The organism is Thermomonospora catenispora (genome assembly GCF_006363815.1).
In the GTDB taxonomy this organism is placed as follows: Bacteria; Actinomycetota; Actinomycetes; order Streptosporangiales; family Streptosporangiaceae; genus Thermomonospora; species Thermomonospora catenispora.
In genome coordinates, this window is record NZ_RRYT01000027.1 from 1 (window position 1) to 57,671 (window position 57,671).

Consider the following 57,671-nt stretch of genomic DNA (forward strand, 5'->3'; position numbering starts at 1 on the left):
CGGCGCCGGCCGCGGCGTCGGAGGCGGCCGCGCTGCTGGCCGAGCATCCCGCGGCCGCCGAGGCGCTGGCGGCCCTGGTGGGCTGACCGGCCCGGCCCTTCGCGGCGGCGCAGGGCGGGCCTCGGGGCGCCCGGCGAACGTCCGGGGCGGATGCGCCGGACGGCCCTCGGGCGACGTCCCGTCCCGGGGCGGGGTCATCGAGGACGGGCGACGTGGACCACGGCGACGGTGCAGGGGGCGAGCTGCAGCATGGACACGGTGGTCGTGCCGAGCGCCTGCAGACGCAGCCCCCGCACCCCGCGGTCGCCCACCACGAGCAGGTCCGCGCGGCGCGCCGCCTCCAGCAGCGACCGGCGCGGCTCGTCCATCACCACGGACGTGCGCACGCTCACCCGCGGGTAGCGCCCGGTCCACGGGTCGACGGCCCGGCGCAGCCGGGCCTCGCAGGCCCGTTCCAGCCCGGCCTTGTCGGCGAACGCCGCGATGTCCCCATAGGGAGCGCCGCTGGGCGCCCAGCAGCCGTACACGACGTGCACCTGCCACTCCCGCAGCGCAGCCTCCTGGAAGGCGAACCCCAGCACCGCGTCCGACCCGTCCGACCCGTCCACCCCCGCCACGACACGTCCCTCCCCCGCCCCCTCGTTCCGGACCACCACCACCGGGCCGCGGGAGCGCGCCGGCAGCTGCAGCACCAGCGAGCCGACCGGCAGCTCCCGTTCCTCGCGGGAGCCGATCACGATCATCGCGTCGTCGGATTCGCGCAGCAGCGCCGTCGCCGCCGGGCCGTCCAGCAGCAGCTCGCGCACCGGGACCCCGGGGGCGTGCTCCTCGGCGATCCGGGCGCCGCGGCTCAGCACGTGCCGCCCCATGCGCCTGACGATCGCCCGGCCCTCCTCGTCGACGAAGCCGGCCGGGTAGGGCCACCGCCAGGCGTGGCACACCGTCAACGGCACCCGCCGCGCCTTCGCCTCCCGCGCGGCCCACCGGACGGCCGACTCGCTCTCCGGCGTGCCGTCGTACCCCACCACCACGCGCGAACAGCCCTCCATGGCCTCCCCCCTTCGCCAGAGGCCGTCGCCGGCCGGAGCACCTTCTCCGGAACCGTTGGCCCTACCCCCGCACGCTCCGCCGGAACGGACCGCGGACCTGCGACCGGGCCGGAGGGGGCGGGCGACGCGCCGCGCGGCCGGGGCCGGCCCGGACGCGCGGCGCGTCAGGCCCGCGGGCCGACCACGGCGACGGGGCAGTGGGCGTGATGGACGACCCCGTGGCTGACCGAGCCCAGGAACGCGCCCTTCAGAATGCCGTGGCCGAGGGCGCCGACCACCAGGAGATCGGCCCGACGGGAGGCGTCGACCAGGGCCGACACCGGATGGTCGCGGACGACCTCGGGGATCACGCGGACGCTGGGGTGGCGCTCCCGCCAGCGGGCGAGGATCTCCTCCAGCCGGGCGCGGCGGTCGGCCTCGATCTCGCTCAGGTCGATGCGGTCGTCCGCGGCGATGAGGGGCTCGGCGGGCCGGAAGGCGTACACCACCCGCAGCCGGGCCCGGCGCAGGCACGCCTCGTGGAACGCGAAGGCGAGCGTCTCCTCGCTGTCGGTGAACAGGTCGACGCCGGCCAGCACCTCGCCCCGGTCGGCGGTCTCGCCGCGCACGATGACGACCGGACCGGGCGTGAACCCCGCCACGCGCAGTCCGGTGGAGCCCAGCAGCAGACTGGTGAAACCGCCCAGACCGCGATGCCCGAGCACCAGCATGGCCGAGCCGTCGGCCTGCTCGCGCAGAACCTGCGGGACCGGGCCGCGTTCCAGCAGGGTCGTCACCGTCAGGTCGGGGTGACGCTTCCGGGCGAGCTTCTCGGCCTCCGCCACCAGGGCCTCGCCGGCGCCGACGATGTACTCGTGCACGCCGGCGGCGTCGGCCATCAGCAGATATCCGGGCATGTCGATCGCGTGCACGATGCGCAGGGGAAGCCTTCTGCGCGCGGCCTCGTCCGCGGCCCACTCGACCGCCCGGTCCGCCGCGGGCGATCCGTCGGTCCCCACGATGACGGCGGGAAGGGACGTGTTCATCGTTCTCCTCCGTTCAGCGGGGCCGCCGGTCCGGCGCCCGCCCGATGAACGCCGGACCGGAGCTCGGCCGCCTGACACCAGCGTGCGCGCACGCCGTTCCCCCCCGGCTGCGGTACAAAGCCCTCACCGTCAGGGACCTTCGTCCCCGGTCGGCGGCCGTGGAAGGCGATGCGGCGTGCTCTCTCGCCGCTCCGGGGCCGACGCCGGGTCGGGCGCCCGCGACCGGGACGGCACGTCCACGTCGTGCATGAACCTCCACCGGTGGGTAGGCCCCTGCGCGAGAGGAGACGGAGGAGGCGGGGCCCGCACCGGACGGTGAGCCGTCGACCGCACGACGTCGTCCGGCGACCCTGCGGGTGCGCATGTCGGATCATCGAGTTCCCGCACGCTGGGCGGCTCCGCCGCCGCCGGAGCGGACCGTCGCGCGTCCCCGGCTGCTGAGGCTCCTGCGCAGGGGCGTCCGCGGGCCGCTCACCGTGGTGGTCGGTCCGCCGGGTTCGGGGAAGACCGCGGCCGTCACCGCATGGGCGGCCGCCCGGCCGCGTTCGGCGGGCCCCGTCCTGTGGGTGTCCGGCGATCGGCTGCCGACGCCGGTGGAGAGGCCGTGGGAGAGGCCGTGCGGCGCGTCGGACCGGTCGTCGGCTCCGGCGGCCGACGCCGTGGCCGGTCCGACGCCGCGGACCGATGCGGACGCGCTCGCGGCGGACATCGCCGCGCTCCCGGCCCGGCTCGGCGTCCCCGTGGCCGTGGTGATCGACGACCTGCGGGCCGAGCCCGGCTCCGCGGCCGCCGCCTTCGCGGCCGGTCTGCTGGGGCGCGCCGATCCCGGGCTGTGCCTGGTCGTCACCGCCCGCGGCGACCCGCCGCTACCGCTGCGCCGATACGCGCTGGAGGGCCGGCTCACCGAGATCCGCACCGAAGATCTGGCGTTCGACGACCGCGAGATCGCCGCGGTGCTGGCCCAGCACGGCGTGCGGCTCGGTCCGGCGTCGCTGCGCGCGCTCGCCGAACGGACCGGAGGATGGGCGGCCGGGGTGCGCCTGGCCGCGCTGGCCATGGAGGCCCGCCCCGACCCCGAGGAGTTCGCGGCGCAGTTCGCCGGGGACGACCCGGCGGTCGTCGCCTACCTGCTGGAGGAGGTGCTCGACCCCCTCCCGGCCGGCGTCCGCGGTCTGCTGCTGCGCACCAGCGTCGTCGATCGCGTCGACGCCGGGCTCGCCGCGACGCTGGCCGGTGAGGAGGCGGGCCGCGCCTTCGCCGAAACGGTCCGCCGGAACGCCTTCTTCACACCGCTGGGGCACGGCCGGTACCGCTGGCATCCGATGATCCGCGAGGCGTTCGCCCTCCTCCTCCGCCACGAGTCGCCCGCCGAGGTTCCCGAGCTGCATCGACGGGCGGCCGCCTGGTTCGACCGCGCAGGCCGCCTGACCGAGGCCGTCCGGCAGGCGCTCAGGGCGCAGGAGTGGGGGTACGCGGCCCGGCTCGTCGTCGACCGGCTCGCGATCGGACGGGTGCTCGGCCTGTGCCCGGCGGACCCGCTCACCGACCTGTTCGGCTCCCTGCCGGGCCGCCTGGTGTTCACCGCCTCCGAACCGGAACCGGCCGTCGTCGTCGCCGCCGTGGAGGCCGCCGGAGGCGACGACCGCGCCTGTGCGGCGGCGCTCCGGCACGCCGACGGACTCATGCGGAACACCCGGGACGCATCGACGCGGGCGGCGCGGCTGTGCGCCGCCCTGGTGCGCCTGGCCGGGCCCCGGTCCCGGGACGTCCCCGGATCCGGTGATCTCACGGACGAGCCGCTCGGTCTCTTGGGCGGGCTGCCGGAACAGGTGCTGCGAGATCGCCCGGAGGCACGCGCCCTGCTGCTGTCGGCCCGCGCCGACACGGCGCTGCACGGGGGGCGGCTGCCGGAGGCCGCCCGGCTCTTCGAGGCGGCCCTCTCCGCGGCCGTGCAGGCGGGCGGGGACTTCCAGCACCGGTCGTGCCTGGGGCATCTGGCGCTCGTCGAGGCGCTGCTCGGCCGCTTCGGGCGCGCCGCCGAACTCGTCGGCCGGGCCGCTCGGCTCCCCGAGGTGTCGGCCTGCCCGCCGGGCAGGCGGGTCGCGGCCGCGCACCTGGCGGGCGCCTGGGTGCATCTGGAGCGCTATGAGCTCGACCGGGCGCGCGTCGAGCTGGACAAGGCCGGACGGGCGTCACGGGCCCGCCCCGATCCCCTGCTGTCCGCGCTGCGGCGGATGATCGAGGCCCGTCTGGAGAACGCACGGGACCGGCCGGAACGGGCCTTGCGGACGCTCGGCGACATCGGCGGCTCCGCACCGCGCACGCCCTGGCTGGAACGCAGGCTGTGGCTCGTGGCGGCGGAGGCCCAGACGGCGCTGGGCGCACCGGATGCGGCGGCCCTGGCGGCCGAGCTGGCCGGGGGCGCCGCGCACGCGGACGCCGCCGTAGCGCTGGCGCGCGCCGAACTGTCCCGCGGCCGGACCGTCGACGCGGCCGACATGATGCGCCGCGTCCTGGCCGAACCGGCGGGCGTCCCGATCGACGTCCAGGTCGAGGCCCGGCTGCTGGACGCCCGCCTGTCCTACGCCGGCCGGGACCCTGCGCAGGGCCGCCGGGCGCTGGACCGGGCCCTGCGGCTGGCCGAGCGCGGCCGGATCCGGCTTCCGTTCGCGCGGTCCCGGAGGTGGCTGCGTCCGATCCTGCGGCGCGATCCGGAACTGGCCCGGCCGCACGCCGGGCTGCTGGACCCGCTGCGCATGGTCGACGCCGCCGAGGCCCCGGCGCACGGCGGGCGGGCGGAGACGACCGTCGTCGAGCGGCCGAGCCCGCGCGAGGCCGACGTCCTGGCCTGCCTGGCGCGGATGATGAGCACCGAGGAGATCGCCGCCGAGCTGTGCCTGTCGCCCAACACGGTCAAGACGCACCTCAAGCACGTCTACCGGAAGCTGGGGGTGACCCGCAGGGCCGACGCCGTGCGGCGGGCCCGGCGCCTGTCGATCCTCTGAGGCCGGGCTCCCGTCCCGCCCGCCCGGTCCCGCGCAAGCCCTCACGCGGGTCCCTCACCCCGGCGACGGCACGTCGCACGGGCGGGCATCGGATCACCCGCGGCAGGTGACCCCCGACGGCCGGGCGCGCCGGACGATGGAATCCGGAGCGCCCCGCGACGCCGCGTCCGGTGCGAGCGCCGCCCGGCGGAAGAACACGACGGGAGGAGTCGACCATGGACGGCTATCCGCTGCTCAACCTCTTCTTGACGATGATGTACCTCTTCCTGTGGGTCATCTGGTTCACGCTGCTGTTCCGCGTCATCGCCGACATCTTCCGCGACGACGGGCTGAACGGCTGGGCCAAGGCGGCCTGGACGGTCTTCGTCATCGTCCTGCCGTTCCTCGGCGTCTTCGTCTACCTGGTCGCGCGCGGTCGCGGCATGGGCGGGCGGGAGGCCGCCCGGACACGTGAGCTCGAGGCCCGCCACCTCGCGACCGCGGGGTCCGCCGGTCACGCCGAGGAGCTCGCCCGGCTCGCCGAGCTCAAGGAGCACGGCGCCCTCACCGCCGAGGAGTACCAGCGCGCCAAGGACAAGGTCCTGGCCGCCTGAGCGCGCCGGCCGCACCGCGCACGGCCGCAAGGGCGTCCACCGGCCGGTGGACGCCGCCGGGGCCGGGGCGCGCCGGCGGCCGGTCCGCCTCCGGTCGCCTGCGATCGCCTCCCGGCGGCCTTCGGAGGATGAGGCCGAGGCCCGCCCGGGAGAGCCGCCGACTCGCCGCCGGGAGCCCGGCCGCACGGTGACGGGACCCGGATCCGGCGGGCGGTCGTTCACCGGGGTGCGGGCGGGCCGGCGGCGGCCGGCGGCTCGAGGCGCACGACGCCCGCGGCGCCGTCCAGGGTCACCCGCCGGCCGGTGCGGATCTCGTGGGTGGCGCGGGCCACGCCGATCACCGCGGGAATGCCGTACTCCCTGGCCACGGTGGGGCCGTGGGAGTTGGGGCCGCCCGTCTCGGTGACCAGTCCCCCGGCCGTCATGAACAGCGGCGTCCAGCCGGGATCGGTGGAGGGCGCCACCAGGATCTCGCCCGGTTCCAGGCGGGCGCCCGAGGGGTCGGAGATCACCCGTGCCGGACCGGTGACGACGCCGGTCGCCCCGGGCATCCCGACGAGCGCCCCCTCCCGGGAGAGAGCCGGGACGAGCGTCTCCATGTCGGTCCCGTCGGACAGCAGGACGTTGGGGACGTGGCGCCGCCGCACCTCCCGCTCGTACTCCGCGCGTCTTCCGGCGACCCGGTCCCTCATGTCGGCGCCGGCCACGGCCGCCCACGCCTCGCGGACGTCCAGGAACATCACGTCCTCGGGGCGGTCGAGCAGGCCGCGCCCGGCCAGTTCCGCGCCGACCAGCAGGAGCTGGCGCCGCACCTCGTGCAGCAGGCGGGTCCAGACGAACTTGGGCAGCTCCCGCAGCCCGCACACGGCCCGGGCCCGGCGCAGCAGGAACCCGGCGAGGCGGGCCCGGACCGGGCGCCGCGAGCGGGCCCGCCGGACCAGCTCCTCGAGCTTCGTCTCGGCGGCGCGCGCCGCCGAGACGAAGCGCCGGTCGGGGGCCTGTTCGGGGTCGGTGACGCGGAGGTAGTTGGCGATCGCGGTGAAGACCGGGGCCGGGTCCTCGATCCAGCGGGGCCGGCCGACGTCGACCTCGGCGGCCGCGCGATGCCCGTAGGCGGCCAGGAACCCCTCCAGTCCGATGTCGGGCAGCTCGCCGCGCCGGTATCCGGCGGCCAGCTCGGCGGGCGGGGTGTTCACCAGGAGGTCGCGGTGCTCCCGGGCGTTCGCCGCCAGCCGCCACAGCTCCAGGTCCATCTCGGTGGTGACGTTGTGGGGCATGCCGCCGAGCACCGTCCGCACCTCCCCTTCGGAGGCGACTCCCTTCAGCAGGAGCACGGGGATGTCGGCGGCCAGGACGCCCGCGTAGACGGGCCAGACGAGCTCGTTCACCATCGTGCGGGTCAGCAGCGACGCATGGGCTCCCTCCACGAACCGCAGCCGGTCGGACGCGGCGGCCGGCTCCGCGGGCGGCCGTATCGCCCGGCGCATCCGCTCGGCGGTCTCGAACGCCCGTGCCCGGACGGCGTCCGGGCGGGCGAGCGTCCGCGCCGTCGCGGCGATCAAGGACGGCAGCAGCCGGGTCGAGAACGCCGCCAGGGAGCGCGGGCCGACCGGAAGCCCGGGCCGCGGCCGGAACCGCGGATCCCGCAGGACGAGCTCGAGGGCCGCGGCGACCCGCGGCCCCTCGATCCGCATCACCGTGAGGAGGAACCGGCGGGCCGTCCTGCTGCGCGCATAGCGGGTCGCGTCGCCGAACATGCGCCCGCCCACGTCGACGATCCCCGCCGGGCCGTCGATCGGGTGGGCCCGATCCCCGACCCCGAACGCGTTCCACCACCTGGCCGTCGCCATCTTCATCACGGCCATGCCCATGGGGGTGAACGGCCGGTGCATGCCCTGGGCGGGACTGAAGTTGAGATACACCCGGGGGTGCGGCCGGCCGGTGTCCGGCGGGAGCGGGAACAGGCCGGTGACCGGCCGGGACTGCAGCAGCCACAGCACGCCGTCGGCGTCGATCGCCCACTCGATGTCCTGGGGCGTCCCGAAGTGCCGCTGGACGCGCAGACCCGCCGCGCGCAGCTCCTCCAGACGTGCCGCGTCCAGACAGCCGCCGCCGGACGCGGCCGGCTCCCGCGCCCGCAGCACGTAGTGGTCGGGCACCACGGTCCCCTCGACGACGGCGACGCCCGGTCCGGGGGCGGCGTCGACGGTCATGGTGTCGCGGCCGCCGGTCACCGGGTCGGCGGTGAACAGCACCCCCGCGACCCGCGGTTCGATCATCCGCTGCACGACCACCGCCATCCGGACGGACCCATGGTCGATGCCGTTCGCCTCGCGGTAGGCGGTCGCGCGTTCGGTCCACAGCGAGTCCCAGCAGCGCCGGACGGCGTCGACCACCTCCTCCGCGCCGCGCACGTTCAGGTAGGTCTCCTGCTGGCCGGCGAAGCTGGCCTCGGGCAGGTCCTCGGCGGTGGCGCTGGACCGCACCGCCACCGCGCCGCCTCCCAGCCGCCGGTAGGCGTCGACGATCTCCGCGCGCGCGGCGGGCGGCATCGCGCCGGTGTCCCGCGCGGCGGCGTGGACCTCGGTGGTGACGCAGAATCCCGCGGGCACCCGCTCGCCGGCCCCGATCAGCTCGCCGAGCCCGGCGGCCTTGCCGCCCGCCAGCCCGATCAGGGCCGCGTCGACCCGTGCCAGATCGATCACGTTCATTCGGCGCTCCCCCGCCCCGGCTCCCGGACTCCTGCGATACCCGGGCGCGGCGCCGGCATCCCTCTCCGGCCGCCCTCTCCGCACACGACCCGCGCACGAGCAGATCGCGTCACGATCCCGTGGGCCGCCGGGGCGCCGCCAGAGGCCCAAGTCCCTTTCCCAGGGGAAGGACTTGATCCTTCTTTGGGGCGAACGTCCCTTTCATGAGCCTTCTGGGCGGTATGGGATGGGGGTGAGAGAAGCCCTCATCGGAGGAGGTCACGATGAGCACGCTCGAACGTCTGGAGCCGGAGCGGCTGTTCCCCGCCCTGCTCGACTGGCTGGAGGCGCCCTTCGCACCGCGTCCCGGCCTCACGCAGAGCATCCGGGTCGAGGACTACACCGAGGACGGCGCCTATGTGGTGCGCGCCGAGCTGCCCGGCGTGGACCCCGACAAGGACGTCGAGATCACCGTCTCCGGAGGCGTGCTGACCATCCGCGGCGAGCGCCGCGAGGAGAAGAAGGAGGCCCGCCGGTCGGAGTTCCGCTACGGCTCGTTCTCCCGGTCGCTGGTGCTGCCCGCCGACGTCGACGTCGACGACATCACGGCTTCGTACGACAAGGGCGTCCTCACCGTGAAGGTCCCGCTGCCCGCCACGGACAAGCCGAAGACCAAGCGGATCGCCGTCAAGAAGTAGCCCTCGCGAGGAGCGCGGACGGGCCGGGACCGGCCGATGAGCGCAGGCGGCAGAACGGAGGCCGGCGGCCTCCCCGCCGAGCGCGGAAGGCGCGAGACGACGAGCCGCTGGACGCTGTCCTACGACGGCTACGATCCCGCGGCCGAAGGGCGCCGGGAGGCGCTGTGCACCCTGGGCAACGGATACTTCGCCACCCGGGGGTCGGCCCCGGAGGCGTCCGCCGACGGCGTCCACTACCCCGGAACGTACGTCATCGGGTGCTACGACCGGCTGACCTCACGGGTCGCCGGACAGGCGGTGGAGAACGAGGACCTGGTCAACACGCCGGACTGGACGGCGCTGACGTTCCGGATCGCCGACGGGGCGTGGTTCTCCGTGGACGCCGCGGCCGCCGCCGGACGGCTGCTGGAACACCGGCAGACGCTGGACATCGAACGCGGCGTGCTGACCAGATCCGTGCGCTTCCGTGACGAGGCGGGGCGGCGGACCCGGGTCACGCAGCGGCGGCTGGTCTCCATGGACGAGCCGCACCTGGCGGCGCTGGAGACGACCGTCGTCCCCGAGAACTGGAACGCCCGCCTGCACGTCCGATGCCCCCTGGACGGGAGGGTCGTCAACCGCGGCGTGGCCCGATACCGGGATCTGGAGGGACGCCATCTGACGGTGGACGGCCTGACCCGGCACGGCGACGACGTCGTGTGCCTGCGGACCACGACCCGGACGTCCCGCATCGGCATCGCCACCGCCGTGCGCGTGCGCGCCCGTCCGGCGGCCCGGCCCGTCACGCGCCTCGCGGGCGACCACGGGACGCAGGAGATCTCCCTGGACTGCGTCCGGGGCGTCCCGGTCACGGTCGAGAAGGTCTCGGCGATCGCCACCTCCCGGGACCCCGCGATCGAGGAGTGCCGGATCGCCGCCGTCCGGTGGGCGCGGCGCGCGGGCTCCTTCGACGATCTGCTGGAACGGCACGCCCTGGCCTGGAGCCGGATATGGCGGCGCTGCCGGATCGAGGTGGACGTCGAGGACGTCCAGCGGATCCTCAACCTGCACATGTTCCACCTGCTGCAGACCGTGTCCGAGCACACCGTCGGCCTGGACGCGGGGGTGCCGGCCCGAGGGCTGCACGGCGAGGCCTATCGGGGGCATGTGTTCTGGGACGAGCTGTTCATCCTGCCGCTGTTGAACGTGCGCTTCCCCGAGATCTCCCGTTCCCTGCTGATGTACCGGTGGCGCAGGCTGCCGGAGGCCAGGTGGGCGGCGCGCGAGGCCGGGTGCCGCGGCGCGCTGTACCCCTGGCAGAGCGGCGGCGACGGGCGGGAGGAGACCCAGCGGCTGCATCTCAACCCCCTCTCCGGCCGCTGGCTGCCCGACCACTCGCACCTGCAGCGCCATGTGGGGCTGGCCGTCGCCTACAACGTGTGGCGCTTCCACGAGGCCACCGGCGACGAGGAGTTCCTCGCCGAGTACGGCGCCGAGATGCTGCTGGAGATCGCCCGTTGCTTCGCCGACCTGGCCGTCCGCGACCAGGCCTCCGGCCGCTATGAGATCCGCGGCGTCGTGGGACCCGACGAATACCACGACGGCCATCCCGACCGCGCCGAACCGGGGGTGGACAACAACGCCTACACCAACGTCATGACCGCCTGGGTGCTGTGCCGCGCCCTGGACGTCCTCGCCGTGCTGCCCGAGCAGCGCGGCGAGGAGCTGCGGGAGCGCCTGGGGCTGACGCGGGCGGAGATCGAACGGTTCGACGAGGTCAGCCGCAGGCTCACGGTGCCCTTCCACGACGGCGTGATCAGCCAGTTCGAAGGCTACGAACGCCTGGCCGAGCTCGACTGGGACCGCTACCGGGCCGAGTACGGCGACATCCGCCGCATGGACCGGATCCTGGAGGCCGAGAACGACACCGTCAACCGGTACAAGGTCTCCAAGCAGGCCGACGTCCTCATGCTCTGCCACCTGCTGTCGCCGCAGGAGCTCGACGCCGTCCTCACCCGGCTCGGGTACCGCTGCGACGCCGGACTGATCGACCGGACGATCCGCTACTACCTTCCCCGCACCTGTGACGGGTCCTCGCTCAGCGCCCTGGTCCGCGCCTGGATCCTGGCCCGTGTCGACGGCGACGAGGCCTGGCGGGTCTTCCTGGAGGTCCTCCGCGGCGACGTCGCCGACGGCCGGCACGGCACCACCGCCGAGGGCGTCCATCTGGGGGCGATGGCCGGCAGCGTCGACCTGGTCCAGCGCTGCCACGCCGGGGTCGCCGCCCGCGGCGACGCCCTGTACCTGGATCCCCGGCTCCCGCCCGCCGTCACCACGTTGCGCCTGAGCCTGCGCTACCGGGGCCGCTGGGGCATCGACCTGACCTGCCGCCACGACCGGCTGCACGTGCGGCTGCGTCCCGACGCCGCCTCCCCCGTCCGGATCCGCCATCGGGGCCGGTTCGTCACCGTCGCCCCCGGCGGCTGCTGGGACGGCGCCCCGGACGCCCCGGGCTGAGCGGGCGTTCGCCCGCGGCCCCGGTCGGCGGGAGGCCGATCATCGGGCCGGGCGGGTCAGGCGTCGCGGCGGAGCGGCACCCGCCACACCAGCGTGGTGCCGCCTCCGGGACGGTCACGGGTGCTGAAGTCGCCGCCGAGGCGTTCGGCGCGCTCGGCCATGTTGCGCAGGCCGCTGCGCCGTCCCCCCTTGGGGATGCCCACGCCGTCGTCGTCGACGCGCAGCACGAGATCGTCGCCGACGCTCACGGTGACGGCCGCCTCGCCGGCCTCGGCGTGCCGCGCCACATTGGACAGCGCCTCGCGGGTCACGGCGATGAGGTGCTCGGCCACCTCGTCCTCGACGACGGTGTCGAGCAGGCCGTCCAGCCGCACCGAGGGCGCGAAGCCCAGCTGTTCGGCGGCGTCGTCCACCACCGCGTGCAGGCGGCTGCGCAGCCCCTCCTCGTCGGGGCCGGTCTGCAGGGCGAAGATGGTGGAGCGGATCTGCCGGATGGTGTCGTCCAGGTCGTCGATCGCGCGATGGATCCGCTGGGCCACGTCCGGGTGGTCGACCAGCTTGGCCGCGCTCATCAGCGTCATGGCGGTGGCGAACAGCCGCTGGATCACGGTGTCGTGCAGGTCCTTGGCGATCCGGTCGCGGTCCTCCAGCAGCGCGATCCGTTCGGCGTCGCGGCGGCGCTCGGCCAGCTCCAGCGCCACGGTCACCGGACCGGCGAAGGCCTCCAGCAGCCGTCGGGTCTCCTCCCCGAACGCCGCTCCGCCGGGCGGGCCGGCCACCGCGACGACGCCCTGCACCCGGTCGCCCTCGACGAGCGGGGTCACCAGCACCGGGCCCACCGCGACGCCGGGCAGCACCTCGGCGGCGTCGGGGTGCCCCTCGGCCAGGGCCCGCGACTCGCCGGTGCCGCAGACGGCGGCGACCACCCCCTGGTCCGAGGGCAGGCGCAGCCCGCGCAGCCGGTCGGCGTCCGGGCCGGCGGCGGCCTGCACCACCAGCCGGGAGGCCGCCCGGTCCAGCAGCGACACCGCCGCCAGGTGCGCGTCGCAGATCCGGCGGGCCCGTTCGGCCACCAGTCCCATGACCTCGCCCCGGTCGCGCCCCGACAGCAGGGCGGTGGTGACCTCGCCGGAGGCCTTCAGCCACCGCTCGCGGCGGCGGCCCTCCTCGTACAGGCGGGCGTTCTCGACCGCCACGCCGGCGGCGGTGGCCAGCGCGGTGACGACGGTCTCGTCCTCCTCGTCGAAGTCGCCGCCGCCGATCTTCTCGGTCAGGTAGAGGTTGCCGAACACCTCGCCGCGGACCCGGATCGGCACCCCCAGGAACTGCTTCATCGGGGGATGGCCGGGGGGAAAGCCGTAGAAGGAGGGATGCTCGGTCAGGTCGTGCAGCCGCAGCGGCCGAGGGTCCTTGATCAGCAGGCCGAGGATGCCGTGACCGTGCGGCCAGTGGCCGACCGCCTCGATCTCCTCCTGCGACATCCCGACGGCGAAGAAGCGGGCGAGGCGCTCCCCCTCCTCGTCGATCACGCCCAGCGCGCCGTACCGGGCGTCCACCAGGGTGGCGGCGGCCTCGGTGAGCCGGTGCAGCACCGTGTCCAGATCCAGGTCGCTGCCGATGGAGACCACGGCCTCCAGCAGGGCGTGCATCCGGTCCCGCGTCGCCATCACCGTCTGCAGCCTGGCCTGCACCTCGGCCAGCAGCTCGTCCAACCTCAGCTGGGGCAGGGCCGGCCCGGTCCTGGTCCGCTCCTCGCCCGGCTCGCGGTCTGTGGACACGTGGCCAGTCTAAGGCGGACCTCCCGAGGACCTTGGTCCCACCCGTGGGGGACGTTCGGCGCGTCGACCGCCCGAGAAGGGGGACTAACGTCGATGTCACTCGTCCCGGCACACGAGGAAGGCCGCCATGACCACGCCGACCACGCCGCACTCCGCTCCGAGCCGCCCGATCCGGGTGTTCCTGGTGGACGACCACGAGGTCGTGCGCCGGGGGGTGGCCGCCCTGCTGTCGGCCGAAGACGACATGGAGGTCGTCGGTGAGGCCGGCTCCGCCGACCAGGCGCTGGCCCGCATCCCCGCCGCCCGGCCGGACGTGGCGGTGCTGGACGTGCGGCTGCCCGACGGCGACGGGGTGAGCGTCTGCCGGGAGGTCCGCTCTCAGCTGCCGGAGATGGCCTGCCTGATGCTGACCTCCTTCGAGGACGAGGACGCCCTGTTCGACGCCGTGATGGCCGGCGCGTCGGGATATGTGCTCAAGCAGATCCACGGTTCGGACCTGGTGGGGGCGATCCGCACCGTCGCCTCGGGCCAGTCCCTGCTGGACCCGGTCAGCACCGCCCGCATGCTGGAGCGGGTGCGCGACCGCGCGGCCCGCAAGGACCCGCTCGCCGCGCTGACCGACCAGGAGCGCCAGATCCTGGAGCTGATCGGCGAGGGCCTGACCAACCGGCAGATCGGGGAGCGGATGTTCCTGGCCGAGAAGACCGTCAAGAACTACGTCTCCAACCTGCTCGCCAAGCTCGACATGCGCCGACGCACCCAGGTCGCCGCGCTGGCCGCCCGGCTCAAGGCCTCCCAGTCCGGAGGCCGGCGGAGCGCCGGCGGCTGATCGGGGCCCGGCCGCGGCTCCGGCGAAGTCCGGGACTTTGGACCCTGGGGACGGCCTGGGCGCTTCGGCGAGACTGGGCACATGCCGTTCGACACCAGGGGCCTGGAGGTCCTCGAACACGACGAGTGCCTGTCGCTGCTCGCCCGGGCGCCGCTGGGTCGGATCGTGTTCACCGATCGCGCCCTGCCGGCCGTGCTGCCGGTGAACTTCGCCCTGGACGGCGAAGACGTGATCATCCGCACCGGCGCGGGGTCCAAGCTGGCGGCCGCCGCCCGCAACGCCATCGTCGCCTTCGAGGCCGACGAGTACGACCCGGCGACGCGCACCGGCTGGTCGGTGGTGCTGGTCGGCCCCGCCCGCGTGGTGACCGACCCCGCCGAGCGGGCCCGACTGGAGCGGCTGGCCCCCGAACCGTGGGCCCCCGGCAAGCGCGAGCACTTCATCCGCATCCGGGCGGGCCTGGTGTCCGGGCGGCGCATCGGGTCCGCCGACGGGTCGTCCTGAGCGATCAGGACGCGCACCGAGGGCCGATCATCGCGCCGTGATCGGTCTCTCGTCCCTTCCCACCGACGAGCCCCCGGGACGGAGGGTCCCGGGGGCTCGTCATCCTCTGTTCACCGATCCTCGTCGATCACCTCGTCGGGCGGGCGGCGGACGGTGGTGCGCTCGCTCTCGGCCATGCCCAGCCGCAGCAGCATCTGCGGATGCTCACCGCCGCACAGCCGGCTCCGGATGACCTCGCGCAGCTCCGGGATCTCCAGCGGCTGAGTGTGGAACGCCGCCGACACGCCGCCCTCGGCCTGGGCCCGCAGCAGCATCCGCTGCAGCGCCCGCCCCGCCCGCAGCCAGTCCTCGGGACCGTCGGACCGGGTGGTGAGCACCGCGACCGTGCCGACGGTCAGCCGTCCGGAGCCGGCCTCGGAGTCGGACGGCGTCCCCCAACCCTGGCCCCGGGCGAAGTCCCGCGCCGCGAAATGCGGCTCGGTGGGCTCGTCCTCGCGGGGGTAGGAGCCGGCGTGGACGCCGTCGGGGCGGCTGCTGCCGGGGGCGGGCGCCCAACGCATGACCTCGGCGTCGTAGGCCGGGTCCAGCTGCTGCAGATGCTCGGCCGCCCGGGTCAGCGCCGCCAGCGCCCCCACGGCGTGCTCACCGGTGACCACGTGCAGCGCGCCGCCCTCTCGCCGCACCTCCTCGCGCAGCAGCAACAGCAGGCCCGCCGGCAGCCGCATGGGCAGGAACGGTCCGCGGTGCGTGCACCGCAGCCGCACCTGGCCCAGCAACCGGCCCGTCTCCTCCGACGCCTCGGCCGCCCCGCCCGCCGGCTCGTCCAAGGTGACCTCGGCCAGCAGCTGCGGCCGGTCGGGGTCCGGCAGCAACCGCACCCGCGGCGCGTATCCGCGCCATCGCAACGCCAGCACCAGCGTGAAGATCGCCGCTCCGCAGCTGATCAGCATCTGCCGACCGGTGGGGTCGGCCACCTCCAGACGCCGTTCCGCATCGCCTCGGACGCTGATCCGCCGATCCCCGATGCCGAACCGCCACGGCTGGGTGTTGTGCACCGACGGCGCCCACCGGGCCACCTGGACCGCGTATTCGGCGTCCTTGGCGAACCGGTCCGCGGCCTGGTGGCGCTCGCGCACCCATGTTCCGGACATCTCGCCCCCAAACATGTCGATATTCCCCACCCCACCATCTGCCCGTCCTCGTCGGTCAGAACCGAAGGTCCCTCGATGGGGGGACCTCCGTCCCCGGTCTCCGCCGCCGCGGCGCCCGTCCGGCGGGGCGTCCGCGGGTCACCGGCCCCGTCACGGGGCCGTCTGGCCGCGGTCCGGTCCGGTGCGTCCGGCCGGTGAACACCGGGACGGAATGCCCGCGCGGCGGGGACCAAGGTCCCTATGACGGGTCGGGCGGCGGCGGTGATCGTGGGTCGGCGTGATTACCCGGCGGGCGGCCGGGCAGTTCCCGGTCGTCCCGGGCTCGGTCGCCGACGGTGTGCGGGAAGTGAGGGATGGTGGCACGACAGCGGCGGCGGACGGCCGGTGCTCCCCCTGCGCCCGGAACGGCCGCGGACCGCAGGCCCATGGTGATGCTGGCGACGGCCACCGTGGGGTTCGCGGTGAACTTCTGGGCGTGGGCGCTGCTGAGCCCGCTCGGTCCCCGGTTCAGGGAGGCGCTGGAGCTGACCTCGTTCCAGCAGGCGCTGCTGGTGGCGGTGCCGGTGGTGGTGGGGTCGCTGGGGCGGATCCCGGTGGGGGCGCTGACCGATCGGTTCGGCGGGCGGGTGATGTTCCCGCTGGTCTCGGCGCTCACCGCGCTCCCGGTGCTCTATGTGGGGCTGCTGGGGCGCTCGTCGCTGGCGACGCTGCTGATCGGCGGGTTCTTCCTGGGCGTCGGCGGGACGGTGTTCGCCGTGGGGGTGCCGTTCGTCAACGCGTGGTTCCCGCCGCATCGGCGCGGACTGGCGATCGGGGTGTTCGGCGCCGGGATGGGCGGCACCGCGATCAGCGCGCTGACGACGGTGCCGATGGTCGACGCATGGGGGCCGGCGGCCCCGTTCCTGGTGACGGCGGCCGTGCTGGCGGTCTATGCGGCGGTGGCCGCGGCGGTGCTGCGGGAGGCGCCCGGCCGCCGCGCGTCCCCCGCCGAGCCGATGGCCCGCGGACTGGCGGCGGCGGGGCGGCTGGGCGTCACCTGGCAGGCGTCCTGGCTGTACGCGGTGGCGTTCGGCGGGTACGTGGCGTTCTCGGTCTACCTGCCGGCCTATCTGCGGATCGAGTACGGGCTGGGGCAGGCCGACGCCGCGCGCCGGATGGCCGGATTCGTGGTGGTGGCGGTGCTGGCGCGGCCGGTCGGCGGCTGGCTGTCGGACCGGCTGGGGGCCGATCGGGTGCTGGCGGCGGCGCTGGTCGCGGTGACCGCGGGGGCGGCGGTGCAGGCGTTCGCCCCGCCGCTGGCGCCGCTGGGCACGATCGCGTTCCTGTCCATGGCCGCCGCGCTGGGCGCCGGGAGCGGCGCGGTGTTCGCCCTGGTGGCGCTGCTGGCGCCGCCGGAGCGGGTGGGGTCGGTGACCGGCGTGGTGGGCGCGGCCGGCGGGCTCGGCGGGTTCGTCCCGCCGCTGGTGATGGGCATGATCCACGACTCCACCGGGTCGTATGCGCCGGGCCTGGCGCTGCTGGCGGCGGTCGCGGCGGCGTCCGCGCTGTTCACCGCCACGGTCGTGCGGAGGGCTCGGCGCGCCCGGCGGGCCGGGACCGTGCCGACGACCGAGATCGAGGGGTTGCGAGGGAGATGAGCGCTGCGAACGGAGACGGCCGCCGGGCGCGGCTGGACGGCCCGGTGATGGACGCGCTGGTGAAGACCCGCCGGTACTTCACCAGGGCGGAGATCTCCCCGGACCGGCGGGCCGTGTACCGCGAGGGCGGGCGGGAGGCCGACGAGTTCTACCGGGACCGGTGGGCGCACGACAAGGTGGTGCGCTCCACCCACGGGGTGAACTGCACCGGTTCCTGTTCGTGGAAGGTGTACGTCAAGGACGGGATCATCACCTGGGAGGCGCAGCAGACCGACTATCCGTCGGCGGGACCGGACCGGCCGGAGTACGAGCCTCGGGGCTGTCCCCGGGGCGCGGCGTTCTCCTGGTACACCTACTCCCCCACCCGGGTCCGCTACCCGTATGTGCGCGGCGTGCTGCTGGAGATGTACCGCGCGGCCAAGGCGCGGACCGGCGACCCGGTGGCGGCCTGGGCGCAGGTGGTGTCCGATCCCGAGTGCGCCCGGCGCTACAAGTCCGCGCGCGGACGCGGCGGGCTGGTGCGGGCGAGCTGGGACGAGGCGGTGGAGATGATCGCCGCCGCGCACGTGCACACCATCAAGACCCACGGGCCGGACCGGATCGCGGGGTTCTCCCCCATCCCGGCGATGTCGCCGGTCTCGCACGCGTCGGGGGCGCGGTTCATCTCGCTGATCGGCGGGACGATGCTGTCGTTCTACGACTGGTACGCCGACCTGCCGGTGGCGTCCCCGCAGGTGTTCGGGGATCAGACGGACGTGCCGGAGGCGGGCGACTGGTGGGACGCCGGCTATCTGATCATGTGGGGGTCCAATCTGCCGGTGACCCGCACCCCGGACTCGCACTGGATGGCCGAGGCCCGCTACCGGGGCCAGAAGGTGGTGGCGGTCTCCCCCGACTACGCCGACAACGTCACGTTCGCCGACGAGTGGCTGGCGCCCCGGCCGGGCACCGACGGCGCCCTGGCCCTGGCGATGGGGCATGTGATCCTCAAAGAGTTCTTCGTCGACCGGCGGGTCGGCTACTTCGTCGAGTACGCCAAGCGGTACACCGACCTGCCGTTCCTGGTGCGGCTGGAGGCCGGGGCGGACGGGGCGCACCGGCCGGGCAAATTCCTGACCGCGGCCGACCTGCCGGGGGCCGAGGCGCGGAGCGAGAACGCGGCGTTCAAGACGGTGGTGCTGGACGGCGTCACCGGTCGCCCGCTGGTGCCGAACGGGTCGCTGGGGTTCCGGTACGGGGCGCAGGGCGCGGGCCGGTGGAACCTGGACCTGGGGGACGCCGACCCGCTGCTGTCGCTCGAAGGCGACGCCGCGACGCCGGTGGCGGTGGAGCTGCCGCGGTTCGACGCCCCGGACGGGACGCCGGGAGCGCTGCGCCGGGGCGTGCCGGCGCGGGAGATCGGCGGGCACCTGGTCACCACCGTGTTCGACCTGCTGCTCGCCCAGTACGGGGTGCGCCGGGACGGGCTGCCGGGCACCTGGCCGTCCGGATACGAGGACGCGGACGAGCCGTGCACCCCGGCCTGGCAGGAGCGGATCACCGGGGTGCCCGCCCGGGCGGCGGCCCGGATCGCGCGGGAGTTCGCCGCCAACGCCGAGGCCACCTCCGGCCGATCGATGATCATCATGGGGGCGGGCACCAACCACTGGTTCCACTCCGACACCATCTACCGGGCGTTCCTGGCGCTGACCGCGCTGACCGGCTGCCAGGGCGTCAACGGCGGAGGCTGGGCGCACTACGTGGGCCAGGAGAAGTGCCGCCCGTTCGCCGGCTGGGCGCAGCTGGCCTTCGCGCTGGACTGGACGCGCCCGCCCCGCCAGATGATCAGCACGGCGTACTGGTACCTGCACACCGACCAGTTCCGCTACGACCGCTTCGGCGTCGACGTCCTCGCCGCCGCGACCGGCGAGGGGCGGCTGGCGGGCAAGAGCACCGCGGACGTCATCGCGCAGGCGGCGCGGCTGGGCTGGATGCCGTCCTATCCGACGTTCGACCGCAACCCCCTCGACCTGGCCGACGAGGCGGAGGCGGCGGGGGCGCCGGTCGAGGAGTACGTGGTGGCGGAGCTGGAGCGGGGGCGGCTGCGGTTCGCGTGCGAGGATCCCGACGCGCCGGAGAACTTCCCGCGGATCCTCACGGTGTGGCGGGCCAACCTGCTGGGCTCCTCGGCCAAGGGCGACGAGTACTTCCTCAAGCACCTGCTCGGCGCCGACTCCCAGCTGCGCGCCGCCGAGGCGCCGCCCGAGGCGCGGCCGAAGGACGTGGTGTGGCGCGAGGAGGCCCCCACCGGCAAGCTCGACCTGCTGGTGTCGCTGGACTTCCGGATGACCAGCACCACGCTCTGCTCCGACATCGTGCTGCCGGCGGCGACCTGGTACGAGAAGCACGACCTCAGCACCACCGACATGCACCCGTTCGTGCACTCGTTCAACCCGGCGATCGCCCCGCCCTGGCAGGCCCGCACCGACTGGGACGCCTTCCAGGCGATCGCCGCCGCGTTCAGCCGGCTGGCCGCCGTGCACCTGGGCGTCCGCAGGGACGTGGTGGCGGTCCCGCTGACGCACGACACCCCCGACGAGCTGGCCGTCCCGCACGGACGCGTCCGCGACTGGAAGAACGGGGAGTGCGCGCCGGTGCCGGGCGCGACCATGCCGAAGCTGGCGGTCGTCGAACGCGACTACGGGGCCGTCGCCGACAAGATGGCCGCCCTGGGCCCGCTGGCGGAGACGCTCGGCGCGACCGTCAAGGGCGTCACGTTCGAGCTGGACCGCCCGGTGGAGTACCTGCGGTACAAGAACGGGGTGATCCGCGGCGGGCCGGCCGACGGGCGCCCGTCCCTGGTCCGCGACGTGCATGCCTGCGAGGCGATCCTGGCGCTGTCGGGCACCACCAACGGGCACCTGGCCGTGCAGGGGTTCCGGGCGCTGGAGGAGCGCACCGGCACGGCGCTGGCCGACCTGGCCGCCGAGCACGCGGGCAGGCAGATCACCTTCGCCGACACCCAGGCCAGGCCGACGCCGGTGATCACCTCGCCGGAGTGGTCGGGCTCGGAGAGCGGCGGGCGCCGGTACTCGCCGTTCACCATCAACGTCGAGCGGCTCAAGCCCTGGCACACCCTCACCGGGCGCCAGCACTTCTACCTCGATCACGACTGGATCGCCGAGTTCGGCGAGCAGCTCCCGGTCTACCGGCCGCCGCTCGACATGCACGTCCTGTTCGGCGAGCCGCGCACCGGCGAGCAGGGCGCGCTCGGCGTCGCCGTGCGGTACCTGACCCCGCACAGCAAGTGGTCCATCCATTCGGAGTACCAGGACAACCTGCTCATGCTGTCGTTGTCGCGCGGCGGCCCCACGATCTGGATCAGCGACCGGGACGCGGCGAAGATCGGGGTGGCCGACAACGACTGGGTGGAGGCGGTCAACCGCAACGGCGTCGTGGTGGCGCGCGCGATCGTCTCGCACCGCATGCCCGAGGGCACCGTCTACATGCATCACGCCCAGGACCGGCTCATCGACGTCCCCCGCAGCGAGACGACCGGGCGCCGGGGCGGCATCCACAATTCGCTGACCCGCCTGCTGATCAAGCCCACCCATCTGATCGGCGGTTACGCCCAGCTGTCGTTCGCCTTCAACTACCTGGGCCCCACCGGGAACCAGCGCGACGAGGTCACCGTGATCCGCCGCCGCGCACAGGAGGTGACGTACTGACATGCGCGTGATGGCCCAGATGGCGATGGTGATGAACCTCGACAAGTGCATCGGCTGCCACACCTGCTCGGTCACCTGCAAGCAGACCTGGACCAACCGCAGCGGCACCGAGTACGTGTGGTTCAACAACGTCGAGACCCGCCCCGGCGAGGGCTATCCCCGCCGGTACGAGGACCAGGAGAGGTGGCGCGGCGGCTGGCGGCTCGACCGGCGGGGGCGCCTGACGCTCAGGAGCGGCGGACGGCTGCGCAAGCTGCTCACCATCTTCGCCAACCCGAGGCTGCCGTCCCTGGCGGACTACTACGAGCCCTGGACCTACGACTACGCCGCGCTCACCGACGCGCCGCTGCAGGAGCACGCCCCCGTGGCGCGCCCCAGGTCGCTCGTCTCCGGCGAGCCCATGAAGATCTCCTGGTCGGCGAACTGGGACGACGACCTCGGCGGCTCCCCCGGCCTGGAGGAGCGCGACGTGGTGCTGCGGCAGGTGTCGGAGAAGGTGCGGCTGGAGTTCGAGAAGACCTTCATGTTCTATCTGCCGCGCATCTGTGAGCACTGCCTCAACCCCTCGTGCGCGGCCTCCTGCCCGTCCGGCGCGATCTACAAGCGGACCGAGGACGGCATCGTGCTGGTCGACCAGGACCGCTGCCGCGGCTGGCGCATGTGCATCACCGGATGCCCGTACAAGAAGGTCTACTTCAACCACCGCACCGGCAAGGCCGAGAAGTGCACCTTCTGCTTCCCCCGCGTCGAGGTCGGCCTCCCCACGGTGTGCGCGGAGACCTGCGTCGGCCGGCTGCGCTACATCGGCCTGATGCTCTACGACGCCGACAAGGTGCTCCGGGCCGCGTCCGCACCGAAGGAGACGGACCTGTACGAGGCGCAGTTGGAGGTGTTCCTGGACCCGCACGACCCGGCGGTCGTCGCGGCCGCCGAGCGGGCCGGCATCCCGCCCGACTGGATCGAGGCCGCCCGGCGCTCCCCCGTCCACGCCCTGATCAGCACCTACCGGCTGGCGCTGCCGCTGCATCCGGAGTACCGGACGCTGCCGATGGTCTGGTACATCCCGCCGCTGTCCCCGGTGGTGGACGCGGTCCGCGACACCGGGGAGGACGCCGAGGACAGCGGCAACCTGTTCGCGGCGATCGAGGCGCTGCGCATCCCCGTCGACTATCTGGCCCGCCTGTTCACCGCGGGCGACCCGGCCCCCGTCGACGCGGTCCTGCGCCGGCTGGCCGCCATGCGCTCCTACATGCGCGACATCAACCTGGGGCGCGAGCCGGACGAGCGCATCCCCGCCGAGGTCGGCATGACCGGCGAGCAGATGCGGGAGATGTTCCGGCTGCTCGCGCTCGCCAAGTACGACGAGCGCTATGTCATCCCGCCCGCGCACGCCGAACAGGCCCACCGGCTGGATGAGCTCGCCACCGAGTGCAGCCTGGACCGCGACGGCGGCCCCGGCATGGGCGGCTGGGGACCGTTCGGCGAGACCTCCGGCGGCGCCGCCCCCGTCGCGGTGGAGAACTTCCACATGCTCCGGCAGCGGCAGACCGCCGACCGTCCCGCCGGCCCGTCGGAGACGCGGGGCCGGGTCAACCTGCTCAACTGGGACGGCAGGGGCAGACCTCCCGGGCTCTTCCCGCCCCGTCGCGACGGGGCGGGCCCCGGCGGCACCGCCTCGCGCGCGGGCTCCGGCGCCGCGGAGACGGAGCACCGGTCATGAGGGGCCGGAAGGACCGCGCGGGGGCGCTGGGCGACGCGGAACTGGCCGCGACCTGGCAGGCGGCCTCCCTGATGCTCGGTTACCCCGACCGGGAGCTGCTGAGCCGCCGTCCCCTCCTCCGCCGCGCCGTGGCGGGGCTGCCACCGCTCGTGCGCGAGCCCTTGACGCGCTTCCTGGACCATCTGGACGTCACGCCGCCGCAGCGGCTGGCCGCCGACTACGTCGCCACGTTCGATCACCGCAAACGCTGCTGCCCGTACCTCACCTACTACGCCTACGGCGACACCCGCAAGCGCGGCCTGGCCCTGCTGCGGTTCAAGCACGCCTATCGGGCCGCCGGGCTCGTCCTCGAGGACGGCGAGCTGCCCGACCACCTGGCCGTCGTGCTGGAGTTCGCCGCCACCGGCGACCTGCGTCAGGGGCGGCGGCTGCTGCTGGAGCACCGCGCCGGGCTGGAGCTGCTGCGCCTGGCGCTCACCGAGACGTCCTCGCCGTGGGCGTCCGTCCTGGACGCCGTCTCGGCCACCCTGCCGCCGTTGGACGACGACCTCCGTCGGGCCGTCGCCCGTCTGGCCGCCGAGGGCCCGCCCGAGGAGGAGGTCGGGCCGGCGCCCTTCGGCGGCCCGTTCCCGCCGTCCGTTCCGCCTGTGGGGGCCCGCTCATGATCAGTGTCGTCATCGGTCAGGTCCGGCGGCTCGCCGACGCCGCGGAAGGCGGCCGGGCGGGCGTGGAGGACGTGCTGCTGTGGGCCGTCCTGCCGTATGTGGCCATCGCGGTCTTCGTGCTCGGCCACTACTGGCGCTACCGCTACGACAAGTTCGGCTGGACGACCCGCTCGTCGCAGCTGCATGAGAACCGTCTGCTGCGCATCGGCAGCCCGCTGTTCCACTTCGGCGTCCTGATCGTCCTGCTCGGCCACGTCGGCGGGCTGCTCGTCCCGAACGCCTGGACCGAGGCGGCGGGGATCAGCGAGCACGCCTATCACGTGGCCGCCGTGACGCTCGGCACCGCGGCCGGCCTCTGCACCCTGACGGGCCTGGCGATCCTGATCTACCGGCGCCGCACCGTCGGGCCGGTCTTCTCCGCCACGACCCGCAACGACAAGCTGATGTACGCCGTCCTCACCCTGGTCGTCGTGCTGGGGCTGGCCGCCACCGTCGCCGCCAACCTGGCGGGCGGCGGCTACGACTACCGCGAGACCGTGTCGCCCTGGTTCCGGTCGGTGTTCCTGCTGCGGCCGGACCCGGACCTCATGGCGGACGTCCCGATCCTGTTCCGGCTGCACGCCCTCAGCGCCATGCTGCTGCTGGGCATCTGGCCGTTCACCCGTCTGGTGCACATGCTCACGGCGCCGATCGGGTATCTGACCCGCCCCTACATCGTCTATCGCAGCCGCGATGCGCGGCTGGGCGCCCGCGCACCGCGCCGGGGCTGGGAGCGCATCCCCTGATCCGGTCCGGCGGACCCCGCCGCGCCGGGCCTCGCCCGCCGGACGCGCCCTCCACCGGCCGTCCCCGGGCGGGGCCGCCGCGTGCGGCACGGGAGAGCCCCGCCCCCACGCGGGGAGGGGCGGGGCCGCCCGCCTGCGCCCGCCCTCTCGGAGGGCGGGCGCAGGCCGCTCATCTCAGGGAGAACGTGCTGATCCGCAGGTCTCCCTTGAACACCAGGTACACATCCCGCCGTCCGGTCGCGCCGGTGAGCGCGGCGGTCACGTCGGTGTAGGCGTACACGTCGCCGGTGGAGGGCACCGTGGCGGTGCCCACGAGCCGGCCGGTGGGCGAGCCGAGCCGGATCTGGATCGCGCCCTCCTTCCCGGCGTTGGCGACCTTGGCGGCGAACGTCCGCGGGCCCTTGCCGAGCGCCGCGTCGGCGAACCTGATCCAGTCGCCGGAGGAGCCCTCGACGGCCTCGCCGCGCGTCTTGGTCTCGTCGACCAGCTCGACGCCCTCGTAGTCGTCGAAGTCGATCGCGCGAGTGGGACGGCCCAGGTCGCGCGGCGGGATCTTCTCGCCGTTCACCTTGAGGACGGCGCGGCCGCGGATGTCGGCCGAGGAGGCGCCGACCATCAGGTCGTGGACGGCGCTCTCGAGCACCCACTTGTTGCGGGTGACGTCCCAGTGGGCCAGGTCGGCGGCCTTGAAGGTGAGCCGGACCGTGGTCTTCTGCCCCGGCCCGAGGCTGATCTTCCGGAACGCCCGCAGCTGCTTGAGCGGCTGCTTGTTCCGCGAGGCGCGCTGGTGGGAGTAGAGCTGGACGACCTCCTGCCCGGCGACCTCGCCGGTGTTGGCGATCTCCACGCTCACGGTGACGGTGTCGCGGCCGGACACCGAGCGGCTGCTGACGACCGGCCTGCCGTACTCGAAGGTCGCGTACGACAGCCCATGCCCGAACGGGTAGAGCGGGGTGCCCTTGTAGTACAGGTAGGTGCGGTCCCGCTTGATGATGTCGTAGTCGAGGATGTCGGGCAGCTCCTCCTCGGAGCGGTACCAGGTCTGCGGCAGCCGCCCGGAGGGGTCGGCGTCCCCGAACAGCACGGCGGCCAGCGCGTTGCCGGTCTCGGCCCCCGCGTGCGAGGTCCACACGATCGCCGGGACGTTCTTCTGCTCCCAGGTCAGCGTGGTCGGGTAGCTGTTCTCCACCACCACGACGGTGTTGGGGTTGGCCTTGCGGACCGCCTTGATCAGCTCCGCCTGGCCCTCGGCGAGCGCCATCGTGGTGCGGTCGTGGTCCTCGCGGCCGTTGATGAACGGCATGCTGCCGACCACCACGATCGCCGCGTCGGCGTCCTCGGCGGCCTTCACCGCGGTGTCGACGCCGCTGGAGATCACCTCCTTGGCGAACAGGGAGGCGTCCTCCTTCGCGGCCAGCTCCAGCACCCCGCCGTCGCCGACCTTCAGGTAGGCGGTGGCGGGGTCGGCCCAGTCGTAGGCCTTCTCATAGCCGGCGTAGCGCAGCAGGACCCGGCCGTCGCCGGCGTCCTCCAGCTTGAACATCTGCTGGACGAACCAGCCGTTGGGCTGCTCCTGGTCGTTGACCATGGTGGGGCCCCCGTCGTACCGGCCCACGAGCTTGCCGTTGGCCACGCTGCGCAGCGTCACCACGCCCTGGCCCCAGTCGAACACGTCGAACTGGGCGGTGGGGCCGGCCTCGTCGCCGGCGGCCTTGAGGGCGTCGCCGTCGGCGTCGGCGCCGGCGACCACGTACTTGCCGGAGGCGACGTCCTTGAGGGCGATGCGGTCCACGCCCTCGGCGGCGGTGACGGCGCCCTTGTCGCCGAGCCGGGCGCGGACGCCGTCCAGCGGGGTGACCTTGTAGGGCAGGCTCCCGGAGTACCAGTCGGTGTAGAGGGTCTGCGACAGCGGCCCGACGACGGCGACCTTGCCGGTCTCGGCCGCGTTCAACGGCAGGACGCCGTCGTTCTTGAGCAGCACGGTGCCCTCGATGGCGGCCCGGCGGGCCAGGGCGCGGTGCTCGGGGGCGTTGATCACGTCCTTGGTGATCTTGCCGTACGGGCCGCCGTCGGGGTCGAACTCGCCGAGCCGGGTGCGGATGGTGAGGATGCGGCCCACCGCCCGGTCGATGTCGGCCTCGGTGAGCAGCTTCCGATCCAGGGCCTCCTTGATCGCGGCGATGGTCTTGGAGGAGTCGGTGTCGTCGACGGTGAAGCTGTCCAGGCCGGCCTTGAGGGCGGCGGCGTTGGCCTCGGCCTGGGTGGCGTAGTAGCGCTGGGAGCCGGTGAGGTTGTTGGGGCCGCCGGCGTCGGTGACGTTGAACAGGGTCTTGTCGGTCCACGTGCGGACCACGTCGTCGTGGTCGGGGTGGGCGGTCATCGGACGGCCGTTGACCAGGTTGTAGGCCGACATCACGCCGGTGGCGGCGTCGGCGCTGATGGCCGCCTTGAACGCCTGCTCGTTGTATTCGCGTTTGACCCGCGGCGGCAGGTTGGAGGAGGTGGTGTCGCGGCGGATCTCGTTGTTGTTGGCCAGGTAGTGCTTGAGCACCGGCGCGGCCCGCAGGTACCGGGGGTGGTCGCCCTGGATGCCGCGCCCGTAGGCGGTGGACAGCACGCCGGTGAGCAGGGCGTCCTCGGAGTAGCCCTCCTCGTTGCGGCCCCAGCGGGGATCGCGCAGCAAATTGACGACGGGCGCCCACAGCTGCAGCCCCCACACCTCGGGGTCGATGGCGTGGTAGCCGCGCGCCTCGGTGCCGACGACGGTGCCGACCTGCTTGAGCAGGTCCGGGTTCCAGGTGGAGCCCAGGCCGATGGCCTGCGGGAAGACCGTGCCCTGGGCGGTGCGCACGGCTCCGCCGGCGTTGCGGTCGGTGGACCAGGCGACGCCGTGCAGCGCCTCGGTGCCGGTCTTGAACGGCTTGATGCCCAGCCGCGGGATGCCGGGCTGGTACTGGTGCAGCATGGCGATCTTCTCGTCCAGCGTGAGCCGGCCGAGCAGATCGTCGACCCTGGCCTCCACCGGCAGGGCCGGGTTCTGGAAGGGATGGGCCTTCTGGCGGGCCAGGGCGGGTGAGGCGGTCAGCCCCACGGTCAGCGACGCGGCCAGCGCGGCCGCGAGCACGGTCCGGCGGGTGGGGTGGGGCGGTGATGAAGACATGGGGGGTCTCCGGGGCGGGTGCGGACAGGAACGATCGAAGCGCTTCGACGTCCGGCCGCGATCAAGAAGGTGACACAGCTCTCGTCCGCCGTCAAGACCTCCCCCGACGGGACCCGATGGCGTGCCATAGTGAGGGAAAGGCTTGCGCCCACGGCGCGAGGGCCGTAAATTCAGCCCATCGAAGCGCTTCGATGCTCCGGCGTGGAAGGGAGCCGATGGTCACCATCGCGGATGTCGCCCGGCACGCGGGCGTCTCGCCCAGCACGGTCTCCTACGTGCTCAGCGGCAAACGGGCGATCTCCGCGGCGACCCGGGAACGGGTGGAGGCCAGCATCAAGGCCCTCGGCTATCACCCGCACGCCGGCGCCCGCGCCCTGGCCAGCAGCCGGGCGAACGTGGTGGCACTGGTGCTGCCGCTGCGCACCGACATGCACGTGCCGATCCTGCTGCAGATCGCCATGGCCATCGTGACCGCCGCGCGCGGCCACGACCACGACGTGCTGTTGCTGACCAACGACGAAGGCGTCGAAGGACTGCATCGGGTGGCCCGGTCGGCGCTGGTCGACGCGGTCATCGTGATGGACGTGGAGCTGCACGACCCGCGCGTCCCGGTGCTGCGGGAGCTGGGGCTGCCGTCGGTGCTGATCGGCTTCCCCGCCGACTCCGCCGGGCTGACCTGCGTGGACCTGGACTTCGCCGCCGCCGCCGGGATGTGCGTGGACCACCTGGCCGACCTGGGGCACACCGCCGTGGCGCTGATCGGCCCGCCGGCCGGGGTGCTGGAGCGCGGCACCGGCTTCGCCCGCCGCACCGTCGCCGGGTTCGAGGAGGCCGCCGCCCGCCGCGGGCTGCGCGCCGTGGTGCGCAGCTGCGAGCCGCTCCACGAGGCGGTCCAGACCACCGTCAAGGAGCTGTTCGCCGAGCACCCGGAGATCACCGGGCTGGTGGTGCACAACGAGCCGGCCCTGCCCCCGCTGCTGCAGGCGCTGCGCGGGCTGGAGACGGCGGTGCCGCGGGACGTGTCGGTGGTGGCGGTGGGGCCGCAGGAGCTGGCCGCCCAGGTGACGCCCACGCCGACCATGGTGTCCATCCCCGCCGAGGAGATGGGCCGCCGCGCCGTCGAGCTGCTGATGGACAAGCTGAACGGCCGGGAGGCGCCGAACGCCACGTTGATCCCGCCGAACCTGACGCCCGGTCACAGCACCGCGCCGCCGCCCGCGCGCTCCTGATCCGGCGCTCCGGTCCGCGCATCGATCCGGCCCTCTGATCCCGGGCCGCCCGGATCCGGCCCGTGTCCGCTCGCCCGTGTCCGGGAGCATCGCACGGGAGGGTCCCGTCGTCATCGGGGCGGGCGGCCAGGAGCCCCGGACCGCCCGCCCCGGCGACGCCTCCGGTGACCACGCCGGCCCCCGTCCCGGCGTCCTCCGCCTGAGCGCCGCCGTGGGCGCGGCGCCGTGCGGCCGCCGCGCCCACGGCTCGGCCTGCTCAGCCCCGACGGCCGGGGCGCGGGTGCGGCTCGACCGGCGGTCCGCCGGTCGAGCCGCCGGACGAGGAGACCGTCGCGGCGCCCCTCAGGGGGCGTTCGCGGCGATCACCCGCCGGTACCAGTGCGCGCTGTCCTTCCACGTGCGCCGCTGCGTGGCGTAGTCGATGTGCACGATCCCGAAGCGCCGCGAGTAGCCGTACGCCCACTCGAAGTTGTCCATCAGCGACCAGACGAAGTAGCCGCGCAGGTCCGCTCCGGCGTCCAGGGCGGCCTTGGCCGCGCCGATGTGGTCGCGCAGATAGGCGATGCGGCGCTCGTCGCGCACCCGGCCGTCGGCGTCCACCCGGTCGTCGAACGCCGCCCCGTTCTCGGTGATCATCAAGGGGGTGCCGGGGTGGTCGCGGTGCAGCCGCAGCAGCAGCTCGGTCAGTCCGGTGGCGTCGATCGGCCATCCCATCGCGGTGTGCGGGCCGGNTCCGGTGGCGTCGATCGGCCATCCCATCGCGGTGTGCGGGCCGGGCTGGGCGAGGAACTCGACATCGTCGCATCCGGGGAAGGCGCTGTGCTCGCTGGGGCGGTGCCCGTCCGCGGCCTGCTTGGGAGCGCTCCCATCCCAGTGGCGGACCAGCGTCGGCGCGTAGTAGTTCACCCCGAGCACGTCCAGCGGGGCCGCGATGGTCTTCTCGTCGCCGTCCCGGAGGAACCCCCAATCGGTGACGGCGGCGGTGGCGGTGCGCAGGTCGTCGGGGTAACGGCCGGTCAGCATCGGGTCCAGGAAGATCCGGTTGGCGACGGCGTCCACCCGCCGGGCCGCCTCCAGATCGGCCTCCGAGACCCGCTCCGCCGCGGGACGATCCTCCGGGCCCGGGGGGAAGGGGATGTGCGCGCCGTGCTCGGCGACGTCCTGCCGCGCCGGTCCGGCCACGCGCACATGGTGCAGGTTGAGGGTGACCGAGCAGCGGGCCTGCGGACCGGACACCGAGCGCAGCGCCTCGACGGCCAGGCCGTGCGCGAGGTTGAGGTGGTGGGCGGCGGCGAGCGCGGCGGCGGCGTCGGTGCGGCCGGGCGCGTGGACGCCCGAGGCGTACCCCAGGAACGCCGAGCACCACGGCTCGTTCAGCGTGGTCCAGACGTGCACCCGGTCGCCGAGGACCTTTCCGATCGCCTCGGCGTACTCGGCGAACCGCAGCGCGGTGTCACGGGCCGGCCAGCCGCCGGCGTCCTCCAGGTGCTGCGGCAGGTCCCAGTGGTAAAGGGTGGCGACCGGGGCGATGCCCCGTTCCAACAGGGCGTCCACCAGCCGGGAGTAGAAGTCGGCGCCCCGGGGGTTGAACGTCCCGCCGGGCATGATCCGCGGCCAGGCGATGGAGAACCGGTAGGCCCCCAGCCCCAGGTCCGTCATGATCTGCACGTCGTCGGCCCACCGGTGGTAGTGATCGGCGGCCACGTCACCGGTGTCGCCGTTCAGCACCCGGCCGGGGGTGTGACTGTAGGTGTCCCAGATGGACGGCTCCCGCCCGTCCTCGCTCGCGGCGCCCTCGATCTGGTAGGCGGCGGTGGCCGCCCCCCACAGAAAGCCGGCCGGGAAGCCGGTGGGCAGGTCCTGCTCGGTCATGCCGAATCCCCCACTTCGATCGTCACTGTCGCCTCCTGCGCCTCCACCAGCACTCCCTGCTCGTCGGGGCGCGCCGTGCCGCCCCGCACCGACCGCACGTCGCGCACTCCCACCAGCAGGACCCGCCAGGGACCGCCGGGGCTGGCCTCCACGGTGATCATGCCGTTCCGACGCGTCGTGGAGAAGGTCCGTGCCACGCCTCCGTCGGCGGACGGGATCTCGGTGACCACCTCGACGCCCTCCGCCGGCCGGTACACCCGCAGCGTCACCCCGCTGGCGTAGTCGTACTCGGGCCGGTCGTCCACCGCCCCGAGCGGGACGACCGCTCCGGGCCGCACCAGCAGCGGAAGGCTGTCGAACCCGTGCCGCTCGGTCACCCAGCGCGGCCCCTCGACGGTCCGGCCGGTCAACAGATGGGTCCACGTCCCCTCGGGGACGTAGTACGACACCTTCCCGTCGGGGGAGAACACCGGGGCCACCAGCAGGTCGTCGCCCAGCATGTACTGGCGTTCCAGGTGGGTGCAGGCCGGGTCGTCGGGGAACTCCAGCACCATCGCCCGCATGATCGGCACGCCCTCGTCCCGCACCTGGGCGGCGGCGCGCAGCAGGTACGGCATGAGCCGCATCTTGAGCCGGGTGAACGTGCGCAGCACGTCCACCGCCTCCTCGTCGAACAGCCACGGCACCCGGTAGGAGCCGCTGCCGTGCAGCCGGCTGTGCGAGGACAGCAGCCCAAAGGCGATCCAGCGTTTGAAGACCCCGGCGTCGGGCGTGCCCTCGAATCCTCCGATGTCGTGGCTCCAGTAGCCGAACCCCGACATGCCCAGCGACAGACCGCCGCGCAGGTTCTCCCCCATCGCCGCGAAGGTCGACTCGCAGTCCCCGCTCCAGTGCACCGGGAACCGCTGGCCGCCGACCGTCGCCGAGCGGGCGAACACCACCGCCTCGCCCTCGCCGCGCCGCTTGCGCAGCAGCTCGAAGACGGTCTGGTTGTACAGGTACGTGTAGTAGTTGTGCATCCGCTCCGGGTCGGAGCCGTCGTGCCAGACGACGTCGTCGACGGGGATGCGCTCGCCGAAGTCGGACTTGAAGCAGTCCACGCCCATCTCCAGCAGGGCGTCCAGCTTCTCGGCCCACCACCGGCGCGCCTCGGGGTTGGTGAGGTCCACGATCGCGCAGCCCGGCTGCCAGTGGTCCCACTGCCACACGTCGCCGTTGGCGCGCCTGAGCAGGTAGCCGCGGGCCTTGCCCTCCTCGAACAGCTTCGACCGCTGACCGACGTAGGGGTTGATCCACACGCAGATCCGCAGGCCGCGCTCCTTGAGCCGGGCGAGCATGCCGCGCGGGTCGGGGAAGGTCCGCGGGTCCCACTCGAAGTCGCACCAGTGGTACTCGCGCATCCAGAACGTGTCGAAGTGGAACACGCTCAGCGGCAGGTCCCGCTCGGCCATCCCCTCGATGAAGCCCGTGACGGTCTCCTCGTCGTAGGAGGTGGTGAACGAGGTGGACAGCCACAGCCCGTACGACCAGGCGGGGAGGCGGGGGGCGCGGCCGGTCAGCGCGGTGTACTTGCGCAGGATCTCCTTGGGGGTGGGGCCGTAGATGAAGTAGTACTCCATCGACTGGCCCTCGACGCTGAACTGCACCCGCGAGACCGCCTCGGAGGCCACCTCGAACGACACGCATCCGGGATGGTCGACGAACACCCCGTAGCCGGCGTTGGTGAGGAAGAACGGCACATTCTTGTAGGCCTGCTCGCTGGCGGTGCCGCCGTCGGCGTTCCAGATGTCGACGGCCTGGCCGTTCTTGACCAGCGGCCCGAACCGCTCGCCCAGCCCGTACACGAAGTGGTCCACCTGCAGGTCGAGCTGCTCGCGCACGTAGTGGCGGCCCTCGTCGGTGTCGATGATCGCCATCGCCTTGAAGCCGCTGCGGGTCAGCTCCCGCCCTTCGGCGAGGAAGCCCAGTCCGAAGCTCTTGGCCCGCCGGTCGATCCGGGCGGTCAGCGCCCCCGAGGTCAGCTCGGCGAAGTCGGCCTCGCAGCGGATCGCGGCGGCGGCCGCGGCCGCTTCGTCCTCGGCGATCTCGAAGCGGGGTCCCCGCTCGACCGCGCCGCCGAAGTGGGTGATGGTGACCTTGACGACGTCGGTCATCGGCGCGGCCAGCTCGACCGTCACCATCGGGCCCTTGAGCAGGTCCCCGCGGTGACGGATGTGCTGGCCGGGGGCGTAGGCCGTCAGCCGCCCGGGGCCGGTGGCGACGTCGAGGACCTCGACGGGGTACGTCGGGTGGACGCCGGGCCGCATCAGCCAGTAGCCGTCGGTGAACTTCATGAAAAGCGCGCGCCTTTCGATACGGGGTCGATACGGGAGCGGTCCGCTCGGGAGGGCGGACTACTTGATCGCGCCCACGGTGATGCCACGGGTCAGGGTCCGCTGGAAGATCACGAAGAAGGCGATGGTCGGCAGCACCCCCAGCAGCGCGGAGGCGCTGGTCATGGTGGCGTCCATCAGCCGCTGACCCTGCAGCACGCCGAGCGCGACCGAGACGGTCTGGGTCTCGTTGGACACCAGGAACACCAGCGGGATCAGGAACTCGTTCCAGGTCCAGATGAAGAAGAACACCAGCAGCACCGACAGGGTCGGGCGGCTGACCGGGACCACCACCCGCAGCAGCACCTGCAGCCGGTTGGCGCCGTCGATCCGGGCCGCCTCGAGGATCTCCCTGGGGAATCCGGACAGCACCGACGACAGCAGGTAGGTGCCGAACGCGGTCTGGATGCAGGTGAAGACGATGATCACGCTGAGCCGGGTGTCGTACAGCCCCACCTGCTTGGCCAGGTAGTACAGCGGGTAGACCAGCGCCTCCTGCGGCAGCGTGTTGGCCATCAGGAACAGCACCAGGATCCACATCCGGCCCTTGACGCGGCCGATGCCCAGCGCGTAGGCGTTCAGCACCGACAGCACCACCGCCAGCACCGCCACCGAGCCGCTGATCAGCACGCTGTTCAGCAGCTTCTCGCCGTAGTCGACCCGCTGCCAGAAGTCGATCAGGCCGTCCAGGTAGACGCCCTCCGGCAGCGCCAGCGGACCGTTGGTGGAGTATTCCCGGGGCGTCTTGATCGCGTTCAGCAGCACGATCGCGAACGGCACCAGCATCATCACGGCCAGCACCAGGTAGGCCGTCAGCACCGCGTACCGGCCCGGTCCGTACCGGCGTGCGCCGGCCTGCGGGGTCGCCATGCTCAGCCCTCCTCGCCCTTGCTCTGCCGCCGCAGGAACACCACGGTCAGCGCGATGATGATCAGGGCGAGCACGGTGGCCACGGCGGCGCCGTACCCGACCCGGGTGGTGTCGAAGAAGTTCTCGAACGAGTAGTACGACGGGACGCTGGTGGCCCCGCCGGGCCCGCCCTTGGTGAGCACGTAGATGAACGCGAACGCCTTGAGCGAGGCGATGGTGCACCACAGCAGCGCCACGAAGATCTCCGGCCGGATCTGGGGGATCGTCACGTGCCAGAACCGGCGCCACCAGGAGGCCCCGTCGATCTCGGCGGCCTCGTACAGCGCCGGGTCCACCCGCTGCAGCCCGGACATGAAGATCACCAGCGGGAAGCCGATCTGCACCCAGACCATCACGCCCATCACGCTGAACAGCGCCCTGCGGGGGTCGCCCAGCCAGTCCTGCTGCAGCGCCTCCAGCCCCACCGCGCCCAGCAGCGCGTTCAGCGCGCCGTCCTCGGGGGCCAGGATCCAGCTCCACACGATGCCGGCGACCGCGATCGGCAGCACCTGCGGCAGGTAGATGCAGGCCCGCAGGAACGCCGCGGTCCGCGGTCCGAACCGCTTGCCGATGTAGTCGAACAGTCCGGCGGCCAGCACCAGCCCGATGCACGTGGGGATCACCGCCATGGCCAGGGTGACCGCGATGTTGTGCCGGAACGACGCCCAGAACTCGGTGTCCCGGGCCAGCTCGGTGTAGTTGTCCAGCCCGACGAACTCCGGCGTCCCCACGCCCTCCCACTCGGTGAGGCTGAGGGCGGTGTTCATCACGAACGGAACGATGATCACCGCGAGCAGCAGCAGCCCGCCGGGGACCAGGAACAGCGCGTAGGGGATCTCGCGGCGCCGGCGGGGGCGCTTCACGCCGTCGGCCTCGACCGGCTCGGGCGGGGCGGGGGGTCCCGAGGCGGGTCGGGGGGAGTCCGGGCCGGTCCGAGGCGAGGAGGCGGCCGTCACGTCCGCTGATCGAGTCATCTGTGGCCTCTCTCACCGCGGGCGGGACGGGCGGCGCCCGTCCCGCCCGCCGCCGATCTACTTGGGCAGGCCCTCGTCGTAGGCCTTCTGGAGGTTGCCCAGCACCCGGTCGGGGGTGGCCGAGCCGTTCATCAGCTTCTGCACCTCCGACACCCAGGTGTCGTAGAACCCGGCGACCGGCCAGTCCGGGTAGTAGGCCAGGCCGTCGCCGTCGGCCAGCCGGTTGAAGTCGTCGATCAGCTTCTTGGCCTTCGGGTTGGTGATCGCGGAGCTGTCGGCCGCGACCGGGATGCCGCCGGCGTTGCCGAGGGCGTTCTGGATCTGCTTCTTCATCGTGATGTCGATGAAGTCATAGGCCAGCTGCTTGTTCTTGGAGCCCTGCGGGACGACCCACAGGTTGCCGCCCGAGCCCAGCGTCATCTTCGAGCCGGGCCACACGAAGGTGTCCCACTCGAAGTCGGCCTCGGCGGCGACACGGCCGAACCACCAGCTGCCGGAGAACATCATCGGGTACTTGCCCTGCATGAACGCCACCCCGGCGTCCTCGGCCTTGGCGCCGACGGAGGTCTTGGCGATGTAGCCCTTCTTGACCCAGTCGGCGAACGTGGTGACGCCGTAGGTCCAGGCCGGGTCCTTGAAGTCCACCTTGCCGGTGTAGCGCTGGTAGGCGTCCACCCAGGCGCGGTCGGCCTTGGAGAGGGCGAGCTGGTAGACGAACTGCTGCGCCATGTACTCCGAGCCGGCGTTGGTCAGCGGGGTGACGCCCTTGGCGACGAACGCGTCCATGGCGGCGACGAGCTCGTCGAAGGTGGTGGGGACCTTGACGTCGTGCTCGGCGAACAGGTCCTTGTTGTAGTAGACCTGCACGTACTCGGCGTAGTTGGGGACGCCGAACCACTTGTCGCCGCCCATGACGCCCTTGGCGTCGTACTTGGCGGTGACCTGCACTCCGGCGGGGATGAGCTTGTCCCAGCCGCGCTTGGTGACCTCGGCGGTGAGGTCGGTCAGCAGCCCCTGCTTGGACAGCAGGCCCGCCGTGGCGTTGCCCTTGTTGTACTCCATGAGGTCGGGGGCGTCCTTGGAGTTGAGCACCATGGGCGCGGTCTTCTGGATCTGTTCGAAGCCCTTCTCCTCGAACTTCACCTTGACGCCGGGGTGGGTGCGTTCGAACTCCTTGATGGCCTCGTTCCAGGCGACCCCCATGGCGCTGTCGGGGCCCTCGTAGTGCCACAGCCGCAGCACGTTGGGGTCGGATCCGCCGTCCGACCCGCATCCCGCCAGCGTCGTCGCAGCGGCGGCCAGTGCCGCCAGGGCGGCCGCGACCTTGCGTACCTTCAGCATGTCTTCCTCCAGGGGTGGACGACCGCTTGCGCCCCGAACAAGCGGGTCGAGGTCGTCGAAGCGCTTAGTCGAAGCGCTTCGACAGGCGTGATAGGGAGGACGGTAGGGGTCGAACAGGTCACATGTCAACGGTGTGTTACGCGCCGATGTCCTCGACGGGTTCCGCGGGCGACGTCTGCGGGACGGCCGAGGGGAGCGTCCTGGGCCGGGCCAGCACGGTGGTCCGGGTCCGTCCGCGCAAGGTGACCTCCTCGCCCGAGGTCCAGCAGTCGGCCTCGTCGGGGTCGGCGCAGGCGACCACCGACCCGGCGGCCAGCACCCGCTCCGGCGTGCGCTTCGCCAGCTCGGTCAGCCGGGCCGCCTCGTTCACCGGGTCGCCGATCACGGTGTACTCGAAGCGCTCCTCCGCGCCGATGTGCCCGGCCACGGCCTCTCCGGCCGACACCCCCACCGCGGCCTGCAGCTCGGGCACCTCGGCGCGGAGCCGGGCGGCCAGCTCGCGGGCCGCCCGCAGCGTGCGGGCGGGGGCGTCCGGCAGGTCCAGCGGCGCGCCGAAGATGGCCAGCGCGGCGTCGCCCTCGAACTTGTTGACGAACCCCCCGTGCCGGCCGACCACCTCGACCACCACCGCGAAGAACCGGTTGAGCAGGCCGACCACCTCGGTCGGCGGCCGGTCGGCGGCCAGCCGGGTGGACCCGATGATGTCCACGAAGATCACCGCGACCTCGCGGATCTCCCCGCCCAGCTCGATCCCGCGCTCCAGGGCGAGGCGGGCGACGTCCTTGCCGACCTGGCGGCCGAACAGGTCGCGCAGCCGCTCGCGCTCGCGCAGCCCGGCGACCATGTGGTTGAACCCGGCCTGCAGCAGCCCGACCTCGCTGCCGTCGTAGACCGGGACCTCGGCGTCCAGGTCGCCGCGTTCGACCCGGGCCATGGCGAGGCGGACCGACTCGACCGGGTCGGCGATGGCGCGGGCGGCCACATAGGTGACCCCGAACCCGACCGTCAGCGAGGTGCAGGCCAGCGCGAGCGCCCCGATCGCCAGGTCGGTCGCGTCGGGGGCGTCGATCAGGAACGCCCCCGACGCCAGCGCGACCAATCCCAGCAGCGGCACCGCGGTGCCCAGCGCCCAGGCCAGCATGGAGCGGGCGACCACCCCGGGCAGCCCGGTGCGGCGCGGCACCTCGGCGCGCAGCGCGGTGACCACCGCCCGGCGCAGGATCCGTTCGGTGAGCAGGTAGACGACGGTGCAGGTGGTCAGTCCGCCGAGCGCGCCGGCGATGCCGACCTTGAGCGCCAGCGGCACCGAGAACGGGGCGTTGATCGCCACCCATCCGGCCGTGCCGATCGCCCACAGCGCCAGATGCAGGCTCATCAGCCGCAGCGGCCCGTACAGCAGCACGAACCGGTCGCGTTCGTCGCGGACCCCCTCGGCCTCCACCAGCCGCCGCACCCGGCGGAAGAACCGCTCGCCCAGCAGCAGTCCGACCGGCACGGCGGCGATCACGTAGGCGGTGAAGACCACCAGGTTGACCAGGTGCAGCCGGTCCGACCCGGCCTCGGGGGTCGGCACGATCAGCATGGTGAACAGCAGCACCACCAGGGCGCCGCCGAGGTTGGCGATCCCGGTGCAGACGGTCACCAGGATCCGGGCGCGCTGGGCGACCCGGGCGGGGGTGGTGCGGACGGGACCGTCGATCAGCCGCAACAGGGGGCCGAGCAGGCTCCGGCGGCGGTGCGGCGGCATGACCGGCAAAGGCCCGTCCCAGTCCATACCGGTGCAGACTAGCCCCTCACTCCCCCGCCCCCGGAGGGGATCCCGGCACATCCTCCCGGCCTGCGGGATCGCGACGACGAGGCGCCCGGCGGATGCCCGGGCGGCGCGCCCGGACGACGTGCCCGAACGACGCGCCCGGACGGCCGCCCGGACGACGGCTCGGACGCGGCCGGAGGCCCCTGCGGGTAAGGGTTTTGCTCTCCTCCGGGGAGATTGACCGGGCGGTCGATCAGGCACCCCTTTAAAAGGGATGAAACCCCACAAAAAGGATCTCCGGGAGGTGGCCTATGGGCAGATTCGCGTGGCAGGACGCGGTGGCGTTCGTGGCAGGTCTCGCGGCGGCCCTGGCTCCGGAGCTGTGGGCCGACCACGCCGGCCGGCAGCCCCTGATGGTGCTGGGGGCGCTGTTGGCGCTGGCGGGACTGTACGCGCTGCTCGGCGCGGCGGGCCCGTCGGCGTGGACGACCACCGCGTTCGCGGTGCTGGTGTTCGTCTCCCCCTGGGCGTTCGGCTTCACCGGTGAGGGCGCCGCGGCCTGGACGGCATGGCTGGCCGGCGGCGCGGCCGCCGTGGTCGGCCTGTGGACGGCGGTGCAGCCCGCCGCGACGCGCTCGTCGGCGGACGAACGGGCCGCCGCCTGAACGGACTCCGCCCGGCCCCCGGTCGCATCCGCGCCGGGGGCCCCGTCATGCCCGGACCATGATCGGGCACGGCCATGCCCGCGCCGTGACGGGGGAATCGATGAGGGAGAGGAAGGGGGAATCGATGAGAGGACGCGGACGCGGCGGCGACGCCCGGACCAGGATCCTGGACGCCGCCGAGGAGCTGTTCGCCGCCGACGGATATGAGGCCACCTCCACCGCCCGGGTGGCGCGGCGCGCCGGAGTGCCCAAAGGGCTGGTGTTCCACTACTTCCCGCAGAAGATCGACCTGCTGGTCGCGCTGGTCGAGGAGCGCACCCACATCGAGGAGCCCGGCGCCGCCCCGACCGCCGAGGACACCGCCCGCGACCCGGCCGGCGCGCTGGCGCGGCTGGCCCGCCGCCTGCCGCTGCGCGCCTCCCCCGCGATGCGGCGGATCCTGTTCCGCGAGGCCGACACCCATCGTTCGGTCCGCGACCGGCTGCACGCCCTCAACCGGGCCGTCCTGCACCGCGCCCGCGCCGCCCTGGAGATCGCCCTTCCCGGCGCCCGGGGCGACGCGGCCCGTCTGGAGGCCGCCGCCGCCACCTTCACCGCCGTCCTGCTCTACCAGGAGAACCTGGCCCATCTGACCGGCCACCACGTCGACCCCGAGGCGGTCGCCGAGCTGATCGCCCGTTCTCTCGGGACCTGACCCCGTCCCCGCCCGGCCGACGATCCGTCCGCTCCCCCGCCGAGCCCCCGCCCTCGCCCGCCTGAGGGCGCCCCGGAGCCGCGCGGGTCCCCGTCCCTCACGGACGGAGGGGGTCCAGCAGCCTGCGGGGCTCGGCCAGCGCCCGGCTCACCGGGTCGTCCCCCACCGGGCGGCCCGGCACGGGGAGCATCCGCACCTCCTCGGGGGGAACGATCCCGCCGCAGGACGGGCAGGACCCCGACGGGTCCAGCCTGGTCCCGCAGGCGACGTGCTCGAAGACGCGGGACGGCCCGTCCGCGCTGAAGTGCCGCTCGCCCCAGCGGGCGAGCATGTGCAGGGCGGGCCACAGCTCCCGGCCCCGTTCGGTCAGCTCGTACTCGCAGCCGTGCTTGGCCAGCACGCCCGCCTCCACCAGTGCCTGCAACCGGGAGGAGAGGACCGCGCGGGGCAGACCGAGATGGGCGAGGAAGTCCGAGAAGCGCCGCACCCCGTAGAAGGCGTCCCGGAGGATCAGCAGGGTCCAGCGCTCGCCCACGATCTCCAGCGCACGGGCCAGCGCGCAGTCCTGCCCTCGGTAGTCCTTGCCCAGCGCCATGTCTCCGATCCTAACGGGTCGGTTCATTGAATGAACTGACCGTGATACGGTCATGATCCGCATGGTTCATTCATTGAACTGGAGGTGTCATGGCCGTTGCATCGCCGCCGCACATCCGAACGCCCGGGGCCCGTCGGGCCGCGCTCGTGCTGCCGAGCGCCGCGACCATGCTGGCGATGATGAACTACTGCGCGCCGATGGCCACTCTGTCGGTGACCGCCGCCGGGCTGGGGGCGGGGGACGGCGCGCGGATCTGGCTGCTGGGCGGGATCAACCTCGGGTTGACCGCGACGCTGCTGGTCTCCGGCACCCTGGCCGACGACCACGGACGCCGCCGGGTGTTCGCCGCGGGGGCGGCCGTGCTGGCGGCGGCCAGCACGGCGTGCGCGCTGGCGCCGAACGTCGCCGTCTTCGTCGCGGGGCGCATCGTGCAGGGCGCGGCCAGCGCCGCCATGCTCTCGGCCGGGCTGGGCATGCTGGGGCACGCCCATCCCGGCGCCGCGGAGCGCACTCGCGCCACGGGCGTCTGGAGCGCGATGCTCAGCGGCGGCATCGCGATCGGCCCGATCGTCTCGTCGCTGCCGGCACAGACGGTGAGCTGGCGGCTGTGGTACTGGATCGCGGCGGCGCTGGCGGTGCCGCTGGCCCTGGCCGCCCGGTCGGCGCCCGAGTCCCGGGCCGACCGGCGGCGCGGCCTGGACGTGCCCGGCGTGCTCACCCTGACGGCCGGGGTGACCGCGCTGATGACCGCGATCACGCTCGGGCGCACCGGTTGGAACGACCCCCGCGTCCTCGTCCTGTCGGTCGTCGGCGCGCTGCTGCTGGGCGTCTTCTGCGCCGTGGAGACGCGCCGCCGCGAACCGATGCTGGACATGCGGCTGCTGCGCCGCCCCGGTTTCGCGGCGGCGACCCTCGGGGCCCTGGTCAGCGGGGTGGCGGTGATCGGGATGCTCACCCACCTGTCGACGGTGCTGGGGCACACCCTGGGGCTCACGCCCCTCGGCACGTCCCTGGTGTTCCTGGCCTGGTCGGGCGTGGCGTTCACGGTCTCGTTCCGCGTCGGACGGCTCAGCCCGCGGTTCGCGCACCGGCACCGCCTCGTGCTCGGCCTGTCGCTGTGCGCCGTGGGCGAGGCAGCGATGCTGGGCGCAGGCCCGGGGGACCCGTGGTGGCGGCTGGTCCCCGGCCTGGCGATCGCGGGCGTCGGCAGCGGCCTGTCCAACGCCGCGCTGGCCGCCCTGGCGGTCGGCAGCGTCCCGGCGGACCGCGCCGCGATGGGCTCGGGCGCCAACAACACCGCCCGTTATCTCGGCGCCTCGATCGGGGTCGCCATGGTCGCCGCCATCGCCGCCGCGGGCGCGGGCCGCTCCGCGGCCCCCGAAGCGGTCGCCCACGGCATCGACATCGCCCTGGTCGTCTCGGCGGTCCTGAACCTGGTCGCGGCGGGGCTCATCGCCGTCATATCCGGCCGCAGGGCCCCCGCGGACGCGGTCAGCTCGCCAGGTCCTCGATGAACCGGGCGAGCTGGGTGAGGTTGCGGCACTCGTGCATCGGAACGATCTCGCCGTAGGCGGCGGCGGCCGAATCGCCGGTGTTCCAGTGACGACGCGGCTCGGGGTTGAGCCAGTGGGCGTTGCGGGCCGCCTCGACCAGGCGGCGCAGGATCGGCAGGGACAGCTCGCCGTAGTTGGACCGCGCGTCGCCCAGGATCAGCAGCGAGGTCTTCGGGGTGACGGCGTCGCGGTACTTCTCGTCGAAGACCTTGATGGCGTGGCCGTAGTTGCTGCGTCCGGTGATCCACACCAGATCGGCCTCCCGCGCCATGGCGGTCATCGCGTCCGCCACGTCCATCCCCGGCGCGAAGAACCGGGTGATCTCGTCGGTGGTGTCGATGAACGCGAACGCCCGCACCTTGGTGAACTGCTCTCGCAGCGCGAACGTCAGCAGCAGCGTGAAGTGCGCGAACGAGGACACCGAGTCGCTGACGTCGCACAAGATGACCAGCTCGGGGCGGTGCGGGCGGCGGGGCCGATGGCGGGTGGTCAGCGGCACCCCGCCGGTCGACAGCGACGCCCGCACGGTCCGGCGGAAGTCCAGCCGCCCGCGCCGCGCCAGCCGCTGCCGCTGCGCCAGGCGGGTCGCCAGCCGCCGCGCCAGCGGGTAGACCTCGCGGCGCAGCGCGTCCAGGTCGGCGCGGCCGGCGCGGTTGAAGTCCAGCTGCTCCAGCGGAGGGCGGACCGCCAGCCGGGCGGCGCGCTGCACGTCGCTGTCCTCGGCGATGCGCCGCCGGACCTCGGCGGCGACCATCTCCTCAAAACGCCCGATCCGTTCCCGGAACCGCCGCCGGGCGACCTGTTCGGCCATCCCCCCGCGTTCCCGTCCCTGCAGGACGGCGTTCAGCAGCGAGGCCATCAGGGTGCTCGGGGACAGCGCCTGCAGCACCGCGGAGGAGAACCACGACTGCTGGCCGGGCAGCCGGCCGTAGCGGCCGACCGCGGCCCGGGCGAACTGGGCGAGCGCGGCCTCGTCCCCCTCCAGCAGCAGATCCCGCAGCTCCTGGCGCTCCCGTTGCACCTGGGGGTCCATCGCCGGCGGGATGGAGGAGTCCCGCTCCTCCGTCCCGCCCTCGGCGCGTTCGGCGGCCAGCGCCACCCCGTCGCCGAGCGCGGCCGGGAACCACAGGTCGAACAGCGCGTCGAAGACGGGACGGTGGGCCGGGCGTTTGACCAGGGCGGCCGCGTAGGCGGCGCGCAGCGCCTGGCGGTCCATCAGGTCGATGACGCCGAGCGCGCGCGCCGCGTCCAGTCCCTCGGCCACCGAGACCGGCAGCCCGGCGTCGCGCAGCGCCGCCACGAAGCCGGTGTGCCGGTCGATCAGCGAGCCCATCGCGGCTCAGCCCTCGGCCGGAAGCCCCAGCTCCCGGGCGGCCCGCCGCTGGTCGGAGACGTGCTTGAGGACCACGCCGAGGGTCCGCGCGACGGCCGCCTCGTCCAGCTCGTCCAGTCCGAGCGCCAGCAGGGTGCGGGCCCAGTCGACGGTCTCGGCGATGGACGGGGCCTTCTTGATGTCCAGGGCGCGCAGCGCGCCCACCGTGCGCACCAGCTGCTCGGCCAGGTCGGCCTCGATGCCGGGGACGCGGGCCAGCACGATGTCGCGCTCCCGCTCCGGCGTGGGATAGTCCAGGTGCAGGTAGAGGCAGCGGCGCTTGAGCGCCTCCGACAGCTCCCGGGCGGCGTTGGAGGTCAGCACCACGAACGGGCGGCGGACGGCGGTGATGGTGCCCAGTTCGGGGATGGTGACCTGGAAGTCCGACAGCACCTCCAGCAGCAGCCCCTCCACCTCGACGTCGGCCTTGTCGGTCTCGTCGATCAGCAGCACCGTCGGGCCGGTCCGCCGGATCGCCGTCAGCAGCGGCCGCTCCAGCAGGAACTCCTCGGTGAAGATGTCGTCGTGGGTGGTCTCCCACGCCTGGTCGGAGGGGGCGGCCTGGATCCGCAGCAGCTGCTTTTTGTAATTCCACTCGTACAGGGCGCGGGCCTCGTCCAGCCCTTCGTAGCACTGCAGCCGGACCAGCTCCGCGCCGGTGGCGGCCGACACCGCCTTGGCCAGCTCGGTCTTGCCGACCCCGGCGGGGCCTTCCACCAGCAGCGGTTTGCCGAGGGCGTCGGCCAGGTACACGGTGGTGGCGATGGCGTCGTCGGCCAGATAGCCGACCTCGCCGAGCCGCCGCACGACCTCCGCCGGTGAGGAGAACAACGTCACGAAGCCACCTTGGTATAGGTCTGGTTGGTGCCGCCGAACACCAGCCGGTCGCCGCCGGAGCTCAGCGTGACACCCCAAAAGGACGCCTCCCGCGGGTCGGTCCCCTCCCAGGAGAAGCGGAACCGGTTGGGCCCGTCGGGGATCACCTGGCCCGCCCACAGGGTGCGGCCGCGGGCGATCCAGGCGCCCGTCCCGTCGGCCCGGAAGACGAAGTAGTCCTGGGCCGGGCCCTTGCCCACCCACTTGCCGACCAGGGGTTTGACCTGGCCCGCCCGGACCTTCGGCAGCGGGGCCCCGGTGATCGGCACGTCCGCGCCGGTGATCGGGCCCGGCCCGCCGGGGACGTCGGACGGGAGCACGCCGCTGGTGGGCGCTCCGGCCGCCGTCCGGCCGGGGGTGCCGCTCGGTCCGCCCGCGGCCTCGGCCGGGCCGGGGTCCTCGCCGCCGGAGCAGCCCGTCAGGGTCAGCGCCGCCGCCGTGAACGCCGTCAGGAGGATCGAGCGCAACGAACCGGTCACGTGTGCCACCTCCGAATCGGGGGACTGCCGCAGTGTAACCGGGATCTTCCGGACACGGCCGGGCGCTCGCATCCCCTCGCCCACGGAGGGTCCCGCGGGATGCGAGCGCACGCGGCCGGCTCGGCGTCACTTGCCGGGCTCGGGGTCCCGGGGGAGGCCGAGCAGACGTTCGCCGATGATGTTGAGCTGCACCTCGGTGGTGCCGCCGTAGATCGTCATCGCGCGGCTGAACAGCATGGCCCGGGCCATGATGCCGCTGCGGGTCGCCGGCGTCTCGGTGGCGGCGGCCGCCCCCTGCGCGGCCCAGCAGTAGTCGGCCACGTCCTGGTTGAACTGCACGCCCAGCAGCTTGCGGACGCTGGCCTCGGCGCCGGGCTCCACGCCGTTGAGCTGCTTGAGGGTGCTGCGCAGCGCCAGCAGGTCGATGGCCTGGCCCTGGGCGATCAGGGCGCCGACCTCGGCGGCGGTCACCGGGTCCAGCTCGGCGCCCTCGAAGAACTTCAGCAGCTCGGGCACGCCCATGCCCAGGCCGCCGCCGGTCGACAGCGACACCCGCTCGTTGCTGAGGGTGTTGCGGGCGACCTTCCACCCCTCGTTGACCTTGCCGACCACGCAGTCGTCGGGGACGAACACCCCGTCGAGGAAGACCTCGTTGAACAGCGCGTCGCCGGTCATCTCCCGCAGCGGGCGCACGTCCACGCCCTCGGACTTCATGTCGACCAGGAAGTAGGTGATGCCCTCGTGCTTGGGAGCGTCGGGGTCGGTGCGGGCGATGCAGAAGCCCCACTGGGCCATGTGCGCGACCGAGGTCCAGATCTTCTGGCCGGTCAGCCGCCAGCCGCCCTCGACCTTCTCGGCCTTCATCGACAGCGAGGCCAGGTCGGAGCCGGCGCCGGGCTCGCTGAACAGCTGGCACCAGATCATCTCGCCGCGCAGGGTGGGCCGCAGGAAGCGCTCTTTCTGCTCCTCGGTGCCGTAGGCGACCAGGGACGGCACCAGCCAGGTGCCGATCATCAGGTTCGGCGGCTTGATCCCGGCGGCCTTGAGCTCCTGCTGGATGAGGATCTGCTCGACCGGTCCGGCGCCGCGGCCCCACGGCTCGGGCAGGTGCGGGGCGGTCCAGCCCTCATCGCCCATCGTGCGGTGCAGGGCCTCCTTGTCGTCCTTGAGCGGGGCCAGCCGCTCGGCGATCTCGGCGCGGATCCGCTCGCGCAGCGGCTGGGTGTCGTCGTCCAGCTCCAGTTCGATCGGCCGGCGGTGCCCGGCCAGGCCGAGCTCGGCGACGGCGGCCGCGTAGTCCTTGGCGGGGCCCAGCAGCGCCCGCAGGCTCAGCACGCGGCGCAGGTAGATGTGGGCGTCGTGCTCCCAGGTGAAGCCGATGCCGCCGAGGATCTGGATGCAGTCGCGGGCGATCTGCGCGCACGACTCGGGGGCGACGGCGCCGGCGACCGCGATGGCGAACTCGGTCTCGGGGGCGGGCTCCTCGTCGAGGGCGCGAGCGGCGTCCCACACCGCGGCGCGGGCCTTCTCCAGGGCGATCAGCATCCGGGCGGCCTTGTGCTTGACGCCCTGGAACTGCCCGATCGGCCGGCCGAACTGCTCGCGGACCTTGGCGTACTCCGCGGCGGTGGTCACGCACCAGGAGGCGGCGCCGACGCTCTCGGCGCCCAGCAGCACGGTGGCCAGCTCGCGAACCCGCTCGGTGCGCAGCCCGGTGAGCACCCGGTCGGCGGCCACGGTCACCTCGGCGGCCTCGACCTTGGCGACCCGGCGCACCTTGTCCAGGCTCTCCAGCGGGGTCACGGTCACCTCGGCGGCGTCCACCGCGACCCACTGCCGGCCGCCGTCCACCTCCACCGGCAGCACCAGCACATCGGCCAGGCCGGCGCCCAGCACCGGCTCGGCGGCGCCGGAGACCACCAGACGGTCGCCCTCCCGGCGGCCGGTCAGCCCGCCGGCCAGCGCCAGCGCGCCGGTGCGGGAGCCGTCGGCCAGTCCGGGCAGCAGCTCGCTCTTGGCCTTGTCGTTGTCGCTCGCGTCGATCGCGGCGCTGGCGAGCACGGTCGGCAGGAACGGCCCGGGGGCGGCGGCACGGCCGAGCTCCTCCAGCGCCACGGCCAGCTCGGGCGTGCCGTAGCCCTGCCCGCCGTGCTCCTCGGCCAGGTGCAGGCCCAGCAGACCCTGCTCGGCGAGCGCGGACCAGAACTGCGGTTCGGTCTCGGTGTCGGCGTCCAGCGCGGCGCGGACCACCTGGGGGGAGATGTGGCGCTCGGCGAACCCGCGCACCGACTCGGCAAGCGCCTCGTGCTCTTCGGTCAGCCCGATGGCCATTCGTCACCTTCTCTGCTGGTCAGTTGCTGGTCGCGCGGGTGGCTCCGGATATGTCCCGCCCACGTTCCGACGCAGATTCTAGAACAGCATTCTGTAGAAGGGACAGCCATCGACCGGTTCCGGCTCCGTCCCCGCGGCCGGCCGCCGTGCGCGAAGACGACGACGTCGTGTCCCCGTGTCCGCCGCGGATCACGCGGACCGCCCGATCACCTCTCCATAGAGATCGGCCAGTTCCTCCACCGCCTCCTCCTCGGTGGGCAGCGCGACGGCCCGCTGCGCGGCCGCGGCGCCGAGCCGCACCGCCAACGCCGGGTCGTCCAGGATCCGGGCGACCGCGCGTTCCAGGGCGGCGGCGTCCCCGGGCGGGACCAGCAGCCCCGCCTCGGCGTCCCCGTCCTCCCCGGCGCCCAGCAGCGCCGGGATCCCGCCGACCCGGGTGGCCACCAGGGGCCGCCCGGCGCGCAGGATCTCCTGGACGATCAGCGGCTGCCCCTCCCACACGCTGGGCACCACGGCGACGTCGGCGGCGGCCAGCACCTCCGGCACGTCCGAACGGCGGCCCAGCAGCCGGACCGGCAGCCCCTCGGCGTCGATCCGGGCGCGCAGCTCCCCTTCCAGGGGACCGTCCCCGACGACGGCCACCAGCGGCGGCGGGGTGCGGCGCGCCCAGCCCGCGGCGGCGTCCAGCAGGGTCGGCAGTCCCTTCTGCGCCGCCAGCCGGCCCACGGTGACCAGCAACGGCCGGTCCTCCACGCCCAGCTCGGCGCGGATCGCCTCCCGCTCCGCCAGCCCGGGCGCCGGGCCCGCGGGGGCGGGCGCCGGCACCAGCGCGCGTCCCACCCGACGCGCCCCGAGCTCGCGCATCCGCTCCTCCAGGTCGGGCGAGACCCCGAGGACGTGGTCGGCGCACCCGGCGACGATCCGCTCCAGCGTCCGGTACGCCATCCCGATCGCCCCGCCCGTGATCAGCGCGTTGTGCAGGGTCACCACGACCGGGACCCGGCCGCGGCCGGCCCGGGACCCGCCCGGCGCGATGCGGGCGCACGCCAGCGCCGCCAGCGCCCCCGCTCGCAGCCCGTGCGCATGGACCACGTCCGCGCCGGCCAACAACCGCCGCAGCCGCATCACCGCACGAGCGTCCGACGGCGGACGGGGCCGGTCGGCGATCGCCACCGCCGCGAACCGCGCCCCCGCCGCGGCGAATCCGAACATCTCCTCGGTCTCGGCCGGTCCGCACACCACGACGCGCGCACCGCGCCTCGCCAGCCCGGCGGCCACCGAACGGACGTGCCGGCCCACTCCCCCGGTGCTGCTCCCCAGCACCAGCGCGACCTTCATCCCGTCAAGTTCCCTCACGAGCGACCTTTCGGCTGAGGACGGCGCGCAGATCGCGGCCGTCGATCACGAACGCGACCGCCAGGAACACCGCACCGGCCGCCGCCGCGGCCCCCGCGGCCGTGACCATGTCGCCGACCCGACCGCCCGGGCCGAGGGCCGCGGCGAGGCCGTATCCGGCCCCGCCGCCCAGCGCCGCCCCGCCGAGCGCCGCCGCGATCGCGCGGCCGGCCCCGGCCAGCGCCCTCCGCCCTCGGGCGTGCAGCACCGCGACCGTCAGCAGCGCGCCCGCCACCGTCATCCCGACGGTGTTGCCGATCCCGAACGCCGCCACCACCCACTCCGGCGGCACCGCCGCCACCAGAGCCACGTCGACGACCAGCACCGTCAGCCACCCGGTGACCGTCGCCGCGGCCGAGGCCCGGTTCCGCCCGCAGGCCAGCAGCACCCGCCCCAGGTGCGCCACCAGACCGTAGCCGATCAGTCCGGGGGCGAACGCCAGGACGCCGCGTGCCAGCACCTGCGGATGCGTGCCCGGCGCGCTGTCCAGGAAATGCGCGGCGGGGACCGCGATCGCCGCCAGTCCCGCCGTTCCGGCCCCCGACACCAGCAGCACCGCCCGCGTGGTGGAGGCGGTGACGGCGTCGAACGCCTCCCGGTCGCCCACCCGCGCCGACAGCACGGGGAACGCGCTGGTGGCGATCGGCACCGCCAGGATCGCCCACGGCAGCAGATACACCGCCCAGGCGTAGCCGTAGTCGGCCAGCGCCCCGGGCGTGCCCCGCCAGCTCAGCACGATCACCGCGAGGGTGGCGACCTGCTGGGCGGCGACCGTCGACAGACCCGCCGCGGCCAGCGACCGCACCCGGGCGGCCACCCCGTCGGGGAAGCGCAGCGTCGGCCGCAGCCGCAGCCGCAACGGCCACGCCGCCGCCACGGCGGTGCCGACCAGCGCCGCCACCCCCAGCGTGGTGCCCACCGACAGGATCAGCTCGGCGGTCCGCGGCAGCCCCGCCAGATCGCCGCGGTGGTCGGCGCCCCACGGCACGAACAGCAGGTACGCGCCCATCACCACGATGCTCGACACCAGCGGCGCCAGCGCCGGGCCGGTGAACCGCCGGTGCGCCTGCAGCACCCCGTACAGCACGACGGCCAGCCCGTACAGCACCACCTGCGGGGCGAACACCACCAGCATGTCGGCGCCGACCGCGATCGCGTCGCGCACCGAGCAGCCCTGGGCGTCGCCGGGCACCAGCAGCGCCATCAGCGGTCTGGCGGCCAGCGCCATCGCCGCCGACAGCGGCAGCAGCGCCAGCACCACCCAGGTCAGCATCGCCGAGGCGGTGCGGTGAACGTGCTCGCGCTCGCCGCGTTCGACCGGCCCGGCCAGCACCGGGACCACCATCCCGGCCAGCGCCCCGCCCGCCACGATCTCGAACACGATCGTGGGGAGCATGTTGGCGGCGTTGTAGACCTGCCCCACGCACTGGGCCGTGACGGTCTGCGAGAACACCAGCGTCCGGCCGAACCCCGCCAGCCGGGACAGCACCGTCAGCGCGCCGATGAGGACCGCCGCGCCCGCCAGCCCGCCGGTGAGCCGCCGCACCGGGCCTTTCCCGCCGGCGCCCGCACGCCGCCCCGACGCCGACGGGTCGGGGCGGCCCCCGCCCGTCCGGGACCGGAACGCCAGGCCCACTACGCGGACTCGGCGACCTCGTCGGTCGCCGGTCGTTGGGGGCGCGGCGCGGCCGGCGGGCGGCGCCCCAGCATGTCCAGCCGGTTCAGCACCGGGTTGCCCGCGATGACCTTGGTGAAGCTGACGAACTCGCTGGCGACGTTCAGCCCGACCAGGCCGGCCAGCACCGCCAGCCGGGGGCCGCGCGGCAGCCGGCTGGCGGCCAGTCCCAGCAGCGCGCCGAGCGCGTTGGCGCCCGCGTCCCCGAGCATCGCCCGCTCGCCCAGGTCCTCGGGCAACAGCGCGACCGCGGCCCCCAGCGGCGCGGCGACCACCGCGGCCTGGGCGGGGCCGGCGGCCGCCAGCGGCGCCCCGGCCAGCAGGCCGACCTTGATCGCCCGTCCGGGCCGCAGGTCGAACAGGTTCGCCAGGTTGGCGGCGGTCGCCACCACCGCCCCGCCGGTCACCGCGTCGAAGACCCGGCCCGCCGCGGTCGGCGCCGACGATCCGGCGATCGCGGCGGCGGCCAGCCCGGTCGCCCCGATGCCGAGGATCTTGACCGCGCCGCTGGTGACCTCTCCGCGCGCCAGCGCCCCCAGATGCCCCTTGAAGCCGCGGGAGGACGCCGAGCCCGCCAGGTCGTCGTAGGCGCCGAGCACCCCGGCGCCCGTCCCGGCCAGCAGGGCGGCGGCCCGCAGCCGGCCGGGCAGTCCGGGGACCGCCAGCCCCCCGACCGCCGCGCCGGCCACGAACGCCGGCCCCTCCAGCAGGGTGACCGGCTCGCCCCGATGGTTGGTGCGGCCCCAGACCTCTGCTCCGTCGCGCCCGCCCACGCCGGGCGGGCGGCGGGTCAGCGCGAGGTAGGCGATGCGGGCGGCGGCGGCGCCCAGCAGGCCGCCGGTGATCAAGGCTTTCATTCGTCGTCTCCCGATGCCGGGCCGAGGGCGGGCAGATAGGCGCGGGCGTCCTCGCCGATGCCGTAGTGCCCGACCTTGCCGGCGAGCTGCTCCTCCAGCGCCAGCACGGTGACGATCCGGCCGGAGGACTGGTCGATGGTGTCGACGGAGGACACCCGCTCGCCGATGTCGGACTCGCGCAGCGCCGCGATCAGCCCGCCGTCGTCGACCGCGGTGATCGGGCCGGCCAGCACGCCGCCGCGTCCGGCCGCGTCCAGCGCGCGCGCCAGGGACAGCAGCGCCCGGTTGTCGGTGTCCGCCCCGTCCTGCTGGTAGGGGGAGGAGGGCGCGACCATGACGGCGAGCGTCGCGTGCTGGGTGGGCCGTCCGCTGACGGTCACGAAACCCGCCGACTTGAACGCCTCCAACGTCGCCTTGCTGGAGGCGTCGTCGCGCAGCGCCTTGGACGGATCGTCGGTCAGCAGCGCGGCGGCCAGCACCTGGGCCGCCTTGTCGTACGGGCCGGCGCCCCTGGGGAAGGTCATGTCGGCGGGGCGCAGCTGCTCGGCCAGCTGGTCGAGAGTGGCGGCCTGGTCGTCGTCGAGGAATTTCTTCTGCACGGTGACCCGTCCGGTGACGGTCGCCCCGGCGACCTTCTCGCCGAGCAGCTCGGCGATCTTGTTGAGGCTCTCGGAGCCGGCGCCGGGGGTCTCCACCAGCACCACCGACTGGTTCTTCAGCCGCCCGGCCAGCACGTGCGGGCCGACCGCGGCGGCGAACCGCTCCTCGCCCTCCACCTGGGTGAGCAGTTGACGCTGCCGGGCGCGCAGCTCCTCGTTGCGTTTGCCGGTGGCGGCGACCTCCTTCTTCAGGGTGCCCAGCAGCGGATCGGACAGCGCGGTGGCGCCCAGCACGAGCCCGACCGCCAGCGACAGGAAGATCGCGACGATGGAGACGAGGTGATAACGGAAGTCGATCACGTGAACAGTCCGGTCAGCCAGAAGAGGAAGGCGTGCCAGCGCTCGGCCAACAGGGGCCAGATCACTTCCCCGATCGGCGAGACCAGCACCGCGACGGTCATGGCGATGAACGCGCCGAACACCAGCAGCAGCAGCGACCAGCCGGAGATCCGGCTGCGGTACAGCCGGGACACGCCCTTGGCGTCGACCAGCTTGCTGCCCACCCGCAGCCGCGTCAGGAACGTGCTGGACATCCCGGCCCGGCCCTTGTCGAGGAACTCGACCATGTTGGCGTGCGTGCCGACCGCGACGATGAGGCTGGCGCCCTTGTCGTCGGCCAGCAGCATCGCGATGTCCTCGCTGGTGGCGGTGGCGGGGAACACCACCGCGTCCAGCCCGAGGTCCTTGACCCGCTTCAGGCCGGGCGCGCGGCCGTCCCGGTAGGCGTGCACCACCAGCTCGGCCCCGCAGGTCAGCGCCTCGTCGGAGACCGAGTCCATGTCCCCGACGATCATGTCGGGCTTGTACCCGGCCTCCAGCAGCGCGTCCGCCCCGCCGTCCACTCCGATCAGCACCGGCCGGTACTCGCGGATGTAGGGGCGCAGCGTGGCGATGTCCTCGCGGTAGTGATAGCCGCGCACCACGATCAGCGCGTGCCGCCCTTCCAGGGAAGTGGCCACGTCCGGGACGCCGACCCCGTCGATGAGCAGGTCGCGCTCGCGCCGCATGTACTCCAGGGTGTTGGCGACGAACGCCTCGAGCTGGTTGGCCAGCCCCGCCTTGGCGGCGGCCAGCGACTCGGAGACGGTCTCGGCGGTCTGCTCGGTGCCCTTGGCGATGACCTCGTCGCCGCGGTAGACCACGCCCTCGTGCACCCGGACCTGATCGCCCTCGGCGAGCCGGGTGAAGATCTCCGGCCCCACGTCGTCGACCAGCGGGATCCCGGCCTCCAGCAGGATCTGCGGACCCAGGTTGGGGTAACGGCCGGAGATGCTGGGGGCGGCGTTGACCACCGCTCCGACCTTGCAGGACACCAGGGCCTCGGCGCTGACCCGGTCCAGGTCCACATGGTCGATCACGGCGATCTCGCCGGGCTGCAGCCGCTTGGTGAGCTTCTTGGTGCGGCGGTCCAACCGGACCTCGGCCCGTACCCCCGGCCGGTCGTCGTCCTTGGCCAGGCCGAGCACGCGCCGCGAGAGCCGTCGATGGACGGCACGGGCGCGCCGGACGGCGAGCGAAGGCCTTTCGTTCATCACCTGTCATCCTGCCAGAGCACGGGAGGGTACCGAGTGAAAGACGAACGGACGCGCGTGTCCGTTCGCACACGCTCGGTGACCTTTTGACCTCGAGCGGACTCAGCCGGCGCCGCGCCGGTCCCGGGCGGCCAGTTCCAGCAGCTCCTCGGCGTGGGCGCGGCCCAGCTCCGAATCCTCCAGCCCGGCCAGCATCCGCGACAGCTCCCGCACCCTGGCCTCGCCCTCCAGGACGGTGACGCCGCTGCGGGTGACCGACCCGTCGTCGGACTTGGCCACCAGCAGGTGCCGGTCGGCGAACGCGGCGACCTGCGGCAGATGGGTGACCACGATCACCTGGGCGTTGCGGGCCAGCCGGGCCAGCCGGCGGCCGATCTCCACCGCCGCCTTGCCGCCCACGCCCGCGTCGACCTCGTCGAACACGAACGTCGGGACCGGGTCGGCGCCGGCGAACACCACCTCGATGGCCAGCATCACCCGCGACAGCTCGCCGCCGGAGGCGCCCTTGTGCAGCGGCAGCGGCGGCGCGCCCGGATGCGCCGCCAGCCGCAGCTCCACCTCGTCGGCCCCGTGCGGCCCGAACTCCTCGGTGGGGGTGACGTCCACCACGATCCGGGCGTGCGGCATCGCCAGCGCGGTCAGCTCCTCGGTGACCGCCGCCGCGAACCGCTCGGCGGCACGGGTGCGGATCTCGGTGAGCTCGGCGGCCAGTCCCCGCAGCCGCTCGGTCAGCTCGGCGTGCTCGGCGCGCAGCTCCTCGATGCGCACATCGTCGCCCTCCAGCTCGGCCAGCCGCGCCGCCGACCGCCGCGCCCAGGCGAGCACCTCGTCGATGTCCTCGCCGTACTTGCGGGTCAGCCCGGCCAGTTCGGCGCGGCGCTCCTGCACGGCGGCCAGCCGCACCGGGTCGGCCTCCACCGACTCGGCGTAGGAGGCCAGCTCGGTGGCCGCGTCGGAGATGAGATAGCCGGCCTCGGCGAGCCGGTCGGCGAGCCGGCCGAGGGTCTCATCGTGGTCGCGCACGCCCTCCAGCGCGGCCCGCGCCGTGCCCAGCAGGCTCATCACGTCGGCGGGGGTCACCGCGGGGGCGTCGGGGTCGCCCAGCAGCGCCTGGTGCGCGGTGGTGGCGGCGGTGCGCAGCGCGTCGGCGTGCCCCAGCCGCTCGGCCTCGGCGGCCAGCTCCGCGTCCTCGCCCGGCTTGGGGTCGACCTTCTCGATCTCCTCCAGGCCGAACCGGAGCATGTCGGCCTCCTGGGCGCGCTCGCGGGCCCGGGTGGTCAGCTCCTCCAGCAACGCCGTCACCTGGCGGTGCCGCTGGTAGGCGGCGGTGTAGGCGCGCAGCGGCCCGGTCAGGGCCTCCCCGGCGTACCGGTCGAGGGCGGCGCGCTGGCGGGCGGGCTGCAGCAGCCGCTGCTGATCGGACTGTCCGTGCACGGCCACCAGGTCGTCGGCCAGCGTCAGCAGCGTGCTGACCGGCACCGACCGGCCGCCCAGATGGGCCCGGGAGCGGCCCTCGGCGGAGACCGACCGGGAGATGATCAGGGTGTCCTCGTCCAACTCGGCGCCGGCCTCGGCGACCCGGGCGGCCACCCGCCCCCGCGGGTCGACCACGATCCGGCCCTCGACGGTGGCGCGGGCCGCGCCCGGCCGCACCCGCTGCGGGTCGGCGCGCCCCCCGAACAGCAGCCCGAGGCTGGTCACCACCATGGTCTTGCCGGCACCGGTCTCGCCGGTGACCACGTTGAACCCCGGGGACAGGTCCAGGACCGCCTCGTCGATCACGCCCAGGCCCTGGATCCGTACCTCCTCGACCATCGGCCGCACGAGCGTCACACCCTTCCCCTTGGTCGACGGCCAGAGATTATCCCCCTGCGGGCCGACCGGCGTCGTCCGCGCCGGGCCGGGCCCGGCCCCGCCAACCGGTCACCGGGAGACCGAACTTGGTCACCAACCGATCGGTGAACGGGGTCCGATGCAGTCTGGCCAGTTTGACCGGGATCGCACCGCGACGCACCTCCACCCGGGCGCCGGGAGGCAGGCCCACCGTCCTCCTCCCATCGCACCACAGGACCGCCCGAGGGGTGTCCGGCAGCACCTCGATCGCCACCACCGACCGCGGGGAGACCGCCAGGGGGCGGGCGAACAGGGCGTGCGCGCTGATCGGCACCACCAGCATCGCCTCGACCTCCGGCCACACCACCGGGCCGCCGGCGGAGAACGCGTACGCGGTCGAGCCGGTGGGGGTGGCGCACACCACGCCGTCGCAGCCCCAGTGCGACAGGGGGCGGCCGTCGATCTCCACGACCACCTCCAGCATCCGCTCGCGCTCGGCCTTCTCCACGGTGGCCTCGTTGAGCGCCCAGGTGGTGGCGGCGATCTCCCCGTCGCGTCGGACGACCACGTCGATGGTCATGCGCTCCTCGACGTGGTAGCGGCGCTCGACGACCCGGTCGACGGTGGAGGTCAGGTCGTCGCGCTCGGCCTCGGCGAGGAAGCCGACGTGACCGAGGTTGACGCCGAGCATCGGGGTGCCGGACAGGCGGGCCAGATCGGCGGCGCGCAGGATGGTGCCGTCGCCGCCGAGCACCATCACCAGCTCGGCGTCCTCGGCGGCGGCCGCGGAGGCGGGCACCACCTGCACCCCCGAGCAGTGCAGATCCGGCGCCTCCTCGTCGAGGACCCGCACCTCGATGCCGGCCCTGCTCAGCCGTTCGACCACCAGCGCGGCGCTGCGGACCGCCTCCGGCCGTCCGGTGTGCGCCACCACCAGCACCGATCGGCCGCTCACCGCGCGCCCTTCGGACGGTTGTCGATCATGGAGCCCGATCCCCTCTCCTGCCGGTGCCGCGCCGGGTCGTCACGACGGCCCTTCGGCGATCGCGCGCTCCAGGTCGGCCTCGTCCAGCGGCGGGGCCCCGGCCCGCATCCACAGGAAGTACTCGACGTTGCCGGAGGGTCCCGGCAGCGGGCTGGCGGTCACCCCGGCGACGCCCAGGCCCAGCGTCGCGGCGTGCTCGGCGACGCCGCGGACGGCCTCGGCGCGCAGCGCGGGATCGCGGACGACCCCGCCGGAGCCCACCCGCTCCCTGCCGACCTCGAACTGGGGCTTGACCATCAGCACGAAGTCGGCGTCCGGGGCGGCGCAGGCCCGCAGGGGCGCCAGCACCAGCCGCAGCGAGATGAACGACAGGTCTCCCACTACCAGATCCGGCGGCTCTCCGGGTAGCCGGGCGGGCGTCAGATCACGGACGTTCGTCCGCTCCAGCACGGTGACCCGCTCGTCGGTGCGCAGCGACCAGGCGAGCTGGCCGTAGCCGACGTCCACGGCGATCACATGGGCCGCGCCGGCGCGCAGCAGCACGTCGGTGAACCCGCCGGTGGAGGCTCCCGCGTCCAGGCAGCGACGGCCCCGCACGGTCAGCGCGTCGAACGCCTCGAGCGCCCCGGCGAGCTTGTGTCCGCCGCGGGAGACGTACTCCGGCCCGGCGTCGGCGTCCTCCACCACGATCGCGGCGGTCGGCTCCACCTGGGTGGCCGCCTTGGCGGCGGTGCGGCCGCCGACCCGCACCCGGCCCTCCTCGATCAACCGGCGGGCCTGTTCGCGGGATCGGGCGAGCCTGCGCCGCACCAGCTCCGCGTCCAGCCGCCGCCTCGTCACCGGCATCGCGCCGCCTCCCGGCCTCCCGTCGTCATGCCCCGCTCCGGTGGGCGTGCCCCGGACGCGGCGGGACGATGCCGGGCCCCGGCGGCCTGGGCACGGGCGTCTGCTGATCGACCGAGGCCAGGACGTCCTGCAGGCCGCGGTGGACCTCCTCGAAGATCTCCACATGGTCGCCCACCGGCAGCCCGGCCAGCTCGACCAGCCGGCCGAGGGCGGCGTCGACCCGCTCGTCGCCGGTCGGCTCCGGCGGCGGCACCGCGCCCAGCGCCGCCACCACCGCGCCCGCCGGCACGGTCCGCGGCTCCTGCGGGGCCGCCGGGGCCGGTGCGTTCTCCGGGGCCCGGGGGGCCGGCGCGGGCCGCCAGGTCCCGTCCTCGGCCACGTCGAGGGCCGCCGTGCCGGGCGCGCCCGCCGGGGGTTCGCCGGACATGTGCCTCCTCTGCGTCGCATCCACGTCGGGATGAACGCTACCGTCCTGAAGCGACATCCCGGCGACTGATGGGGGGACGGCCTGACCATGGCGAACGAGGAGGAGTGCCGGGCGGCGCTGGAGCTGATCCGCACCCGGCTGAGCGCCGTCGATCCCGAGCTCTTCACCCGCCACGTGGTGGAACGCACGATCACCTGCCGTGTCCCGGACCTGGGGGTGGTCTGGCGGTCCCGGATCCACGCGGGCGGCCTGGACCCGTTCGAGATCACCGCCGATCCCGGCGACGGGCAGGTGCGGGTGACGGTGGGCAGCGACGATCTGGTGGCGCTGGCCAAGGAGGAGCTGCACGCCGGCCGGGCGTGGGCGACCGGCCGGCTCAAGATCGAGGCGAGCCTCCGGGACCTGCTGCGGCTGCGCACGCTGTTGTAGCCGCCGGCCCGACCGGCCGCGGGCGTCATGGCCGCACGGGCCGCACGCCGCCGGGGGTTCGCCGAGCCGGCCGGCGACGACGCCGTTCCCCGCGCACGCCGCCCGTCAGGGGAGGTCGAGCCGCTCCAGCGCGTCGGCGACGGCCTCGGCGGCGACGGGGGCTTCGGTGCGCCAGGCCGCGCCGCACAGGGCGCGCAGCCCGTCCCACGGGTCGCCCTCGCCGATCAGCTCGATCTTCGCGCCCGCCCAGCGCGCGGTCCAGCCGCCGCAGCGGTGGCCGTCGTCGTCCGCGCGCACCGCAGGATGCGGAACGAGCAGCCCGCCCAGGTCGGCCGCCAGATAGGTGGGGCGGTGCCGGGGGCCGGCGGTCAGCACGGTCAGCGGGTCGGTGACGCCGGTGAACACCAGCATGCTGTCGGCGCCGCCGTTGTGCGCGCCCTCGATGTCGGTGTCCAGCCGGTCCCCCACGATGAGGGGGTTGCGGGCGCCGGTCCTGATGATCGACTCCTGATGCAGGGGGCGCCGG

At 74.0% G+C, this 57,671-nt stretch carries 43 protein-coding genes (1 of these 43 running past the window's edge); 16 read left to right on the top strand and 27 right to left on the bottom strand.

From position 1 onward, the window contains the following. Positions 1 to 194: 194 nt before the first annotated feature. A complete protein-coding gene (locus EIO00_RS18695) occupies positions 195 to 1,049 on the bottom strand; it encodes a universal stress protein (RefSeq protein WP_140180746.1) in 855 nt (284 codons plus the stop codon). Positions 1,050 to 1,213: 164 nt separating this feature from the next. Beyond that, positions 1,214 to 2,074, bottom strand: a complete 861-nt coding sequence (locus EIO00_RS18700; protein ID WP_140180748.1) for a universal stress protein — start codon at positions 2,072 to 2,074, stop codon at positions 1,214 to 1,216. Between the two features lie 362 nt (positions 2,075 to 2,436). Here EIO00_RS18700 and EIO00_RS25685 point away from each other — a divergent pair, with 362 nt between their 5' ends. Both EIO00_RS25685 and EIO00_RS18710 read left to right on the top strand, forming a co-directional pair. Then, a complete protein-coding gene (locus EIO00_RS25685) occupies positions 2,437 to 5,079 on the top strand; it encodes a winged helix-turn-helix domain-containing protein (RefSeq protein WP_140180750.1) in 2,643 nt (880 codons plus the stop codon). Between the two features lie 215 nt (positions 5,080 to 5,294). Then, positions 5,295 to 5,672, top strand: a complete 378-nt coding sequence (locus EIO00_RS18710) for an SHOCT domain-containing protein (RefSeq protein WP_140180752.1) — start codon at positions 5,295 to 5,297, stop codon at positions 5,670 to 5,672. A gap of 218 nt (positions 5,673 to 5,890) precedes the next feature. Here the strand turns inward: EIO00_RS18710 and EIO00_RS18715 are convergent, their stop codons facing one another. Continuing rightward, positions 5,891 to 8,383, bottom strand: coding sequence for a PEP/pyruvate-binding domain-containing protein (locus EIO00_RS18715; protein WP_140180754.1), 2,493 nt, complete (start codon positions 8,381 to 8,383; stop codon positions 5,891 to 5,893). Between the two features lie 263 nt (positions 8,384 to 8,646). Between EIO00_RS18715 and EIO00_RS18720 the strand changes: the two genes are divergently transcribed. Beyond that, on the top strand, positions 8,647 to 9,060 hold the full coding sequence (locus EIO00_RS18720; RefSeq protein WP_140180756.1) for an Hsp20/alpha crystallin family protein: 414 nt from the start codon (positions 8,647 to 8,649) through the stop codon (positions 9,058 to 9,060). Positions 9,061 to 9,096: 36 nt separating this feature from the next. Further along, positions 9,097 to 11,556 carry a glycoside hydrolase family 65 protein gene (locus EIO00_RS18725; protein WP_140180758.1) on the top strand — a complete coding sequence of 820 codons (2,460 nt, stop codon included), beginning with the start codon at positions 9,097 to 9,099 and terminating at the stop codon, positions 11,554 to 11,556. A gap of 56 nt (positions 11,557 to 11,612) precedes the next feature. Here EIO00_RS18725 and EIO00_RS18730 read toward each other — a convergent pair whose 3' ends face one another. Continuing rightward, positions 11,613 to 13,334 (bottom strand): GAF domain-containing sensor histidine kinase, encoded by a 1,722-nt coding sequence (locus EIO00_RS18730; RefSeq protein WP_175596275.1) that lies wholly within the window; start codon positions 13,332 to 13,334, stop codon positions 11,613 to 11,615. 127 nt (positions 13,335 to 13,461) lie between these two features. Here EIO00_RS18730 and EIO00_RS18735 point away from each other — a divergent pair, with 127 nt between their 5' ends. Both EIO00_RS18735 and EIO00_RS18740 read left to right on the top strand, forming a co-directional pair. Next, positions 13,462 to 14,163: a response regulator gene (locus EIO00_RS18735; protein ID WP_140180760.1), complete on the top strand. Its 702-nt coding sequence runs from the start codon at positions 13,462 to 13,464 to the stop codon at positions 14,161 to 14,163. A gap of 81 nt (positions 14,164 to 14,244) precedes the next feature. Continuing rightward, positions 14,245 to 14,667 carry a pyridoxamine 5'-phosphate oxidase family protein gene (locus tag EIO00_RS18740; RefSeq protein ID WP_140180762.1) on the top strand — a complete coding sequence of 141 codons (423 nt, stop codon included), beginning with the start codon at positions 14,245 to 14,247 and terminating at the stop codon, positions 14,665 to 14,667. A gap of 110 nt (positions 14,668 to 14,777) precedes the next feature. Here the strand turns inward: EIO00_RS18740 and EIO00_RS18745 are convergent, their stop codons facing one another. Further along, positions 14,778 to 15,833 (bottom strand): Acg family FMN-binding oxidoreductase, encoded by a 1,056-nt coding sequence (locus EIO00_RS18745; RefSeq protein ID WP_140180764.1) that lies wholly within the window; start codon positions 15,831 to 15,833, stop codon positions 14,778 to 14,780. A gap of 410 nt (positions 15,834 to 16,243) precedes the next feature. Here EIO00_RS18745 and EIO00_RS18750 point away from each other — a divergent pair, with 410 nt between their 5' ends. The 5 genes from EIO00_RS18750 to narI are packed head-to-tail and all read left to right on the top strand — an operon-like array spanning position 16,244 to position 24,332. Beyond that, positions 16,244 to 17,455, top strand: coding sequence for an MFS transporter (locus EIO00_RS18750; RefSeq protein ID WP_206664187.1), 1,212 nt, complete (start codon positions 16,244 to 16,246; stop codon positions 17,453 to 17,455). Then, positions 17,452 to 21,162, top strand: coding sequence for a nitrate reductase subunit alpha (locus EIO00_RS18755; RefSeq protein ID WP_175596276.1), 3,711 nt, complete (start codon positions 17,452 to 17,454; stop codon positions 21,160 to 21,162). Before EIO00_RS18750 ends, EIO00_RS18755 begins: the two co-directional genes overlap by 4 nt. A 1-nt stretch (position 21,163) precedes the next feature. Then, positions 21,164 to 22,882, top strand: coding sequence for a nitrate reductase subunit beta (gene narH, locus EIO00_RS18760; RefSeq protein WP_140180766.1), 1,719 nt, complete (start codon positions 21,164 to 21,166; stop codon positions 22,880 to 22,882). Further along, positions 22,879 to 23,547, top strand: coding sequence for a nitrate reductase molybdenum cofactor assembly chaperone (narJ, locus tag EIO00_RS18765; RefSeq protein WP_140180768.1), 669 nt, complete (start codon positions 22,879 to 22,881; stop codon positions 23,545 to 23,547). Before narH ends, narJ begins: the two co-directional genes overlap by 4 nt. After that, a complete protein-coding gene (narI, locus tag EIO00_RS18770; protein ID WP_140180770.1) occupies positions 23,544 to 24,332 on the top strand; it encodes a respiratory nitrate reductase subunit gamma in 789 nt (262 codons plus the stop codon). Before narJ ends, narI begins: the two co-directional genes overlap by 4 nt. 169 nt (positions 24,333 to 24,501) lie before the next feature. Here narI and EIO00_RS18775 read toward each other — a convergent pair whose 3' ends face one another. Further along, on the bottom strand, positions 24,502 to 27,492 hold the full coding sequence (locus EIO00_RS18775; protein ID WP_140180772.1) for a glycoside hydrolase family 3 protein: 2,991 nt from the start codon (positions 27,490 to 27,492) through the stop codon (positions 24,502 to 24,504). Between the two features lie 215 nt (positions 27,493 to 27,707). On the opposite strand from EIO00_RS18775, the gene EIO00_RS18780 reads away from it, so the two are divergent. Continuing rightward, positions 27,708 to 28,721, top strand: coding sequence for a LacI family DNA-binding transcriptional regulator (locus tag EIO00_RS18780; RefSeq protein WP_140180774.1), 1,014 nt, complete (start codon positions 27,708 to 27,710; stop codon positions 28,719 to 28,721). Positions 28,722 to 29,063: 342 nt separating this feature from the next. On the opposite strand, the gene EIO00_RS18785 is transcribed toward EIO00_RS18780, so the two are convergent. The 6 genes from EIO00_RS18785 to EIO00_RS18810 all read right to left on the bottom strand — a co-directional run bounded on the left by EIO00_RS18785 (position 29,064) and on the right by EIO00_RS18810 (position 37,963). Further along, positions 29,064 to 30,593, bottom strand: coding sequence for a glycoside hydrolase family 1 protein (locus EIO00_RS18785; protein ID WP_140180776.1), 1,530 nt, complete (start codon positions 30,591 to 30,593; stop codon positions 29,064 to 29,066). Further along, positions 30,590 to 32,926 (bottom strand): alpha-xylosidase, encoded by a 2,337-nt coding sequence (gene yicI, locus EIO00_RS18790; RefSeq protein WP_140180778.1) that lies wholly within the window; start codon positions 32,924 to 32,926, stop codon positions 30,590 to 30,592. The genes EIO00_RS18785 and yicI overlap by 4 nt, the downstream gene beginning before the upstream one ends. A gap of 60 nt (positions 32,927 to 32,986) precedes the next feature. Continuing rightward, entirely contained in the window at positions 32,987 to 33,835 is an 849-nt protein-coding gene (locus EIO00_RS18795; RefSeq protein ID WP_140180781.1) for a carbohydrate ABC transporter permease, read from the bottom strand. 2 nt (positions 33,836 to 33,837) lie between these two features. Then, positions 33,838 to 34,737: a carbohydrate ABC transporter permease gene (locus tag EIO00_RS18800; protein WP_241661458.1), complete on the bottom strand. Its 900-nt coding sequence runs from the start codon at positions 34,735 to 34,737 to the stop codon at positions 33,838 to 33,840. Between the two features lie 168 nt (positions 34,738 to 34,905). After that, a complete protein-coding gene (locus tag EIO00_RS18805; RefSeq protein WP_140180785.1) occupies positions 34,906 to 36,189 on the bottom strand; it encodes an ABC transporter substrate-binding protein in 1,284 nt (427 codons plus the stop codon). A 136-nt stretch (positions 36,190 to 36,325) separates the two neighbouring features. After that, positions 36,326 to 37,963 (bottom strand): adenylate/guanylate cyclase domain-containing protein, encoded by a 1,638-nt coding sequence (locus EIO00_RS18810; RefSeq protein WP_140180787.1) that lies wholly within the window; start codon positions 37,961 to 37,963, stop codon positions 36,326 to 36,328. A gap of 290 nt (positions 37,964 to 38,253) precedes the next feature. Here EIO00_RS18810 and EIO00_RS18815 point away from each other — a divergent pair, with 290 nt between their 5' ends. Both EIO00_RS18815 and EIO00_RS18820 read left to right on the top strand, forming a co-directional pair. Beyond that, a complete protein-coding gene (locus EIO00_RS18815; protein WP_140180789.1) occupies positions 38,254 to 38,607 on the top strand; it encodes an SPW repeat protein in 354 nt (117 codons plus the stop codon). A 124-nt stretch (positions 38,608 to 38,731) separates the two neighbouring features. Continuing rightward, positions 38,732 to 39,301 (top strand): TetR/AcrR family transcriptional regulator, encoded by a 570-nt coding sequence (locus EIO00_RS18820; RefSeq protein ID WP_140180791.1) that lies wholly within the window; start codon positions 38,732 to 38,734, stop codon positions 39,299 to 39,301. Positions 39,302 to 39,398: 97 nt separating this feature from the next. Here the strand turns inward: EIO00_RS18820 and EIO00_RS18825 are convergent, their stop codons facing one another. After that, positions 39,399 to 39,896: a winged helix-turn-helix transcriptional regulator gene (locus EIO00_RS18825; protein WP_140180793.1), complete on the bottom strand. Its 498-nt coding sequence runs from the start codon at positions 39,894 to 39,896 to the stop codon at positions 39,399 to 39,401. An 89-nt stretch (positions 39,897 to 39,985) separates the two neighbouring features. Between EIO00_RS18825 and EIO00_RS18830 the strand changes: the two genes are divergently transcribed. Next, positions 39,986 to 41,410, top strand: a complete 1,425-nt coding sequence (locus EIO00_RS18830; protein ID WP_140180795.1) for an MFS transporter — start codon at positions 39,986 to 39,988, stop codon at positions 41,408 to 41,410. Here the strand turns inward: EIO00_RS18830 and EIO00_RS18835 are convergent. From EIO00_RS18835 to EIO00_RS18895, 13 genes are all read right to left on the bottom strand, one after another. Then, positions 41,388 to 42,782 carry a vWA domain-containing protein gene (locus EIO00_RS18835; RefSeq protein WP_140180796.1) on the bottom strand — a complete coding sequence of 465 codons (1,395 nt, stop codon included), beginning with the start codon at positions 42,780 to 42,782 and terminating at the stop codon, positions 41,388 to 41,390. The genes EIO00_RS18830 and EIO00_RS18835 overlap by 23 nt on opposite strands. Before the next feature lie 6 nt (positions 42,783 to 42,788). After that, positions 42,789 to 43,652 (bottom strand): AAA family ATPase, encoded by an 864-nt coding sequence (locus EIO00_RS18840; protein WP_422100057.1) that lies wholly within the window; start codon positions 43,650 to 43,652, stop codon positions 42,789 to 42,791. Between the two features lie 2 nt (positions 43,653 to 43,654). Further along, positions 43,655 to 44,176, bottom strand: a complete 522-nt coding sequence (locus tag EIO00_RS18845) for a hypothetical protein (RefSeq protein WP_241661459.1) — start codon at positions 44,174 to 44,176, stop codon at positions 43,655 to 43,657. 126 nt (positions 44,177 to 44,302) lie between these two features. Beyond that, positions 44,303 to 46,507 (bottom strand): acyl-CoA dehydrogenase family protein, encoded by a 2,205-nt coding sequence (locus tag EIO00_RS18850; RefSeq protein ID WP_140180800.1) that lies wholly within the window; start codon positions 46,505 to 46,507, stop codon positions 44,303 to 44,305. A gap of 189 nt (positions 46,508 to 46,696) precedes the next feature. Further along, positions 46,697 to 47,845, bottom strand: a complete 1,149-nt coding sequence (locus tag EIO00_RS18855) for a glycosyltransferase family 4 protein (RefSeq protein ID WP_140180833.1) — start codon at positions 47,843 to 47,845, stop codon at positions 46,697 to 46,699. Between the two features lie 4 nt (positions 47,846 to 47,849). Further along, positions 47,850 to 49,448, bottom strand: a complete 1,599-nt coding sequence (gene murJ / locus EIO00_RS18860) for a murein biosynthesis integral membrane protein MurJ (RefSeq protein WP_140180802.1) — start codon at positions 49,446 to 49,448, stop codon at positions 47,850 to 47,852. Positions 49,449 to 49,537: 89 nt separating this feature from the next. Then, positions 49,538 to 50,434, bottom strand: coding sequence for a hypothetical protein (locus EIO00_RS18865; RefSeq protein WP_140180805.1), 897 nt, complete (start codon positions 50,432 to 50,434; stop codon positions 49,538 to 49,540). Continuing rightward, on the bottom strand, positions 50,431 to 51,393 hold the full coding sequence (locus tag EIO00_RS18870) for a copper transporter (RefSeq protein WP_140180807.1): 963 nt from the start codon (positions 51,391 to 51,393) through the stop codon (positions 50,431 to 50,433). The genes EIO00_RS18865 and EIO00_RS18870 overlap by 4 nt, the downstream gene beginning before the upstream one ends. Then, a complete protein-coding gene (gene steA / locus EIO00_RS18875) occupies positions 51,390 to 52,625 on the bottom strand; it encodes a putative cytokinetic ring protein SteA (RefSeq protein ID WP_140180809.1) in 1,236 nt (411 codons plus the stop codon). Before steA ends, EIO00_RS18870 begins: the two co-directional genes overlap by 4 nt. A 102-nt stretch (positions 52,626 to 52,727) precedes the next feature. Continuing rightward, positions 52,728 to 54,440, bottom strand: coding sequence for a DNA repair protein RecN (gene recN / locus EIO00_RS18880; protein ID WP_140180835.1), 1,713 nt, complete (start codon positions 54,438 to 54,440; stop codon positions 52,728 to 52,730). Positions 54,441 to 54,486: 46 nt separating this feature from the next. Then, entirely contained in the window at positions 54,487 to 55,413 is a 927-nt protein-coding gene (locus tag EIO00_RS18885; RefSeq protein WP_140180811.1) for an NAD kinase, read from the bottom strand. Positions 55,414 to 55,482: 69 nt separating this feature from the next. After that, positions 55,483 to 56,289, bottom strand: a complete 807-nt coding sequence (locus tag EIO00_RS18890; protein WP_140180813.1) for a TlyA family RNA methyltransferase — start codon at positions 56,287 to 56,289, stop codon at positions 55,483 to 55,485. 25 nt (positions 56,290 to 56,314) lie between these two features. Further along, positions 56,315 to 56,716 carry a hypothetical protein gene (locus EIO00_RS18895; RefSeq protein ID WP_140180815.1) on the bottom strand — a complete coding sequence of 134 codons (402 nt, stop codon included), beginning with the start codon at positions 56,714 to 56,716 and terminating at the stop codon, positions 56,315 to 56,317. An 87-nt stretch (positions 56,717 to 56,803) separates the two neighbouring features. Between EIO00_RS18895 and EIO00_RS18900 the strand changes: the two genes are divergently transcribed. Continuing rightward, positions 56,804 to 57,145 carry an SCP2 sterol-binding domain-containing protein gene (locus tag EIO00_RS18900; RefSeq protein WP_140180817.1) on the top strand — a complete coding sequence of 114 codons (342 nt, stop codon included), beginning with the start codon at positions 56,804 to 56,806 and terminating at the stop codon, positions 57,143 to 57,145. Between the two features lie 105 nt (positions 57,146 to 57,250). Here EIO00_RS18900 and EIO00_RS18905 read toward each other — a convergent pair whose 3' ends face one another. Then, a protein-coding gene (locus EIO00_RS18905) for an HAD-IIA family hydrolase (protein ID WP_140180819.1) crosses the window boundary here: on the bottom strand, positions 57,251 to 57,671 show its final stretch. 584 nt of this gene lie beyond the right edge of the window; 421 of the gene's 1,005 nt are visible here — the last part of the coding sequence; its start codon lies beyond the right edge, outside the window; the stop codon is at positions 57,251 to 57,253.

What these genes read in the sequence shown, in the direction of transcription:
- EIO00_RS18720 (WP_140180756.1), top strand. Translation starts at nt 8,647, where the DNA reads ATGAGCACGCTCGAACGTCTGGAGCCGGAGCGGCTGTTCCCCGCCCTG.
- EIO00_RS18890 (WP_140180813.1), bottom strand. Translation starts at nt 56,289, where the DNA reads ATGCCGGTGACGAGGCGGCGGCTGGACGCGGAGCTGGTGCGGCGCAGG.
- yicI (WP_140180778.1), bottom strand. Translation starts at nt 32,926, where the DNA reads ATGAAGTTCACCGACGGCTACTGGCTGATGCGGCCCGGCGTCCACCCG.
- EIO00_RS18835 (WP_140180796.1), bottom strand. Translation starts at nt 42,782, where the DNA reads ATGGGCTCGCTGATCGACCGGCACACCGGCTTCGTGGCGGCGCTGCGC.
- EIO00_RS18780 (WP_140180774.1), top strand. Translation starts at nt 27,708, where the DNA reads ATGGTCACCATCGCGGATGTCGCCCGGCACGCGGGCGTCTCGCCCAGC.
- EIO00_RS18805 (WP_140180785.1), bottom strand. Translation starts at nt 36,189, where the DNA reads ATGCTGAAGGTACGCAAGGTCGCGGCCGCCCTGGCGGCACTGGCCGCC.
- EIO00_RS18865 (WP_140180805.1), bottom strand. Translation starts at nt 50,434, where the DNA reads ATGAAAGCCTTGATCACCGGCGGCCTGCTGGGCGCCGCCGCCGCCCGC.
- EIO00_RS18750 (WP_206664187.1), top strand. Translation starts at nt 16,244, where the DNA reads ATGGTGATGCTGGCGACGGCCACCGTGGGGTTCGCGGTGAACTTCTGG.
- EIO00_RS18755 (WP_175596276.1), top strand. Translation starts at nt 17,452, where the DNA reads ATGAGCGCTGCGAACGGAGACGGCCGCCGGGCGCGGCTGGACGGCCCG.
- EIO00_RS18900 (WP_140180817.1), top strand. Translation starts at nt 56,804, where the DNA reads ATGGCGAACGAGGAGGAGTGCCGGGCGGCGCTGGAGCTGATCCGCACC.
- EIO00_RS18700 (WP_140180748.1), bottom strand. Translation starts at nt 2,074, where the DNA reads ATGAACACGTCCCTTCCCGCCGTCATCGTGGGGACCGACGGATCGCCC.
- EIO00_RS18735 (WP_140180760.1), top strand. Translation starts at nt 13,462, where the DNA reads ATGACCACGCCGACCACGCCGCACTCCGCTCCGAGCCGCCCGATCCGG.
- EIO00_RS18695 (WP_140180746.1), bottom strand. Translation starts at nt 1,049, where the DNA reads ATGGAGGGCTGTTCGCGCGTGGTGGTGGGGTACGACGGCACGCCGGAG.
- EIO00_RS18850 (WP_140180800.1), bottom strand. Translation starts at nt 46,507, where the DNA reads ATGGCCATCGGGCTGACCGAAGAGCACGAGGCGCTTGCCGAGTCGGTG.
- EIO00_RS18895 (WP_140180815.1), bottom strand. Translation starts at nt 56,716, where the DNA reads ATGTCCGGCGAACCCCCGGCGGGCGCGCCCGGCACGGCGGCCCTCGAC.
- EIO00_RS18820 (WP_140180791.1), top strand. Translation starts at nt 38,732, where the DNA reads ATGAGAGGACGCGGACGCGGCGGCGACGCCCGGACCAGGATCCTGGAC.
- EIO00_RS18725 (WP_140180758.1), top strand. Translation starts at nt 9,097, where the DNA reads ATGAGCGCAGGCGGCAGAACGGAGGCCGGCGGCCTCCCCGCCGAGCGC.
- EIO00_RS18775 (WP_140180772.1), bottom strand. Translation starts at nt 27,492, where the DNA reads ATGTCTTCATCACCGCCCCACCCCACCCGCCGGACCGTGCTCGCGGCC.
- narI (WP_140180770.1), top strand. Translation starts at nt 23,544, where the DNA reads ATGATCAGTGTCGTCATCGGTCAGGTCCGGCGGCTCGCCGACGCCGCG.
- steA (WP_140180809.1), bottom strand. Translation starts at nt 52,625, where the DNA reads ATGAACGAAAGGCCTTCGCTCGCCGTCCGGCGCGCCCGTGCCGTCCAT.
- recN (WP_140180835.1), bottom strand. Translation starts at nt 54,440, where the DNA reads ATGGTCGAGGAGGTACGGATCCAGGGCCTGGGCGTGATCGACGAGGCG.
- EIO00_RS25685 (WP_140180750.1), top strand. Translation starts at nt 2,437, where the DNA reads ATGTCGGATCATCGAGTTCCCGCACGCTGGGCGGCTCCGCCGCCGCCG.
- EIO00_RS18795 (WP_140180781.1), bottom strand. Translation starts at nt 33,835, where the DNA reads ATGGCGACCCCGCAGGCCGGCGCACGCCGGTACGGACCGGGCCGGTAC.
- EIO00_RS18810 (WP_140180787.1), bottom strand. Translation starts at nt 37,963, where the DNA reads ATGGACTGGGACGGGCCTTTGCCGGTCATGCCGCCGCACCGCCGCCGG.
- EIO00_RS18855 (WP_140180833.1), bottom strand. Translation starts at nt 47,845, where the DNA reads ATGAAGGTCGCGCTGGTGCTGGGGAGCAGCACCGGGGGAGTGGGCCGG.
- EIO00_RS18745 (WP_140180764.1), bottom strand. Translation starts at nt 15,833, where the DNA reads ATGTTTGGGGGCGAGATGTCCGGAACATGGGTGCGCGAGCGCCACCAG.
- EIO00_RS18830 (WP_140180795.1), top strand. Translation starts at nt 39,986, where the DNA reads ATGGCCGTTGCATCGCCGCCGCACATCCGAACGCCCGGGGCCCGTCGG.
- narH (WP_140180766.1), top strand. Translation starts at nt 21,164, where the DNA reads ATGCGCGTGATGGCCCAGATGGCGATGGTGATGAACCTCGACAAGTGC.
- narJ (WP_140180768.1), top strand. Translation starts at nt 22,879, where the DNA reads ATGAGGGGCCGGAAGGACCGCGCGGGGGCGCTGGGCGACGCGGAACTG.
- EIO00_RS18825 (WP_140180793.1), bottom strand. Translation starts at nt 39,896, where the DNA reads ATGGCGCTGGGCAAGGACTACCGAGGGCAGGACTGCGCGCTGGCCCGT.
- EIO00_RS18710 (WP_140180752.1), top strand. Translation starts at nt 5,295, where the DNA reads ATGGACGGCTATCCGCTGCTCAACCTCTTCTTGACGATGATGTACCTC.
- EIO00_RS18740 (WP_140180762.1), top strand. Translation starts at nt 14,245, where the DNA reads ATGCCGTTCGACACCAGGGGCCTGGAGGTCCTCGAACACGACGAGTGC.
- EIO00_RS18815 (WP_140180789.1), top strand. Translation starts at nt 38,254, where the DNA reads ATGGGCAGATTCGCGTGGCAGGACGCGGTGGCGTTCGTGGCAGGTCTC.
- EIO00_RS18715 (WP_140180754.1), bottom strand. Translation starts at nt 8,383, where the DNA reads ATGAACGTGATCGATCTGGCACGGGTCGACGCGGCCCTGATCGGGCTG.